The organism is Olivibacter sp. 47 (assembly GCF_030372825.1).
In the GTDB taxonomy this organism is placed as follows: domain Bacteria; phylum Bacteroidota; class Bacteroidia; order Sphingobacteriales; family Sphingobacteriaceae; genus Olivibacter; species Olivibacter oleidegradans.
On sequence record NZ_JAUCNR010000001.1, the window covers coordinates 3,750,871 to 3,808,541 of the forward strand.

59 protein-coding genes and 3 pseudogenes (2 of these 62 only partly in view) are annotated in these 57,671 nt (G+C 43.4%); 16 read left to right on the forward strand and 46 right to left on the reverse strand.

The window, feature by feature from the left end; translation table 11 throughout:
• From QT327_RS16455 to QT327_RS16515, 13 genes are all read right to left on the reverse strand, one after another.
• On the reverse strand, window positions 1-1,451 hold the 5' portion of the coding sequence (locus QT327_RS16455; RefSeq protein WP_289553408.1) for a TonB-dependent receptor plug domain-containing protein. It extends 553 nt beyond the left edge of the window; 1,451 of the gene's 2,004 nt are visible here — the first part of the coding sequence; it begins with the start codon at window positions 1,449-1,451; its stop codon lies off the left edge, out of view.
• A 30-nt stretch (window positions 1,452-1,481) separates the two neighbouring features.
• On the reverse strand, window positions 1,482-2,327 hold the full coding sequence (locus QT327_RS16460; protein ID WP_289553409.1) for a FixH family protein: 846 nt from the start codon (window positions 2,325-2,327) through the stop codon (window positions 1,482-1,484).
• Between the two features lie 244 nt (window positions 2,328-2,571).
• Window positions 2,572-2,967: a hypothetical protein gene (locus tag QT327_RS16465; RefSeq protein WP_289553411.1), complete on the reverse strand. Its 396-nt coding sequence runs from the start codon at window positions 2,965-2,967 to the stop codon at window positions 2,572-2,574.
• A 996-nt stretch (window positions 2,968-3,963) separates the two neighbouring features.
• Window positions 3,964-5,691 (reverse strand): heavy metal translocating P-type ATPase, encoded by a 1,728-nt coding sequence (locus QT327_RS16470; protein ID WP_289553413.1) that lies wholly within the window; start codon window positions 5,689-5,691, stop codon window positions 3,964-3,966.
• Between the two features lie 46 nt (window positions 5,692-5,737).
• Window positions 5,738-6,493, reverse strand: coding sequence for a hypothetical protein (locus tag QT327_RS16475; RefSeq protein ID WP_289553414.1), 756 nt, complete (start codon window positions 6,491-6,493; stop codon window positions 5,738-5,740).
• 60 nt (window positions 6,494-6,553) lie between these two features.
• Window positions 6,554-7,435, reverse strand: a complete 882-nt coding sequence (locus tag QT327_RS16480) for a cation diffusion facilitator family transporter (protein WP_289553415.1) — start codon at window positions 7,433-7,435, stop codon at window positions 6,554-6,556.
• Window positions 7,436-7,539: 104 nt separating this feature from the next.
• Window positions 7,540-8,751, reverse strand: coding sequence for an efflux RND transporter periplasmic adaptor subunit (locus tag QT327_RS16485; protein ID WP_289553417.1), 1,212 nt, complete (start codon window positions 8,749-8,751; stop codon window positions 7,540-7,542).
• A 6-nt stretch (window positions 8,752-8,757) separates the two neighbouring features.
• Window positions 8,758-13,146, reverse strand: coding sequence for a CusA/CzcA family heavy metal efflux RND transporter (locus QT327_RS16490; protein ID WP_289553418.1), 4,389 nt, complete (start codon window positions 13,144-13,146; stop codon window positions 8,758-8,760).
• Window positions 13,147-13,402: 256 nt separating this feature from the next.
• Entirely contained in the window at window positions 13,403-13,723 is a 321-nt protein-coding gene (locus QT327_RS28295; protein WP_354004781.1) for a DUF6660 family protein, read from the reverse strand.
• Window positions 13,724-13,834: 111 nt separating this feature from the next.
• A complete protein-coding gene (locus tag QT327_RS16500) occupies window positions 13,835-14,428 on the reverse strand; it encodes an HD domain-containing protein (protein WP_289553420.1) in 594 nt (197 codons plus the stop codon).
• Between the two features lie 9 nt (window positions 14,429-14,437).
• Window positions 14,438-15,154, reverse strand: a complete 717-nt coding sequence (locus tag QT327_RS16505) for a methyltransferase family protein (protein ID WP_289553421.1) — start codon at window positions 15,152-15,154, stop codon at window positions 14,438-14,440.
• Entirely contained in the window at window positions 15,151-15,882 is a 732-nt protein-coding gene (gene cmoA, locus QT327_RS16510) for a carboxy-S-adenosyl-L-methionine synthase CmoA (protein ID WP_289553423.1), read from the reverse strand. The genes QT327_RS16505 and cmoA overlap by 4 nt, the downstream gene beginning before the upstream one ends.
• Window positions 15,883-16,050: 168 nt before the next feature.
• Window positions 16,051-16,353 carry a hypothetical protein gene (locus tag QT327_RS16515; RefSeq protein ID WP_130857274.1) on the reverse strand — a complete coding sequence of 101 codons (303 nt, stop codon included), beginning with the start codon at window positions 16,351-16,353 and terminating at the stop codon, window positions 16,051-16,053.
• A gap of 321 nt (window positions 16,354-16,674) precedes the next feature.
• Between QT327_RS16515 and QT327_RS28300 the strand changes: the two genes are divergently transcribed.
• From QT327_RS28300 to lpdA, 7 genes and pseudogenes are all read left to right on the forward strand, one after another.
• The gene (locus QT327_RS28300) at window positions 16,675-16,995 is read left to right on the forward strand and encodes a DUF6660 family protein (RefSeq protein WP_354004782.1); all 321 of its coding nucleotides are present in this window, start codon (window positions 16,675-16,677) and stop codon (window positions 16,993-16,995) included.
• 247 nt (window positions 16,996-17,242) lie between these two features.
• A pseudogene (locus QT327_RS16520) lies at window positions 17,243-21,507 on the forward strand (CusA/CzcA family heavy metal efflux RND transporter).
• Between the two features lie 6 nt (window positions 21,508-21,513).
• Window positions 21,514-22,836, forward strand: coding sequence for an efflux RND transporter periplasmic adaptor subunit (locus QT327_RS16525; protein ID WP_289553424.1), 1,323 nt, complete (start codon window positions 21,514-21,516; stop codon window positions 22,834-22,836).
• A 297-nt stretch (window positions 22,837-23,133) separates the two neighbouring features.
• Complete coding sequence (locus QT327_RS16530; protein WP_130857271.1) at window positions 23,134-24,513, forward strand: putative porin; 1,380 nt, start codon at window positions 23,134-23,136, stop codon at window positions 24,511-24,513.
• A 54-nt stretch (window positions 24,514-24,567) separates the two neighbouring features.
• On the forward strand, window positions 24,568-25,017 hold the full coding sequence (locus QT327_RS16535; RefSeq protein ID WP_130857270.1) for an MgtC/SapB family protein: 450 nt from the start codon (window positions 24,568-24,570) through the stop codon (window positions 25,015-25,017).
• A gap of 174 nt (window positions 25,018-25,191) precedes the next feature.
• A complete protein-coding gene (locus tag QT327_RS16540; protein ID WP_289553426.1) occupies window positions 25,192-25,410 on the forward strand; it encodes a hypothetical protein in 219 nt (72 codons plus the stop codon).
• Window positions 25,411-26,148: 738 nt separating this feature from the next.
• A complete protein-coding gene (gene lpdA, locus QT327_RS16545; RefSeq protein WP_289553427.1) occupies window positions 26,149-27,549 on the forward strand; it encodes a dihydrolipoyl dehydrogenase in 1,401 nt (466 codons plus the stop codon).
• 200 nt (window positions 27,550-27,749) lie between these two features.
• Here the strand turns inward: lpdA and QT327_RS16550 are convergent, their stop codons facing one another.
• The 7 genes from QT327_RS16550 to QT327_RS16580 all read right to left on the reverse strand — a co-directional run bounded on the left by QT327_RS16550 (window position 27,750) and on the right by QT327_RS16580 (window position 34,292).
• Window positions 27,750-28,127 (reverse strand): hypothetical protein, encoded by a 378-nt coding sequence (locus tag QT327_RS16550; protein ID WP_289553429.1) that lies wholly within the window; start codon window positions 28,125-28,127, stop codon window positions 27,750-27,752.
• A 27-nt stretch (window positions 28,128-28,154) separates the two neighbouring features.
• The gene (mobC, locus tag QT327_RS16555) at window positions 28,155-30,149 is read right to left on the reverse strand and encodes a conjugal transfer protein MobC (protein ID WP_289553431.1); all 1,995 of its coding nucleotides are present in this window, start codon (window positions 30,147-30,149) and stop codon (window positions 28,155-28,157) included.
• A gap of 15 nt (window positions 30,150-30,164) precedes the next feature.
• Entirely contained in the window at window positions 30,165-31,451 is a 1,287-nt protein-coding gene (locus QT327_RS16560; RefSeq protein ID WP_289553432.1) for a relaxase/mobilization nuclease domain-containing protein, read from the reverse strand.
• Window positions 31,439-31,828, reverse strand: coding sequence for a plasmid mobilization protein (locus QT327_RS16565; RefSeq protein WP_289553433.1), 390 nt, complete (start codon window positions 31,826-31,828; stop codon window positions 31,439-31,441). The genes QT327_RS16560 and QT327_RS16565 overlap by 13 nt, the downstream gene beginning before the upstream one ends.
• Window positions 31,829-32,000: 172 nt before the next feature.
• A complete protein-coding gene (locus QT327_RS16570) occupies window positions 32,001-32,753 on the reverse strand; it encodes a hypothetical protein (protein ID WP_130857263.1) in 753 nt (250 codons plus the stop codon).
• A 7-nt stretch (window positions 32,754-32,760) separates the two neighbouring features.
• Window positions 32,761-33,645 carry a DUF8464 domain-containing protein gene (locus QT327_RS16575; protein ID WP_289554440.1) on the reverse strand — a complete coding sequence of 295 codons (885 nt, stop codon included), beginning with the start codon at window positions 33,643-33,645 and terminating at the stop codon, window positions 32,761-32,763.
• 188 nt (window positions 33,646-33,833) lie between these two features.
• Complete coding sequence (locus QT327_RS16580; protein ID WP_289553435.1) at window positions 33,834-34,292, reverse strand: JAB domain-containing protein; 459 nt, start codon at window positions 34,290-34,292, stop codon at window positions 33,834-33,836.
• Between the two features lie 586 nt (window positions 34,293-34,878).
• On the opposite strand from QT327_RS16580, the gene QT327_RS16585 reads away from it, so the two are divergent.
• The 3 genes from QT327_RS16585 to QT327_RS16595 all read left to right on the forward strand — a co-directional run bounded on the left by QT327_RS16585 (window position 34,879) and on the right by QT327_RS16595 (window position 36,697).
• On the forward strand, window positions 34,879-35,166 hold the full coding sequence (locus tag QT327_RS16585; RefSeq protein WP_130857260.1) for a hypothetical protein: 288 nt from the start codon (window positions 34,879-34,881) through the stop codon (window positions 35,164-35,166).
• Window positions 35,167-35,298: 132 nt separating this feature from the next.
• On the forward strand, window positions 35,299-35,562 hold the full coding sequence (locus tag QT327_RS16590) for a hypothetical protein (protein WP_289553436.1): 264 nt from the start codon (window positions 35,299-35,301) through the stop codon (window positions 35,560-35,562).
• A 265-nt stretch (window positions 35,563-35,827) separates the two neighbouring features.
• Complete coding sequence (locus tag QT327_RS16595) at window positions 35,828-36,697, forward strand: hypothetical protein (RefSeq protein WP_289553437.1); 870 nt, start codon at window positions 35,828-35,830, stop codon at window positions 36,695-36,697.
• Window positions 36,698-36,814: 117 nt separating this feature from the next.
• Here the strand turns inward: QT327_RS16595 and QT327_RS16600 are convergent, their stop codons facing one another.
• From QT327_RS16600 to QT327_RS16700, 22 genes and pseudogenes are all read right to left on the reverse strand, one after another.
• Window positions 36,815-37,306, reverse strand: coding sequence for a hypothetical protein (locus QT327_RS16600; protein WP_289553438.1), 492 nt, complete (start codon window positions 37,304-37,306; stop codon window positions 36,815-36,817).
• 157 nt (window positions 37,307-37,463) lie between these two features.
• Window positions 37,464-38,288, reverse strand: a complete 825-nt coding sequence (locus tag QT327_RS16605; protein WP_289553440.1) for a PRTRC system ThiF family protein — start codon at window positions 38,286-38,288, stop codon at window positions 37,464-37,466.
• Window positions 38,285-39,004: a PRTRC system protein B gene (locus QT327_RS16610; RefSeq protein ID WP_289553441.1), complete on the reverse strand. Its 720-nt coding sequence runs from the start codon at window positions 39,002-39,004 to the stop codon at window positions 38,285-38,287. Before QT327_RS16610 ends, QT327_RS16605 begins: the two co-directional genes overlap by 4 nt.
• A gap of 19 nt (window positions 39,005-39,023) precedes the next feature.
• On the reverse strand, window positions 39,024-40,124 hold the full coding sequence (locus tag QT327_RS16615) for a hypothetical protein (protein ID WP_289553442.1): 1,101 nt from the start codon (window positions 40,122-40,124) through the stop codon (window positions 39,024-39,026).
• Window positions 40,125-40,178: 54 nt separating this feature from the next.
• Entirely contained in the window at window positions 40,179-40,397 is a 219-nt protein-coding gene (locus QT327_RS16620) for a PRTRC system protein C (RefSeq protein WP_130857255.1), read from the reverse strand.
• A gap of 24 nt (window positions 40,398-40,421) precedes the next feature.
• Window positions 40,422-40,955: a PRTRC system protein E gene (locus QT327_RS16625; protein ID WP_289553444.1), complete on the reverse strand. Its 534-nt coding sequence runs from the start codon at window positions 40,953-40,955 to the stop codon at window positions 40,422-40,424.
• A gap of 22 nt (window positions 40,956-40,977) precedes the next feature.
• Window positions 40,978-41,211, reverse strand: coding sequence for a hypothetical protein (locus QT327_RS16630; RefSeq protein WP_289553446.1), 234 nt, complete (start codon window positions 41,209-41,211; stop codon window positions 40,978-40,980).
• Window positions 41,208-41,465 (reverse strand): hypothetical protein, encoded by a 258-nt coding sequence (locus tag QT327_RS16635; RefSeq protein WP_289553447.1) that lies wholly within the window; start codon window positions 41,463-41,465, stop codon window positions 41,208-41,210. Before QT327_RS16635 ends, QT327_RS16630 begins: the two co-directional genes overlap by 4 nt.
• Window positions 41,458-42,318, reverse strand: coding sequence for a DUF8835 domain-containing pootine (locus QT327_RS16640; protein ID WP_289553448.1), 861 nt, complete (start codon window positions 42,316-42,318; stop codon window positions 41,458-41,460). Before QT327_RS16640 ends, QT327_RS16635 begins: the two co-directional genes overlap by 8 nt.
• A 27-nt stretch (window positions 42,319-42,345) precedes the next feature.
• Window positions 42,346-42,717, reverse strand: coding sequence for a hypothetical protein (locus QT327_RS16645; RefSeq protein ID WP_289553450.1), 372 nt, complete (start codon window positions 42,715-42,717; stop codon window positions 42,346-42,348).
• An 86-nt stretch (window positions 42,718-42,803) separates the two neighbouring features.
• Window positions 42,804-43,178 carry a hypothetical protein gene (locus QT327_RS16650; protein WP_130857249.1) on the reverse strand — a complete coding sequence of 125 codons (375 nt, stop codon included), beginning with the start codon at window positions 43,176-43,178 and terminating at the stop codon, window positions 42,804-42,806.
• A 64-nt stretch (window positions 43,179-43,242) separates the two neighbouring features.
• Window positions 43,243-43,497 carry a hypothetical protein gene (locus QT327_RS16655; protein WP_289553451.1) on the reverse strand — a complete coding sequence of 85 codons (255 nt, stop codon included), beginning with the start codon at window positions 43,495-43,497 and terminating at the stop codon, window positions 43,243-43,245.
• Between the two features lie 49 nt (window positions 43,498-43,546).
• Window positions 43,547-43,873 (reverse strand): annotated as a pseudogene (locus QT327_RS16660) (DUF932 domain-containing protein); the annotation flags it as partial.
• Window positions 43,824-44,030 carry a hypothetical protein gene (locus QT327_RS28540; protein WP_341273591.1) on the reverse strand — a complete coding sequence of 69 codons (207 nt, stop codon included), beginning with the start codon at window positions 44,028-44,030 and terminating at the stop codon, window positions 43,824-43,826. The pseudogene QT327_RS16660 and the gene QT327_RS28540, both read right to left, overlap by 50 nt.
• 41 nt (window positions 44,031-44,071) lie before the next feature.
• Complete coding sequence (locus tag QT327_RS16665; protein ID WP_289553453.1) at window positions 44,072-44,590, reverse strand: single-stranded DNA-binding protein; 519 nt, start codon at window positions 44,588-44,590, stop codon at window positions 44,072-44,074.
• A 524-nt stretch (window positions 44,591-45,114) separates the two neighbouring features.
• Window positions 45,115-45,648: a hypothetical protein gene (locus tag QT327_RS16670; RefSeq protein ID WP_130857496.1), complete on the reverse strand. Its 534-nt coding sequence runs from the start codon at window positions 45,646-45,648 to the stop codon at window positions 45,115-45,117.
• A gap of 42 nt (window positions 45,649-45,690) precedes the next feature.
• On the reverse strand, window positions 45,691-46,863 hold the full coding sequence (locus QT327_RS16675; RefSeq protein WP_289553455.1) for a hypothetical protein: 1,173 nt from the start codon (window positions 46,861-46,863) through the stop codon (window positions 45,691-45,693).
• Window positions 46,844-47,140 carry a hypothetical protein gene (locus QT327_RS16680; protein ID WP_289553457.1) on the reverse strand — a complete coding sequence of 99 codons (297 nt, stop codon included), beginning with the start codon at window positions 47,138-47,140 and terminating at the stop codon, window positions 46,844-46,846. Before QT327_RS16680 ends, QT327_RS16675 begins: the two co-directional genes overlap by 20 nt.
• 4 nt (window positions 47,141-47,144) lie before the next feature.
• Window positions 47,145-47,852 carry a LytR/AlgR family response regulator transcription factor gene (locus QT327_RS16685; protein ID WP_130857499.1) on the reverse strand — a complete coding sequence of 236 codons (708 nt, stop codon included), beginning with the start codon at window positions 47,850-47,852 and terminating at the stop codon, window positions 47,145-47,147.
• Between the two features lie 6 nt (window positions 47,853-47,858).
• Window positions 47,859-49,043 carry a sensor histidine kinase gene (locus QT327_RS16690; protein WP_289553458.1) on the reverse strand — a complete coding sequence of 395 codons (1,185 nt, stop codon included), beginning with the start codon at window positions 49,041-49,043 and terminating at the stop codon, window positions 47,859-47,861.
• A gap of 7 nt (window positions 49,044-49,050) precedes the next feature.
• A complete protein-coding gene (locus QT327_RS16695; RefSeq protein WP_289553459.1) occupies window positions 49,051-50,187 on the reverse strand; it encodes an LpxL/LpxP family acyltransferase in 1,137 nt (378 codons plus the stop codon).
• A 54-nt stretch (window positions 50,188-50,241) separates the two neighbouring features.
• A complete protein-coding gene (locus tag QT327_RS16700; RefSeq protein WP_289553461.1) occupies window positions 50,242-50,370 on the reverse strand; it encodes a hypothetical protein in 129 nt (42 codons plus the stop codon).
• Between the two features lie 304 nt (window positions 50,371-50,674).
• On the opposite strand from QT327_RS16700, the pseudogene QT327_RS16710 reads away from it, so the two are divergent.
• Both QT327_RS16710 and QT327_RS16715 read left to right on the forward strand, forming a co-directional pair.
• Window positions 50,675-51,132, forward strand: a pseudogene (locus tag QT327_RS16710) (Y-family DNA polymerase).
• A 239-nt stretch (window positions 51,133-51,371) separates the two neighbouring features.
• Window positions 51,372-51,575 carry a hypothetical protein gene (locus QT327_RS16715; protein ID WP_289553466.1) on the forward strand — a complete coding sequence of 68 codons (204 nt, stop codon included), beginning with the start codon at window positions 51,372-51,374 and terminating at the stop codon, window positions 51,573-51,575.
• A gap of 106 nt (window positions 51,576-51,681) precedes the next feature.
• Here the strand turns inward: QT327_RS16715 and QT327_RS16720 are convergent, their stop codons facing one another.
• Window positions 51,682-52,122 (reverse strand): hypothetical protein, encoded by a 441-nt coding sequence (locus QT327_RS16720; RefSeq protein WP_289553468.1) that lies wholly within the window; start codon window positions 52,120-52,122, stop codon window positions 51,682-51,684.
• A gap of 52 nt (window positions 52,123-52,174) precedes the next feature.
• Here QT327_RS16720 and QT327_RS28545 point away from each other — a divergent pair, with 52 nt between their 5' ends.
• Window positions 52,175-52,399, forward strand: coding sequence for a DUF6965 family protein (locus QT327_RS28545; RefSeq protein ID WP_502910550.1), 225 nt, complete (start codon window positions 52,175-52,177; stop codon window positions 52,397-52,399).
• A gap of 232 nt (window positions 52,400-52,631) precedes the next feature.
• Entirely contained in the window at window positions 52,632-53,369 is a 738-nt protein-coding gene (locus QT327_RS16725) for a competence protein CoiA (RefSeq protein ID WP_289553470.1), read from the forward strand.
• A gap of 598 nt (window positions 53,370-53,967) precedes the next feature.
• Here the strand turns inward: QT327_RS16725 and QT327_RS16730 are convergent.
• Window positions 53,968-55,014, reverse strand: coding sequence for an AAA family ATPase (locus QT327_RS16730; protein ID WP_289553472.1), 1,047 nt, complete (start codon window positions 55,012-55,014; stop codon window positions 53,968-53,970).
• A gap of 155 nt (window positions 55,015-55,169) precedes the next feature.
• Here QT327_RS16730 and QT327_RS16735 point away from each other — a divergent pair, with 155 nt between their 5' ends.
• Window positions 55,170-55,997, forward strand: a complete 828-nt coding sequence (locus QT327_RS16735; protein WP_289553474.1) for an RpnC/YadD family protein — start codon at window positions 55,170-55,172, stop codon at window positions 55,995-55,997.
• Between the two features lie 84 nt (window positions 55,998-56,081).
• Here the strand turns inward: QT327_RS16735 and QT327_RS16740 are convergent, their stop codons facing one another.
• Window positions 56,082-56,495, reverse strand: a complete 414-nt coding sequence (locus tag QT327_RS16740) for a helix-turn-helix domain-containing protein (RefSeq protein WP_289553475.1) — start codon at window positions 56,493-56,495, stop codon at window positions 56,082-56,084.
• 57 nt (window positions 56,496-56,552) lie between these two features.
• Complete coding sequence (locus QT327_RS16745; RefSeq protein ID WP_289553477.1) at window positions 56,553-56,975, reverse strand: helix-turn-helix domain-containing protein; 423 nt, start codon at window positions 56,973-56,975, stop codon at window positions 56,553-56,555.
• Between the two features lie 459 nt (window positions 56,976-57,434).
• Here QT327_RS16745 and QT327_RS16750 point away from each other — a divergent pair, with 459 nt between their 5' ends.
• Window positions 57,435-57,671 carry the 5' end (the start) of a hypothetical protein gene (locus QT327_RS16750; protein WP_289553479.1) on the forward strand. 369 nt of this gene lie beyond the right edge of the window, so only the first 237 of its 606 coding nucleotides appear in the window; its start codon is at window positions 57,435-57,437; its stop codon lies off the right edge, out of view.

Here is a 57,671-nt window from a genome sequence, read left to right on the forward strand (position 1 = left end):
AAGTTGTAAGACAAGCTGGCATTTCCCGAAACTGATTTTTCATTTTTCATTTCAGGATTCCCGATATAATCAAAGCGGTCAAAGCTATTGAATAGATAAAACCCATAGCCCTCTGAAACACTCGGAGCCCGCTCTCCATAAGCCAATCCTGCCGCTACGTTCCACGCCTTTTTGTTGTATTTAAACAGGACCGATGCACGCTTTAATAAACGGCTTTTACTTCTCTGCATATTTGGATAAAAGATTTTCAGGCTCTCTAAACCAAATTGATTATCCACTACATTGTTATGAACCGCTATTCCTGCGCTGAGATCCGTTGACCAATCGCTGGAAATTCTGTATTCATCTTCCATGAACACATCACCATAGTTAGTTAGAACGCCCGGCCAGGTAAGCATAAACATATCTTTCTCTGCCGGGTCATTTGAAAACATGGTCATCTCCGCCAGAGAACGATTGCGATGACCACTTAAATTGGTTTGCCAACGATGTTTTTCATTCTCCCCTTGCAGCATGGAATAGAAACCCACCGTTTTGCTCCAGCCGGGCATATCCATCCGGATAGGTACATCAGGTCTTTTACTGTCATCCATCCTATGAACGACGTTGTTATAATAAAGCTTTGTTTCCCATAGCTTTATGGTAGGCGAGATATGATGTCGCACATATTCTACAGATCCGATGATGGCTTTAGCAAAATCAACATCCATGGTTAAGGCCGGATAGCCAATATTGACCGCATGGTCGTATATTAACGAAGTTTCCACCTGCTCATGTTCGTTGATCTGATATCCTGCAGTAAGAGAAGTATTGTATTTGGTGAATTGCGAATACGGAACTTCCCTACCTCCACCTGCTTTATAATTTTCCGCCCCCCGGTAAGAAAAATCTATATCCGTAAAAAACTTTGGATGCGCGTATGAAAGAGAACCACCTCCTATCTTTTGCCTGTTATTACTCTCAAAACCGCTGAATATGGTTGCGTCAAACGCCTTTTTCCCAAAGGAGCCTTTCTTTCTCTCCAGGTCTATGCTTCCCGCAATAGTGGCTCCGGTGGATCCGGATTGCCCACTATGTATATTTGCACCTGAAAGATTGGTTATGTCAACATATGACGTAACGGGATCCATTTTGTCGGTACATGCAGCATATATCCGCATACCATCGATTGTGATTACGCTACGTTCCGAGGCCATTCCGTTGATATAAGGCTCCCATGCATACGATCCCCTCCTGATCATATTTACGGTGTTCGCGCTTCCCAAATAATTATCCAGAGACCCTAAGGGCTTAGAAACCTTTGCCGATGGGGTTCTTTGCGAAATAATAACCACCTCCTCCAGCTCATGGTTTGTTGTCAAGGTATCCGCTTGCGAAACGGTATCCCTTTGGGCAAAAATAATCATCGGACACAGCATAAGCGCCATGACTGGTATAACAAATCGAAACATGTTTAAAAATTTCTTTGATTAGTACATCGATTAAAATTCCAGCTCAAAATAGATGCTGCTACCCTCGTTTGTTTCGGTCACAGGTTCACCTTTTATGATATCCTGATCATTATTTTCCAGTTGAAGGTTAATTTTCCAATATCCGGTCATCGTCAGACTAAGTTTTCCCAGATACACACCATCCGCACCTTGTGTCAGATCCATGTTATTGGGCGATGTATGGTTACCCATTCCCGGCATTCTTGGATCTATCTTAATCTTGTAATCTTCTACCGGAATGAAATTCATCATAGATTCCATGCGGTAAAGCACTGCTTTCATATCATTGATGGCCACACGGGGGGCAGTCGGTTCGACCATAGCCATGACATAGTTTTTCCCGTCACTGGCTTGAAAGGTCTCTACTACCCGCCGTGGAGCAGCACCGACCTCGATCTTGCTTTTTGCAGTATAGTCATTGCCGTTGATCGTATAGTTTATGGTCAGTTCCCAATACTCTTCATCGCCGCCGGCCATCTGGAAAACAATATGACCTCCGTAGGTCGATTGAGCATTCTCTTTTTTTGTCACTGCAGAAGCAGGGCAGGAATGTTTCATATTCATCATGTTCATTACCGGTGTCCATGTGGCGGTTGCATTGTTGATCAATGAGCCATCGGCATTCCTTATTTGAAAATAAATGCGATTATAACCTGTGTAAAATTTCCCATCAGCAGTATAAACCTCTATTTGGTGGTTCTCATTGACCAAGGTCATCGCCGGCGATAAACCGTCCAGTTCGTTAGAAGGAGCCACATTCTCGTCTTTGGAGCAGGAAACAAAAAAGCATACCACAGCAAAAAGACAACTGTATTTAAATATTTTGGTAAAATTCATGTTTTAAAATTTTAGAAGTTGATTTAGGAGGCCCGTCATGTGCATCCCTATTAAAGCAGTTAACGTATCCTTCGGAGTACTTAACAATTTGATAAAATAGTGCAGACAGGCAACCGGAAAAATTAAAAATGGACAAAGGACCGATTTACCGGATACCGATGCACCCGACAATCTGCCGATATAAATATCCGGCATTGAACGATAAAATCTCTGTCGATGGATGGAGGGGAACGCTAGCTATTTTCTAACCTAAATAGGTTTCTGGTGGCTTAACCAATTTCGATACATATATAAACGAGTATAATTGGGTATCTGTGACTATCCCGTTTGTCGGCAGGATAAAGAAGCAATGTTCCTTATCTGAAAACGGTGTTGTTCTTAGGGGGTAAAAGCAGATGACTTCCGATTGTAATTGTTTCAGGGCATTGGCTGTATTCTTCTCATTTTCCTCCTGCTGCATCTTGGCCAGTTTACATTTGCCATTACATTTCAGCTGTGGCCTATCTTTATTTTTGCAATACATCGCTATAAAGGAAGCCTTGTCATACTCGTAAATTGTATAGAGAATAGTGTTTTTCATGATTCCCGAAAGGACCATGCACATGATGAAAATTCTCCCTATTTGTGATATCAGCTTCAAATAAGTACAGTTATTTCGATTGTTGCAAAGATACAAAATTGTCTTCATTATACTCCCGTGAAGTTGACATTTAACAAACAAAATATCGGCTTTGATTGATTACCTATCTCTTTGAAATAAAAAATCGCCAGCTTGTTTTGCTAGCGATTGATAAATAACAAAATTTTCTCTATAAGGACCCTATCGGCTTTTCGGACTTACGAAATTAATTCAATTCTTTCTGTCTAACTACCCAAAACTTGATATCGTGGAAGTGAGCAAAAGTTGATTTATTAAATTAGCCTACTTTAGTCAAATCTATCCAAAAATCTATCATATAATATCGTATAAACCGTTAGAACAAAAATCGTTAAAATAAGAATGACCCATGCTGCAATCATTGCTAACTTCTCTATTGTTGTTCTTGGCTTTTTGTCCCTTCGTCTTGGCGCGGCTCGAAGGGCGTTTTGTCTACTTGGTTTCCGCTTTATTCGTTTCTTCTTCTTGGTCATATTACTATTCTGTAACAGCTGTGGTGCTATTAGCATTTAAGTCTTGAATTGTTCAAATCTCTCATTGCAAAGGTTGGAGGAGAAACAATGCTCGTCCTAAACATACGGCGATTCTTGGAATATGAGGGATCATGATAAGCATTAATTACGTATTGAACAAACCTGATTTCAGACCTGCAGCCTAAAACAGATTCTGGGTTAAGTCGTACCTAATCATGAGCTAATTTATAAACGTCTATCCGCCACGAAAACTTGTGCGCGGCCATTTCCAAGCTTAATATAAGGTACTTAGCCCTATCCACGAAAGCCTATATTTCAAACACACTCGATCACCAAAAGCGATAAACTGCTTAATATAGATAAACAGTGAGGTATGCAGTGTAGGTCTCCAATAATAAAGCCATTCCAAGTTTTGAGAACCTTCACGTTCTTCCTGACTATGAATTAGCACTATAAAAAAACAGCACTGGTCCATTTGCAGATTACGCCACAGGACGAGATTATATCACTTTACTTTATAAGCTAATAAGCGTAGCGCATTAAAGACCACAATCAACGTTGACCCCTCGTGGGCCATCACCGCCGGGCCAATGGATGTGACGCCCAGAATAGTCAACGGGATCAATACGGCCACAACGCCCAGGCTTATCCAAAGATTCTGTTTGATGATTCTCTTGGACTTCCTACTTAACCCGATGGCAAAAGGCAACAGGTTGAGTTTATCGCCCATAAGCGCAATATCGGCCGTCTCCAGTGCCACATCCGAACCCGCAGCTCCCATTGCAATCCCAACGGTACTATTGGCCATAGCAGGTGCATCGTTGACGCCATCGCCTACCATGGCAACTTTCTTTTCCTCGTTCCTGAGTTTTTTTATTGCCTCCACTTTATCTTCCGGCAGCAATCCACCCCAGGCATCCGTTAATTTTACCTTTTCGGCTATGGCATCGGCAACTTGCTGATTATCGCCGGTCAACATGATCATCCTTTTAACACCTAATTCCCGAAGTGATTTCAATGTATCTGCCGCTTCGGCACGCGGTGTATCCATGACGGCAATCAGGCCGAGATAGCTATCATCTTTACGTAGGACCATGGTGGTATTTCCTTTGCTTTCCAACGCTCTGACGGCGGAAACCAACTCATCGGACGGCGTCCTATCATCGAGTTTCTCAAAGAGTGGAAGGTTTCCCAGATATATTGTGTTCTGCCCCAGCTTGGCCCTGATACCTTTTCCCAATATCGCTTCCAGATTTTCCGCGGAGGGGATCTGCCGATCCTTCAGACGGGCCTTACCATCCCTAACAATGGCCTTGGCAAGCGGATGGTCACTCAGGGATTCAACCGCTACTGCAATACCGAGCAGCTCCTCTTCGCTGGTTCCTTCCAGCGGTTTGACTTCGGTAAGTTTAGGCTTGCCTTCTGTCAGTGTCCCCGTTTTGTCGAACGCCAGGGCTGTCAACGAGCCCAGGTCCTCCAGTGGTCTGCCTCCTTTAACCAAAACCCCTCCGCGGGCGGCCCTTGCAACACCGCTGAGTACGGCACTCGGTGTAGATATCGCCAGTGCACACGGACTTGCTGCCACCAGAACCGCCATCGCGCGGTAAAAGCTGTCCTTGAATGGCTCGTCTATGACCAAAAAGGCAAAGCACAACAATACAACTAATAGCAGAACTGCCGGAACAAAGAATTTTTCAAAGCGGTCGGTAAACTGTTGTGTTGGAGATTTCTGTGTCTGCGCCTCATTGACCATTTCAATAACACGGGATATGGTGGAATCCTTTGCCGTGCGCACCACTTTAATTTCAAGGGTTCCATTCCCGTTTATGGAGCCTGAAAATGCTTTGTATTTTTGATCTACGGTTTGGAAATCTACCTTCCCGGAAGAATTTTCAAGTGCCGATTTGTCAACGGGAATACTCTCACCGGTGATCGGCGACTGATCCACACTGCTAGTTCCATTTATGATTATACCATCTGCAGCGATGCGGGTATTGGGCCGTGCAACGATTACGTCATCGACCCCCAGCTCCTCGATAGGGACTTCTTCTGTACCATTTTGGTTCTTGCGGAGTGCGGTTTTCGGCGCCAGATCGGCCAATGCCTCGATGGATTTACGGGCCTTTTCCATGGCAAAATGTTCCAGTGCATGCCCCAGACTGAACAGAAACAATAAAAGGGCGCCTTCTTCCCACTGGCCAAGAATACCTGCTCCCAGTGCTGCGACCAACATCAGGAAGTCGATCTCAAACTCACCCTTGGATATTGCCTCATAGGCCTCAATAATAACATAATAGGCCCCGAAGAAATAAGCCCCCCCAAAAAAATCCTTTTGGAATCCATTCTGAAACGCCCTCTATAAAGGTCAGTCCGTAGCCAATCCCCAATAAGGCTCCACAGATCAGACTGAATATCAATTCACTGTTATGGCCGAACCAACCGCCATGTTCATGGCCGGTATCTGCGTCACCGGAGACTTTTATTTGCTTATCCCCTTCGGACTCTACAGTATTTTTTTCATCCCCTTTCCGATTGTCATCGCTCGGATGCTGAAGCTTTTCTTTTTTCTTTTCGAGCGAATGGCCGGATTCCTGCACAAGCCGGACATCCTCATTTTCAAGCTTTTTCAATAGTATGTTTTTATGAACAAGGGTATCGTCGTATTCCAGGCTGATCATTCCGGTGCCCGCTACAGAAACTTGGGTTACCCCTTTGATTTTTCGCAGTGAGTTTTCCAGTCTCTTGGCCTGACGCGGCTCACGGACCTTTGCGTTCTGCAGGAGCATGTGCCCATAGCGATTGTTCAGTTCTGCACCGACCCTTTTTGCTACCTGCACAACCTCTCCGGCATGCATACGGCCGGGATCGTAATGAAAGCACAATTGCGCCGCTTTCTGATCAGCCTTTTTGCTGAGATGCACTTTTTCGATTCCTTTGTAGCCCTCCAGATGGGTAATGAGACGATCTATGCACTTGTCATCTCCGTTTGTGATATCCGGAAAAAGTATATCGATATTAAGTTTTGTCTTTTCCATAATTAATTAAGTATTGTAAGATGTAGTAACAATTCCTCCTGACATTACACCCCGTACCGATCACCAACCGGCGTGTGGTTCGAGTTTGTCCGAATATTCGAGTTGCAACGTGGTATGGGTTATCGTAAAATTACTTTTTATATATTCCGTTATGGTATTCAGCAATTCATCATATTCGCTGTCCCCGGAAACGATGATGTGAACGCTCATGGCGTTTATTCCGGAAGTCAATGACCAGACGTGCAGATCATATACACCCTTAACTTTTTCCAATCCCAATATCCCGGATTTTAACGCTTCCACATTTACATCCTTGGGTGTTGCCTCCAAAAGTACAGAGACCGAATCCTTCAAAAGAATCCAGGTTCTGGGAAGAATGAGCAGACCTATACCGGCCGAAATGAGGGGATCGGCATAGTACCAGCCCGTGGTGAGCATGATTATCCCCGCTACAATGACCCCAATGGATGTCAACATATCGGAAAGTACTTCGAAATAGGCTCCCTTCATGTTCAAGCTGCCCTTCGAGGCCCCGCGCAGGATCAACATACCCAGAATGTTTACCACAAGTCCGATGGCGGCAACAATCAACATTCCTTTGCTCTGGACTTCAGGGGGATCCAAAAAACGCAGGTATGCCTCATACAGCACGTAGACGGAAATTCCTATCAGAACAAGCGCATTGGTCAGCGCTGCCAGAATTTCCACTCGGTAATAGCCATAAGTTTTTTCCGCAGATGGAGGTCTGGACGCCATATTAATGGCAAAGAGCGCCAAGGCAAGTCCTCCCACATCGGTAAGCATGTGTCCCGCATCAGCCAAAAGGGCCAGACTCCCAGTCCATATTCCCCCCACAACCTCTGCAATCAGGTAGGAACATGTAAATGCCAATACCACTTTCAATTTTCGCTTGTGTTTAAAAGCTGTCGATACGGTTTCCATTTTGTCTGCAATGTTGATTATTTACCTATTTTCTTTCTTTAGTTTTACTGATTAACATACGCTATCTAACTGATAGCGTATGCCTTAAACCGAATACCAAGCGGTTACTCCTCTTCTTCACTGTTCTTCATTTTGGAAAGCACATCGTAGGCCCCTGTTTTTACAATCGCGGCCGTATCGATTCCTTCGGGAAGCTTTACCTCAACATATCCCGCCTCCTGTAGACCCGTGGTTACTTCCAGCATCTCGAAGGTATGCATACGGGTAGTTTTCGGTGCTTTTTCGTCCCCAGCGCCACCTTTCTGCTCTGATTTCTCAACGAAAATGTATTTTTTACCCAGATAATCCACCACTCCCGTTTCGGGCAGAGCGGTGACTTTATTGCTGCCTGTTTCTATAAAAGCCCTCAGATACGTATTGGGAATCAGATTTCCCAAATTGTCACTTGCAATACAATGTACCGTTACGGTTTTATCCGGGCCAACTTCTTTGCCGACAAGTACGATTTTCGCCGTCCGCTCTTCTGTCTCATTGTTTAAAATGAAACGGACCTGCTGACCGACCGCCAATTTAGATACATCCTTCTCAAAAACCTTCAGTTCGATATGGAGACTGTTGCTGCTGACAAGTTCCATCATAACATCATTAGGCGCAACAAACTTCCCTACATTAATGTTTACTTTTGTTATGTAACCCGATGCAGGAGCATAAATGTTCATGGTGCTGCGGATGTTACCACTGTTCAATGTATTTGCATCGATATTGATCAGTTTGAGCCTTTGCCGGAGGGCGTTCGTGCGTGCGAGCATAGTCTGGCGCTGCGCCTTTGCCTGTTGCAGGATTTTCTGTGCATTGATATTCTCTTTGGAAAGTTCGAGCTGCCGCTGATACTCCGTTTCTGCCAGTTCCAGTTGACTGCTGCTTTCCAGGTAATCCTGTTGCATGAGTACATAGTCCTGGTTCTCCAGTACAGCAATAACTTTTCCTTTGCCGACCGTACTTCCCTGTAAGACCGACACTGATTTTACAATACCTCCCATCTGGGTGGTAATGCTGTACAGGTTTTCCGGGGGAACATCCACAAAGCCATTCACTTTGAGTGTACCGCTCAGGGACTTCATCTCCGGGCCTCCGGTAGCGATACCGGAAGCCTCATACTGGGCCGAAGTAAGTTCAACCATGTTTGGATTCTCTTCCGATTCCGCCTCTACCGCCTCATTCTCGGATTGGGTATCTTTCTGTCCGCATGAAAAGGTGAGCAAAGACGCCAATGCCAAGAAAAACAACGCCCCCTTTAACTTTATTTTACTGTTCATATTTTTTTATTGATTGTTTCCTATTAAATACTGTAAGGTATAAACCGACTGATTGTACTGGTTCAGTGCCTGCAGATAGGCAAACCTGATATCGGTATAGGTCCGCAATGCAACACTGAATTCAACATAACCAATCTCCCCATTCTGGAAGGCTATCTGCGATTGCCTGAGAATCAGCTCCACATTGGGCAGCGCGCTGGCTTCATAATACTCGATACTCCGCAGGTTTTTGAAAAAATCCTGACGTGCCTGCTGATATTGGGAGCTGAGATTTACTTCAGTCAGTTCCGCTTCCGATTGGGCGACCTGTTTGCCGATCTTTGCCGCCCTGACCCTGCTCGAAAATGGCCGGAAGAACAGTGGCAGGGAAACGCCGACCTGAACACCCTGAAAACGCTTACCGGCATCAAAATACACCTCATTGCCGTTCACGTTCTGACTTCCGATAATTGATTGATTGAAATAACCGATACTGAAATCGGGGCCCGATTTTGCGCGTTCGACCCCTACATTCCTGTCCGCCACCGCTACCTGTTGTTTTCTAAAGAGGAGCAAGGGGTTATTCGATGCACCCGGACCTTCCTCAGGATTCCATACCTGCCTCTTTAGGCTATCGTCTGCGATCATAACGCTGTCGTCCGTACGCAGCAAACGCCTGAGCTCCGCCTTGTATATCAATATATCCGAACGGTTCTTCTCCAATCTGTTGCGGATCTCATTGAGCTGGGTTTCTGCGGTTGTCCGCTCCAAGAGGTTCGTTTCACCGGTCCGGTATCGGATGGACGATGCTTTAAGGAAGCCGCTATAGATAGAGTCCTGGCGCTCAAAAAGCTTTTCGAGCGAGAGGAAATAATTTAATTGCCCATAAGCAGCCCTCACCTGGTAGATGAGATCATTTTCGGTAATTCCCAGATTGTATTCTCCGCTCTTCACCTGCTCCTCGACCAGTTTCCGCTGTTTGGCAAAGAGAACGGGATTGGGAATCCCTTGGGAAACAGAAATATTGTTATCCCTTTTGATGGTATTCATCTGTCCGTATTGCAGATCTACCGAAGTCTTTCCCAGATCAAACGTTGCTCCCCGCAAGGCCTTCTGCTGATCGATCTGTAACGTAGAAACGCGGACGGCAGGATTGTTCTGCAGGGCCAACTGAATGGCCTCCTCCATGGTCAGCACCTTGGTGTCCACCGGCTCCGCCGTTTGACTTTGTCCCCGGTAAGGCATTGCCAAAAGCAGCAACAAAATCAGACCGACTGCGCTGTTCTTGTTCAGCTTACCGAACCGTATCCTTTCGAAGTAGGTATATAGTACAGGTAAAACCAAAAGTGTGAGGATAGTAGAAGTAACCAGACCACCGATCACTACTGTGGCCAGTGGTTTTTGAACCTCGGCACCAGCTGCCGTAGAAAGCGCCATGGGCATAAAACCGAGCGAAGCAACGGTGGCGGTCATCAGTACGGGCCTTAACCGCACGGAGGTAGCCTTGAGAATAATTTCATTCAGGTCCTCGATCCCATCATTCTTAAGACGGTTGAACTCAGTAATGAGCACAATACCGTTTAAAACAGCAACACCAAATAATGCGATGAAACCAACACCAGCGGAAATGCTAAAGGGCATTCCGCGTAGCAGAAGTGCAAAAACACCGCCTATAGCAGCCATCGGTATTGCTGTAAAGATCAAAAGGGATTGTTTTACAGAACCGAATGTAAAGTACAGCAAGGTCAGGATCAGCAGTAGGGCTCCGGGAACGGCCACGGACAACCGTTTACTCGCCGCCTGAAGGTTTTCAAATTGGCCACCGTAGGTTATGTAATATCCCGTAGGCAACTTGATCCGCTGATTGATTTTCTGCTGTATTTCTTCAACCACACTTTCAATATCCCTGCCACGCACGTTCAGCCCAACGATAATCCGGCGTTTGGTATCTTCGCGCTGTATCTGGTTGGGTCCTACCTGAAAATCAACCGAGGCCAACTGCGATAAGGGTATGCGTTCACCATCGGGTGAGGATACATATATATTACGTACATTTTCGATATCCTTTCTGTAAGCGGTATCCAGACGTACAACCATATCGAAACGGCGTTCGCCCTCATAGACCAAACCGGCAGACTGACCGGCAAAGGCGGCGTTCACCGCTTCGTTTACGGCTTGGACATCAACTCCGAAGCGGGCCAGCTGGGCCCGATCGATTTTTACCACGATCTGGGGCAGACCCGTTGCCTGTTCCACATAAATGTCCGCCGCACCTTCGACGGACCCGGCCAATTTCCCAACTTCCTGTGACAGCCTGGCAAGCTGATCGAGGTCTTCACCGAAAATTTTAATACCGATATCCTGGCGAACACCCGAGATGAGCTCATTGGACCGGAGCTGAATGGGCTGCGAAAATCCGAACGTAACACCTGTAACAGGTTCCAGCGCCTCAGCCATCTTGTTGGCCAGGTCTTCCCGTCCTTCAGCAGAAACCCATTCGTCTTTATCCTTCAATATCACGGTCAGATCGGTCGCCTCCATCGGCATTGGATCGGTCGGGATCTCGGCGGCACCTATTTTCCCAACCACCTCGACCACTTCCGGAAACTTATTGATCAGTATGGCAGAGGCCTGGTTCACCTTATCGATACTCTGGCTCAGTGAGCTCCCCGTTAACAAACGGGTTTCCACGGCAAAGTCTCCTTCTTCGAGTGTCGGGATAAATTCACCTCCCATTCTTGAAAAAATAAAAATGCTTACTGCCAATAGCACGACTGCTGAAAGTACGACCTTCGCCTTGTTCCGTAATGCCAGCTTCAATATGGGCTCATAATAACGATGGAAAAAATCCATCATACGGTCGGAGAAGGTGCGTTTATGTTCGATTTTCTTACTCAATACTACCGATGATACCATGGGTACATAGGTCAGGGATAACAGAAAGGCGCCGAGTATCGCAAAGGACACGGTCTGTGCCATCGGGCCAAACATCTTCCCTTCAATACCCACCAGAGCAAGGATCGGTAAATATACGATCAGGATAATGATCTCACCGAAGGCCGCTGCCGAGCGGATCTTCGATGCCGATTCGTAGACTTCAGCATCCATCTCCGATTGGTTCAGCCTGTTGCTTCCTTTCCACAATCCCAGATGGTGCATGGTCGCCTCGACAATTATGACGGCGCCATCGACGATCAATCCGAAATCGATCGCCCCTAGGCTCATCAGGTTTCCGCTCACGCCGAATAAGTTCATCATGGAGATGGCGAAAAGCATGGAAAGTGGAATAACCGAAGCAACGATAATACCCGCCCGCAGGTTGCCCAGGAAAAGTACCAGGACAAATATAACAATGAGAGCACCTTCTATCAGGTTCTTGGCAACGGTACCGATCGCCCGGTCAACCAAAGCGCTCCTATCAAGAAAGGCTTCGATCGTTACGCCTTCAGGCAGCGTCTTGTTAATGCGATCAATACGTTCTTTAACGCTTGCAACAACTTCCTTTGCGTTCGAACCTTTCAACATCATCACGATACCACCTACAGCCTCGCCCTTTGATTTTTTTGTTGCACGGGTGAGGGCTCCGTAGCGGACGGCATTTCCCAGCTGGACTGTAGCGATATCCTCGATAAGTACCGGCACCTGATCTGCCTGCTTTTTGACAACTATTTTTCTGATATCGTCCAGGCTGCCGACAAGGCCTTCGCTCCTGATAAAATAGGCGTTGGGCTTTTTATCGATATAAGCGCCACCGGTATTCTGGTTATTACGCTCCAGAGCACCGAAGACGTCGGTAATACTCAAATTATAGCTGTTCAGTTTATCGGGATCAAGCGCTATTTCGAATTGCTTGAGCAGCCCACCAAAACTGTTGACCTCGGCAACACCGGGTGTTCCAAGCAACTGGCGGCGGACAACCCAGTCCTGAATGGTGCGCAACTCCCGCGCATCATATTTTTTTTCGTAGCCGGGCTTTGCATGGACAACATATTGATAGATTTCCCCCAATCCAGTGGAAATGGGAGATATCTCGGGCTTACCGATCTCAGGCGGTATATTATTCGCGGCCTCTACCAATTTTTCGTTTACCTGTTGACGCGCCCAGTAAATATCAACATCATCGTGGAATACGATTGTGACGACCGAAAGACCAAAACGGGAGATCGAACGTACCTGTTCAATTTCCGGAATGGTTGACATCGTCTGTTCGACTGGAAAGGAGATCAGCCGTTCCACCTCCGGTGTAGCCAGTGATGGGCTCAGTGTGATAACCTGGACCTGATTGTTGGTTATATCGGGTGTGGCATCGATCGGCAACCTCTTTAAGGAATACACTCCCCAGAATATCAGTCCCAGGGTCATCAGTGCAATTATGAGTTTATTCTCTATTGAGAATTTTATTATTTTATTAAGCATATAACTATTTGAGATGCGAGATAAAATGTAAGACAAGCGCTACCAACGCAAATGCCGTCAGCAGGGAAATTATTATAAGGCTGATCAGTCTTATAACCTTCATCCACTTCGGCTTTTGGTATTTGGCCGAAGGGCGCTGTCTTATTTCGTTTCTCCGGTATGGTTTCTTACCAGCCATTACCTTCTAATTGAAATAATAAATAAATACGGTAATATCCGCCAAAGGGGATATTTTCTGTTTAACTAAAAAGGGATTTTAGGCAGTTAATTGAGGGGGTTGCCAGACCTCAGTGGGAATCTGCAAAGCATCGGTGGAAGTATATACGACATAATCGTTAACTTTTTCGGGGATGAATATGTTATAGACCATTGCCGGATATTGAATCAGGTGGGTAGCACAACAGCTACACTGGCAGAATGGGGCGCACCCATCACTCTGGTGGCTATTGTCGCTGAGATTACTGTAAATATCGGCACGCTCACTCGGGGATTTGGAAATACCCATACCGGCATCAGAACACGGCAAAGCGCTTTGAATACAAACAATCAATATACAGATCAATGAAACAATTCTCATTTTACTCAATAGCCTACAACAAAATTAAATAATTTTTACCGGTAAAAAAACATTGCTATATTTTTTTACAGCTTTCCAACAAATATTAAACCAAAAAGTTGGGGTAGCCGTTTAAAGGGACAATAGCTGATCCAATTTCCCAACATTCTTTCTTTTCCCCATTTCCCATACCTGACGGGCATGGTCCGTAAAATAGGTATGTTCCTTCAGAAACTTCCGATTTACCTCATACCATTCGCTATCACTGAAAGACATACCCAACATGGCATGCCATTCCAGCCGTAACAGTTTGAGGTCATCGATATAGCCGGGAAGGGAAAGATGCCTCATATCCGCATCGCACAGAATCTCCTCCAGTTCGCTCTGGGGCGACTGCGGCATACGTGTTGCCTCAATGCAGGTGCACACGTCTTTGATTTCTTCTCCGGTCAGTGCCATTCGTTGCAATAGGCCGCTAGCTAAAATTACGCTGTACCTTTCGTGGTCACGATAGCCGGAGACATACCCTGTATCGTGCAGCCATGCTGCAACCAATATTATTTTTGTCTCCTTTTCGCTCAACGTCATGGCAGCAGCCAGCTCTGCACATCCGGCAACGACGTTTCTGGTATGACCGATGTTGTGGTAAAACATATTTTTCGGCAAATTTCCCCTCAATAATGTCACCACATATTGTTCCAGCTTACTCAGCAATTGTGTTTCCATTTGCAAAGCTTAATTTACGTCCCGCCATGGTCCCCGTTTTTTGTTCCAGCGCACAAAAACGTAACCGATGAAGAGACATCCGACCATAACTATTAACAGCATATGTTTCTCATGCTCACCTGACGGCACGAATGCCGGGTACCTGAAAAAAAACAGCAGGACCATCGCTGTAAGCCAGATGAATAGCGTATTGTACTCCTTGACGATCCACCTCTTCCAATTGAATCGCATTGATCTGAATGTCTTCCCGATCCCTTGAAGTCGGGGCATCCACCTATTGGTGTCCTTACAGTAGAGGTCGTAATTTTCCCCGAACTTATTCCGCAAAAAGGCTTCCTCGGCCAGTACGATCGATTGGTAAATAAAACAGAAAAAGGGCATCACCACGAGCACAAACAGCAGTGAATTTGCCAGAATCCCCATACCCAGCAACATTAAAATGTTACCGATATATAAAGGGTTTCTTGCATGGGAAAAAACACCCTCGGTGACCAGGCCCTCAGCGTAAACACGGCCATCCCTTCCCCCTCTGACAATATAGGACATCCCGATTGTAGCGCCCCTGACCAGTTGGCCGCACAGACTGATCAATAATCCGACAGCAACAGTGATCCAGCCTTCAGAAACCGGATCAGCAATCGCAGGAGAAGGCAGGAACAGTGTCAGGTAGAGAAATATAAAAACAACGTTTCTATATTTGAAAAAAAACGAACCAATCCCTATCATATACCCTTTTTTGCTATTATGCCCACGAAATTGTACCATTTGAAAAAAATCTCGCATTGGGAAAAGCCCACCTGCCGGAGCATCGCGATGTTTTCGCTGGTTTTATAGGGAACCAGCACATTTTCAAGCGCTTCCCTTTTTCTGGCGATCTCCAGATCAGAATAATCGTTTCTTCTTTTCATCTGGTAATAGAAATCGATAAAATCACGGTTGAAATCACTGTCCTCTGCCAGCACTTTTTCCACCAGTAAAACACATCCTCCCGGGATCACTCCCTCAAAAATAGACTCGAGCATACGCTGCCTGTTCATGGGCCGTACAAACTGCAGTGTCAGGCACATAATTACGATCGATGCATTGCTCACGGATACGGTTCCGTTGAGATCGGCATACTTCAGCGTATAGATACGCTTTATGTTTTTTTCCCGAAAGCGCTGCTCACACTTATCCAACATCTCCTGGGAATTATCGATACCGACAAAGGATACCGATTCCGGCACAATCGGATCCAGTGCCAAAAAAGTTGTTCCTGTAGAGCATCCCATATCGTAAATGTCGGTTCCTTCCATACTGTAGGTAGCAGCCAGCTCCGCGACCATCCGTTGAATTTCCGGATATAACGGAACGGAACGACTTACCATATCATCAAAAACCTGTACGACCTTTTCACCAAATTTGAAATCCTGTCCACCCAGTTTTTTTTCTTCAAAAATTTTATCTTTTTCCATTTAATTACTTTATCAATAATGCGTTATGTTATTAGGAGACCACTACCGGAGCTTAAGCGACATCGAGGAAAACACCTCATTGTTGTCTTAAGTCCCCGAAAGGGCCAGAGCATAGTATTCCGGACCTGAACGACACGATCGATCGGATATCCGGAGCTGAATTAAAGTTTAAAGGATGGATTTGGGAGGTTGCCAGACTTCTAAAGAAGATAACAGTTTTGCAAAGCGCACATTGAAGGGCCGTGGCTTTTCAGGACTTTCAATGGATGCAAAGACAGGAATCTCGGACTCAAGATTTATAAAATGAAAACAAACTGAAATGTTACACTGCGAGGCGCATTTATCGTGTCCGAGATTCGATTTTGAGTGTTCATGTCTGGTTACACTATTGACGGGAACATTGTCATTGTCCACATAAACCGCACTCACCGTCAAAATGAGACTGATCAGTATATATGCGACAAACTTCATTTCCTATAGATATTTACTGCAAACATAAAAAAATCAATTTACAAAAATAAAAAGAGTCGTGTATTTTCCTATATAAGTGGAATATCCTATAACAAAAAAAGTATTTCCCTTCTATCGACACCCATGATCCGTATTGGTTATAATTTTCAGTCCCGAAAAACAGGTCTTTATTGAGGGTTGTTCAGATAAACTGATAAACTCCCATTTTTTTGTTGCTAGCATATATAAAATGGCAAACCAAGGAAAATGTTACACTGGTAAATCCTAAAAACGCTAAATTTTTAATTAATTTCCCCTAAATTTTATACATTTGCGCATTGAATGAAATGGATTGCAACCATATTATTATTTTATTTCTCGACACTTTTTACGGTGCCGTGCAGTGACATTACCAATGAATGTGAAGAACGGCGCACCACATCATTCCAAACGCACAGCCACAATCAGGACAGTGATGATTACTGCTCCCCTTTTTGTCAGTGTACCTGTTGCAGCATTTCAATAAATTCTTTTTATTCAGGTTTTCCCGATTTAACCTCCCCTCTAAAGTTCTTCAGTCGGAAAAAAGTCCTCTCGGGTAACCTTATATTCTTTTCCAATTATCGCGGAAGTATCTGGCAACCACCAAAGATCAACGCTTAGTTTTATTGAATATTGTCTAACCGTTAGGAAACACCCAAGCGTTTCCGGTACCTCGTTGTCAACATACGTTGCTAGTATGTAACATGTAACAGTTTGCGTATAACCAGCTAGCGGCATGACATATTCCCATACTTGCCTTCCCGGAAGGAAAACCCAGACATTTAAATTAAGCGTATAAAGAACGAAATATATTGTGTTAGATCGTATTATAAAATTCAGCATAAAAAACAAAATCATTATCGGTTTAATGACTTTGTTGCTTATTATATGGGGAGCATGGAGTGCAACAAAACTTCCCATCGATGCAGTACCTGACATTACGAATAATCAGGTACAGATATACACCTCTTGCCCCACATTGGCTGGTCAGGAAGTGGAACAGCTTGTGACTTTCCCTATTGAACAGAGTATTGCCAATGTTCCGAAAATTGAAGAAATCAGGAGTATTTCCCGTTTCGGGCTATCGGTAATAACCGTGGTTTTTGAGGAGGATGTCGATATTTACTTCGCCCGGCAGCTCATCAACGAAAGGCTCAGCGAGGCTGTCGACCAGATCCCCCAAGGTATCGGTTCGCCTGAAATGGCCCCGGTCAGCACCGGATTGGGAGAAGTCTACCAATACATCATTCACCCGAAAAAAGGCAGTGAAAGTAAATATGATGCCAAGGATCTGCGGACCATGCAGGACTGGATTGTCGCCCGTCAGCTGTACGGTACACCGGGTATCGCAGAAGTAAATAGCTTCGGTGGAGAATTGAAGCAATACGAAGTGGCCGTTAATCCCGATAGGTTGCGGGCCATGGACGTAAGTATTCCCGACATTTTCACGGCATTGCAAAAAAACAACCAGAATACAGGCGGTGCCTATATTGATAAAAAGCCCAACGCCTATTTTATCCGCGGTATCGGCCTGGTAACTTCTTTAGCGGATATAAAAAAATAGTTGTAAAAAACACGGGTGCATCGCCGATTTATATCAATGATGTGGCGGAGGTAAGGTTCGGCAATGCCGTGCGCTACGGTGCTTTGACCTACAATGGCGAAGTGGATGCCGTTGGAGGAGTGGTAATGATGCTGAAAGGCGAGAACAGTAATGAAGTAGTAAAACGTATTAAGGAAAAACTGCCCACCATTCAGCAATCCCTGCCGGATGATATCACGATAGAGCCTTACCTGGACCGTACAGACCTAGTGGGGCGGGCGATCAGTACCGTGGAAAAAAACCTTATTGAAGGCGCACTGATCGTAATTTTTGTACTGGTGTTGTTTCTGGGCAATCTTCGCGCGGGCCTTATCGTCGCATCGGCTATTCCCCTGGCAATGCTTTTTGCCCTGGGCATGATGAACGTTTTCGGCGTCAGTGCGAACCTGATGAGCCTGGGGGCAATTGATTTTGGTCTTATTGTAGACGGCGCCGTTATTGTCGTGGAAGCGACCATGCACCATCTGGGACTACGCAGATCCGTCAACAGGCTAACGCAGTCCGAGATGGATGAAGAAGTCTTTATATCTGCCTCTAAAATACGGACCAGCGCGGCTTTTGGTGAGATCATTATCCTGATCGTTTACATTCCCATTCTTTCCCTGGTGGGTGTTGAAGGAAAAATGTTCAGGCCTATGGCGCAAACGGTAGGATTTGCCATCTTTGGAACGTTGATATTGTCATTGACCTACATTCCCATGATGTGTGCCCTGTTTTTATCCAAAAACGTTGAACATAAAAAAACCTTCAGTGACAGGATGATGGAAAAACTGCAACGTATTTACCAGCCTTTATTGCAAAAAGCCATCCGGGTAAAATATATAATTGTGGGGTGTACGGTCGCGTTATTTGCTATAGCGTTATTCTTTTTCAGCAGGATGGGGGGTGAATTCATTCCCCAGTTGCAGGAAGGCGACTACGCCTTCCACTGTATCCTTCCACAGGGTAGCTCGCTCAACCAGAGCATTGAAACTTCCATGCAGGCCTCGCGCATCATAAAACAATTTGATGAAGTGAAAATGGTGGTGGGAAAAACAGGAGCCGCTGAAGTTCCGACGGATCCTATGCCTCCCGAAGCTACCGACATGATGATCGTTCTCAAACCTCAGGACGAATGGAAGTCGGAAAGGAGTTATACCGAACTTGCAGATGCCATGATGGAAAAACTGGAGGTTGTGCCCGGTATCTTCTTTGAAAAAAACCAACCCATCCAGATGCGCTTCAATGAGCTCATGACAGGAATTCGGCAGGATGTGGCGGTAAAAATATTCGGGGAAAACATGGATACCCTTGCCGCCTATGCCGATGAAGTCGGCGAAATTATCCAGACCATCCCCGGGGCGACATCTCCGCAGATCGAACGGGTGGGCGGACTTCCTCAGATTAATGTAGAATACGATCGCACCCGTATTGCCAATTACGGCTTGACCGTTCAGGATATGAACGATGTGGTCAGCACTGCTTTCGCGGGTAAGAGTACCGGTCAGGTCTATGAGAATGAAAGACGGTTCGACCTGGTAGTGCGATTGGACAGTACCCACAGAAGTAGTATCGAGGATGTGAGCAACCTGATGGTTCCCACCAACAGAGAAATCCAGATACCGTTATCGCAGGTTGCCACCATTGATTACAAACTCGGTCCCGCCCAGATCAGCCGGGAAGCGGGGAAAAGGAGGATTGTCATCGGGTTCAATGTTGCCGGAAGAGATGTACAGAGCGTGGTAGAGGACATACAACGCCAGTTGGCAGCAAAGATAAAACTACCTTCAGGTTACTACTTCACCTATGGGGGCCAGTTCGAAAACCTCCAAAAGGCAAGCGCAAGACTTATGATAGCCGTGCCGGTTTCACTGTTGCTCATCTTTATGTTATTATATTTCACCTTCCATTCTTTCAAGCAGGCAACTTTGATATTCACGGCCATACCCATGAGTGCCATCGGTGGTGTATTTGCATTACTGCTGCGGGGCATGCCCTTCAGCATCAGCGCCGGTATCGGTTTCATCGCACTGTTCGGCGTAGCGGTATTGAACGGTATCGTATTGATAGGAACATTCAACCAATTGCAGAAAGAAGGCATGAGCGATATATTGCAAAGGGTAAAAGAAGGCACCATGACCCGGCTCCGTCCGGTATTGATGACGGCAACCGTCGCTTCACTTGGCTTTTTGCCGATGGCCATAAGTACCGGCGCGGGGGCCGAAGTGCAAAAACCCCTTGCCACGGTCGTAATCGGCGGATTGATATCGGCAACATTCCTGACTCTGTTTGTATTGCCTTTGTTATATATCATTTTCAATTCAAAGGTGAACCTCAAAGGTAACTTCAAAGTAAAAACATTACCGGTCATTTTGATCGTGTTAGGTGTTATGGGAATATCTTCTGTTTCCGCCCAGCAACGGGTATCCCTTGATACGGCCATCGCAACCGCGCTGGAGAGCAACCGGCAGATATCGGTTAACCGGGCAGAAATCCACAGCGCGGAACTGAACGTAAAAACCGCGACTGAAATACCCAAAACCGGATTATTCGCAGAGAACGAAGATTTCCGTCCCTCCGACAGGATCGGCATATTAAAGATCGGTATATCCCAGAGCATTGCCTGGCCGGGATTATATGCGGCGCGCCGGAATTATCTGAAAGAACAGTTGGTGTATGCTGAGACCAATACTGGGGTATTAAAAACCGCCATCAAAAGAGATGTCCGGACCGCCTATTACCAGTTGTGGTACCTACAGGACAGGCAAGATCTGTTTAAACGGCTCGACAGCATATATACAGGCCTGTTCAGGGCGACCGAAGTACGCGTTAAAGCAGGTGATGTCGCCAGGTTGGACAAAATTGCTGCCGAAGCCAAACTCCGGGAACTACAGGCATTACTGAAGCAGAACAAAAAAGACATGGTCGTTCAGCAGCAGCAGCTGATGATGCTATTGGACCGTAATGAATGGCTGCTTCCGATAGCGGCACCCCTGGAAAAACTTGACCTGGAATTATCAGAAAGTGTTCAGTCGCACCCGTTACTGGATCTGCAGCAACAGAATATAAACATAGCTTCATCCAATATCGCCGTCCAGAAAAACACCAATAGGCCCGAGCTTTCGGGAAGGTTTTTCAGTCAGCGGCTCTGGGGGGCAAATGATCCGTTTACAGGCTTTTCCGTTATGGCCTCATTTCCTTTATTTGGGGCAAAGGCCTATCGTAACAAAGTAAAGACCGCTATTGCGGAGAAAGAGGTACAGGAGAAAACACTCGCCTACCAGACGCAATTGCTGCAGACCCGAAAATCAGCGGCGATGACGGAAATTGAGAAGAACCTCTACCTGTTAAATTTTTATGAGACATCCGGTTTAAAACAGGCCGAGGAAATCATCAACGCGTCGACACTCAGTTACAGGACCGGGGAGATCAGTTTTGCGGAATTAAGCCAGTTTTTAAGCCAGGCGATCGGGATACGCCAGAATTACCTGGATGTGTTGAATTCCTATAACCAGTCCGCCATTCAGTTTAATTACTTTAATAACAAATAAGACAAAATGAAAATCTTGATAAAAATATTATTTGCCTTCCTCGTTGTCCTTTCATTGAACGGTTGCGGGGGAAAACACAGCGAAGATGACGGACATGGCCACGGGACAGAGGCGAAGGCATCTGAAGCTACCGGCGACGAAGGACATGAGGAAGGATCGTCAACTATTGCCACTCTTACTCAAGAGCAGATTAAAGCTGTGAATATTCGGATGGGAACCATTGAAAAGAGGAACCTCACTGCTTTCATTAAGGCCAATGGAAGGTTGCGGGTACCGAACAACAATAAAGCGAATGCCACATCGCTCTACGGCGGCGTTGTCAAGACGCTGAAGGTTCAGTTGGGAGATTATGTAAAAAAAGGCCAGGTAATAGCGACCATCGAAAATCCACAATTTCTACAGCTTCAGGAAGAATATGTGGCGCTGTCCAGCAGGATAACCCTGTCCGAACAGGAAATGCAGCGACAGAAAGAATTGAACGAAGGCAGTGCCGGTGCCCTGAAGAATCTGCAAAATGCCACCGCAGAACTTAACACGATACGTGCCCGTGAAGCCTCACTGCGAAAGCAGATCCAGCTAATGGGGATAAATCCGGACAAAATCAGCAGCGCCAATATCCAGTCGGTATTATTTGTCGGCAGCCCCATAAGCGGCACGGTCAGCAGGGAATTTGCCAAAATTGGCAATTATGTCGATGTGTCTTCGCCCGTGGTCGAGATCGTGGATAACGGATTGTTACACTTGGATATGCAGGTGTTCGAACGGGACCTTCCAAATATCAAAGTCGGACAGACGGTAAATTTCACGATTACCAACAACCCGGCCGCCAGCTATACGGCCAAGGTGTTCAACATAGGTTCATCGTTTGAAGACGATAGCAAGACCGTGGCTGTTCATTGCCTGGTTACGGGTGAAAAAAACGGATTGATCGATGGCATGAATATTTCGGGTATGGTGAGTATAGAAGATGTTCTTGCTACTGCAGTCCCTAGTGAGGCCATTGTGGAGGCCGATGGAAAATATTACATTTTTGTACATACCGACAAGGAGCCCGAAAGTGAACATGGGCATGAAGAAGGCGAAGCTCATGGTAGCGGTGAGGAGCCACACGAACATGGAACAGATGATAAGCACGATCATCTGGCAGAAAATAAAGACCATGGTCCCAACATGAATTTCGAAAAAGTAGAAGTATCCAAAGGTGTAACCGAACTGGGCTATACCGCCATCACTCCTGTCGGTGAGATTCCCGACAAATCCGAAGTGGTTGTAAAGGGAGCTTTCTTTATCAATGCCAAGTTGAGCAATACCGGTGGACATGAACATTGATTTTGATCAACGGCCACTATTGATCCGTGCTCGAGTGATTCCTTTTTAGGGTCAATACGAACTGGATACGGGCATTGATATGTTTGGATCCCATCATTTGAGGTATTGCAGTTAACTGGGGAATGGATATAGCCGAAAGCTTATATAATAGCCGGCTATATCCTCTTTCCATTACACGCAGACTCAATTTTCAAACGTTAACACCTAATTTCAGAACAGAGAGCAATGATGTTCGTTTGATCTCCGTTTTGCTAAATTGAACAGTATTATGAAATGTAATATAAAAGAGATATGCTTATGCTGCCATTGAATAGAAGCTGCATAAAGGCATTACTTCTGTTGGGAACATTCTTATGTGTCCAACACGTTGGCGCGCAGCTGAAAAGAGAATTACCCGAAATGTTGAGGAACGATAACGGGCTACTGACCAACATGATAGATACGAACACCATATTCGGACGTAATATCATTAAACTCTACAATCAATACAGTCATATCGGGTTCAGCGGTTATATGCAGCCCCAGTTCCAAATATCACAGACCAGGGGTAACGACAATATTTATCAGGGCGGAGATTGGGGAGCATATTCAAGCAATCGCTTCAGATTGAGAAGAGGGCGCTTCCGAATGGATTTTTCCCATTATCTGGATGATGGAAGTCCATCCGTTTATTTTCTTTTTCAATTTGACGGAACTGAAAGGGGTGTAAATATCCGGGACTTCTGGGGACGTTTCTATGAAAATAAGTTTAAACTTTTTCATTTTTCGGCAGGCATGATGGCCAGGCCATTCGGGCACGAAGTGTTATATTCATCCTCATACAGGGAGGCTCCCGAAAGAGGCCGGATGTCCCAGATTCTGATGAAAACGGAAAGGGATCTTGGCTTTATGGTCAGTCTTAATCCAAGGAGGGCAGAATCTGCAATGAAATGGCTGACGGTCGACCTTGGCATTTACAACGGGCAGGGTATGTCCGGAACGATGGAATATGACAATCGTAAAGATGTCATTATGAGAATCAGCAGTAAAAAACAGAAAATAGGCAAATCAAAAGTGCGGATTGCCGGAGGGGTAAGTGGCTTTTGGGGAGGTATAACGAGCAGGAACGCATTGATATACAAGACCCGTCAGGAGAACAATCTTTTTATAATGCGGGCTGACTCTTCCGCTAATAATATAGGTAAGAACGCGGCAAGGAATTATGTGGGTGCCGATATGCAGATCATACTGCCCAATAGCAAAAAAGGCCAAACCGAATTCCGATTTGAATATATCCGTGGTTTGCAAACGTCCACTTTAGGCACATCCGAAACACCCGGTAGTTTACCGGTCGACGAACAGGGAAATCCGGTTCCGCTCTCGACAAGACTTTTTGATGGAGGATATTTCTATTTTCTTCAGAACATTGGTAGCTGGAATAATGTTCTGATATTTAAATATGACTGGTACGATCCGAATAAAAAAATTAACGGAGACGACGTCGACCCTTCCAAAGGATTTACCAAAGCAGACATAAGGTATGACACATGGGGACTTGGTTTGCTCCGTTACATCAACGACTATATGAAAGTTACGTTGTGGTACGAGAGGCCTACCAATGAAAAAACAAAGATCGCGGGCTATGGGAATATAGATAAGGAAGGTATTGCGACGTTGAGAATGCAGTTTAGCTTTTGAAAGCCTACAACAAAAAATGAAACAAATATATCATCCCCTGACAAACATGAAGAAATGGATATAGAATTTGAGCTTTTACTTTCCGCAAAGTTAGTTTTAGCGGCTTTTTTGGGAGGCATTATAGGCCTTGAAAGGGAAAGGGATAAAAACAATATGGGCATACGCACATTCGCATGTATATGCGTGGCCGCCTGTCTTTTTGTGTCCATTTCCGCCCATCTCAGCGAAGACAGTTCTGCGATAGCCAGAACACTGGCTGCTATTGCCACGGGACTTGGCTTTATAGGGGCGGGGATTATTTTTCGGGACGAAAGGAATATGCCCAAGGGCTTAACAACGGCAGCAGGTTTGTGGACTACTTCTGCTGTAGGCGTGGCGATTGCGCTGAATATGTATGTACTTGCCTTTTCTGCCACCGGTCTTACGCTGTTAATATTCTTTGTCAATCAATTTAACTGGTATAGAAGGTTCGTCGCAAAACTCTTTAGCAACAAAAAAGAATAATGCGCAAAAAGCAAATAGAAAAATAATTTTGATAATCGTCAGGCCACGCTAAATTCTATTATTATTTAAAACATCGAAAAAATGGGCCAAACAAATTTTGTACGACAGGTGTTGTAAGCATAACGAATCGGATATTCGGCATCTTTTGAAAGTAGTATTATTAATAAAAAACTTATGGAAAATCAAACATCGCCAGAACAGGCTCAAAACAGCAAAGGCACAGAAAAGCATTCTCATTCCGAACACCACAGGGAAAAGGAACATCATCCCCACAAAGAACATCATGAGGGCTTTGATCCCAATAAGCCGGAACAACATGAGGAGGATGAACATCATCAACACCCTGAACATCACCCGGAAAAAGAGCATCATAAGGGCAAACAGGAAGGATAATTGATATAGGCCGCTCATTAACCCGGGAAGATTTTAAGATGCTGTCTGTGCAGATGCTTGGACAGCATCTTTTATTTATTTGGGATTAGATTTTGCGTAGCTCTAGAGAAGTTGGTACAAATTTGAAATAATCGGATGACCTCAACCCAATACGTATATTTAGAAAAATGCTACAGGCTATATTTCTCAGCCTACCAATCGCGAAAAATCTTTTTAATACACATTTCGAGAAGTCTATGGCTACAACATAATCCTTATAATATTGTATTCACGTTTCTTTGCAATACTGATTTCTCCATCAGTTTAAAAATCAGGGAAGATTATGTTTAACGAGAATTGTTTCCTGCATTAGGCTTATGTTGACATTAAATCAGGATTCAACTATACAAATCCTCTGTATGTGTACAAGATTTAAAATCAGTACAAGGAAAATTAAATGCTCTTATTTACAATCATTTTGCTACCGACATTTAAGAAGAAAATATATACAGATATTCAAGCGAATATCAGGAACTTACGATGGAGATTAATGAATGGCATAGCTTTCAAAGGGTGGTGTCGTAGATTCTCGTTGTTGGTACGGATATATAAACAGCAGCTATAAAAATATCACACAATCTAAAAATTTATGATTGTCGTTTTAATTTTTAAATGTATAACAGTTTACTATGATGTACAGTAAGCCTTTCCAAACAGCCGGAGAAATACTGGAAACCATAGTCATAAAATAGAAAAAAAATGGAAAACCAATTTGATGTGATTATAATAGGTTCAGGCCCAGGCGGCTATGTATCAGCAATACGCTGCGGACAATTAGGAATGAAGACAGCAATTATCGAAAAATATCCTGTGTTGGGAGGGACATGTCTAAATGTTGGTTGTATACCATCTAAAGCCATGTTGGACAGTTCTGAGCGCTTTCACGAGATAAGAAACGCGCAGAGCCATGGGATTTCCGTTGATAACCCGAGAGTAGATTTGTCGAATATGATTGCACGGAAATCAAGTGTCGTTTCCAAAATAAATGGCGGCGTTAGCTATTTGATGAAAAAAAATAAGGTAAGTGTTTTCATCGGGGTTGCTTCCTTCATCGATAAAAATAATATTTTAATTAAATCCGACAATGGAGAAAAAACAGTTACCGGAAAGAACATCATCATTGCTACCGGTTCAAAGCCTGCATCCCTTCCTAATATAGATATTGATCAGCAGCGAATTATCAGTTCAACTGAAGCACTAACGTTAAAAGAAATTCCAAAACATCTGATTGTAGTTGGTGGTGGGGTAATCGGTATGGAACTTGGTTCTGTATATGGTAGGCTTGGAAGCGAAATTACCGTATTGGAATATACAGATAGTATCATAGCCACTATGGATAGGAAAATGGGATCCGAACTTCAGAAATCGCTTAAAACAAATCTTGGCTTCAATTTTCTACTGAACCATAAAGTAACCGAAGCAGTCAACAATGGAAAGGAAGTATCTGTTACAGCGGAAGACGGGGAGGGAAAAAGCATCACACTGCGAGGAGATTATTGTCTTATCGCTATTGGCAGAAAGCCTTACACGGCCCAATTAGGTCTTGAAAAAATTGGAATTGAGCTTTCGGCGAAAGGGCAGATTGTAACAGATGGAAACTTGGAAACAAATATTAAGGGTGTTTATGCTATCGGAGACGTAATAAAAGGTCCAATGTTGGCACATAAAGCGTCAGAAGAAGGTATATACGTAGCTGAAATTATCGCAGGACAGAAACCGCACATCAATTATGATTTTATCCCAACCATTGTATATACAAGTCCCGAAGTGGCAGGCATTGGCAAGACTGAAGAAGAATTAAAAGCTGCCGGGAGGAGATACAGGGTTGGACATTTCCCTTTCTCGGCATCTGGAAGAGCAATCACAAGTGGAAAAACGGAAGGTATTGCGAAAGTTCTAACAGACGAAGATACAGATGAAATATTGGGTTTTCATATCATCGGAGAGAGGGCCTCCGACCTGATAGGCGAAGCAAGTATAGCGTTGGAATTTAGAGCTTCATCGGAAGACGTATTTCGGACGACACATGGGCACCCCACTTATTACGAAAACCTTCGAGAAGCTTGTCTGAATGTTCATAAGATTGCTATTCATATATAGTCAACAAACCGTAAAAAATTGTTCAAATCGATTTTGTCGAACTATTTATGAAAAAGGAATAGTGATTATCTATAATCCGTGTTATAAAGATTATAGATAACGAGAATATACGACAAAAACGGCTTACTGTAATAAAATCAATGACCAAACCATCTGTTTAATATAATATTCGGATACGTGATCTCATTAACGAACAGGTCCTATGTAATATAAACCGTACCTGTTTCAGGAACATATGCCTCAATCGTTTTTAAACCTGCTGCGTACGCTGCAGCAACCCGGTAAAATCCATCCACAACTAAATTTTCGCTGTAAGGTCCATGTGTATAGCGCCTTCCTATTAGGATAGGAGGTATTTCTGTTAACAATGGTCCAATATCATATCGGTCGTCTATAAACGTATGTAGATGGATGTCCTGCCTTCGCAGCTCTTCGATCCTGACCTCCGTTCGGACATAGCTTTTTGTAGCCACTCCTGCATAATCGAGATCTTCCATCACAGCTTCCTCATCCCACGTTTGCAACGCCAAAATCAATCTTACAATTTCTTCTCCGGGTATCAAATTCTTCTTCTTCATAGTTAAGTTCTGTATTGTTTGTTCCTATTAATTTTTCTTTACGATAAGATGTCTCAGCGCAGGATCGTTCAACATCCGGTTCATTTCGGTTGAGACGATGTCACGTACCTCCTGCCTTATCCGGTAGTAGTTAGCCATGACCATAGCGCTATCTACCTGACGAATAATGGGGATCTGCTTGTATGCTTTCTCCTCTTTTTCAATGGCATCAAAATCGTTCTGGATTTCACAATGGAAGGCTTTAAGTGGCATCCGCTGTTGGGGTGTATCGGAGAGCATTCCCACGAATTCCCCCGAACTGAGGGCTGCAATCCGGGAAGCCGGAACGGCATATTCCAGCTGTTTGTTCTTGCTGATGGACGTATCGCCACTGTTGATCGAAAGGCTTTGGCGGTCCTGCATGATCTTTCCGATCCGCTCGGAAAGCTGTTTAGCAGTGTCCCCTGTTACCTGCCCTGCAACGATGTTTCCTACGATATTCATGATCACATCAGCCTGTTCCTTTCCATAATCTTTCCGCAGCTGACTTACATCCTGGATACCAAGAATACAGCTTATCAGATTTGATCTGCCCGTGCTGATCGTGGGTATGACGTCCGCAGTCAGGGTGGGAAATTCATCAAAGATCAGCATTGATTTCAGTTTGTTTTTCTTGTTAATGATCTTCAATAACCTGTTCACATATAGCGAAAGTACCGCACCGTAAATCTGAAGTTTTTGCGGGTTGTTGCCCATGCAGATCAGTTTGGGATGATCCGGGTCATTGATATCCAAACTGAAATCATTCCCCGAAAGGACATAGTAAAGCGCGGGAGAAACCAGTCTTGCCATAGCGATCTTTGCCGAGGCAATCTGCCCTTCGAGCTGCTCCATAACATCATTTATATAGGCGTTTACAAACGGATTGACCAGCACCTCGATCTCTTTTTCCAGACGTAGAACCGTAAAGAGTTCGTCGTATTCGAGCTGCATCAGTTCGATTACATGGGGCAAAGTGCAGTAAATTCCATCCATATATTTCCGTAAAAACCAGATCAGCGCCGTTACGAAATTAATTGGAGACTCCACGAAAAAATCGCCCTGCTTTTTTTTCCACTCGGGACTAAGCCCGAGCAGGATAGTTCGGGCAGATTCCGATGCATCGGTGATATCATCCATTGCCTGGGGATCGAGCGGATTGCCTCTGTGCGACCTGCTCAAATCATCAAAATTGACAAAGAAGCAATCCGATTTGGCGCGGTACCGATGCCTGTTTTTCAGCCAGTGGTTATAGGCAATGATGGACAGATCGGGAAATTTAAAGTCGTATACAAACATCGTATACGGCTCATAGTTCTTCGGACGGTTGAGGGCCTGGCTGATAAAATGGCGGATAACGAAGGCCGATTTTCCTGCCCCGGGACTGCCCAGCACGAGGCATGCGCGAAAAATCGCAATAAAATTTAGCCACGAGTCGCGTATCTTTCCTTTCAGCCGATATTTAGCCCTTAGGTTGATGGAAAATTCATTGGTCATAAGCCCCTCTTCCTGTGGAAATGTCTCGTTTTCGGCATTGAAAATATCGTCAGCAAGGTTGGCCTTTATAATACGCGTTAAGAGTGTTCCTCCTGTTAAGATCAGCAGGTATCCGGTAAAGGTTACTGACATATAAGCGATCGCGATGTAACCGATACCAAGATCCAACAGGAGACACAGATAGCTTATAAAATAGAGCAGCATGCCCGTAATAATATAGGCAAAAGCCGTCCGGTGATCCAGTTTTTCATCCTTTTTCCCTTTTGCTCCGAGTAGGGAGATTAGTAGAAAAAATAGCGCAAAAAGTTTCGATTTATGGAAGAAATCGAACAGGCCGGTAAGGGCAACATTACCGAGCAAGCGGTCGGTTATCTCCAGATGGAGCTGCCATCCCCTGAAGGCACCATAACAATAGTAATAAAAATGCAGGGCCAGTATGCTCATACTGATCAGCCTGGTCATATCCAGGATCTTCCTTAATGCCTGCTCATTCTCTCCCGTCTGCATTATGTTTCTCCCCTCCTAGCGTTCGTCCTGTGACCGCTTTTTCTTCCTCTTTCTCTTCAATCTATTGCGCAATTCCCACGGCAATTGCTCGTTTGCATACTCCGGACCGATAAGGGTTTCCATAAAATCCCCTGTTATATTTGTCTCTATCGATTGCTCGACTGGAACGGAGCTCGTAACTATGTCTTTTTCTTGCCTTTTACCCCACTCTTCCCGTCCGGGTTGCGCTAATGGTAATACCGGAAAATCAGTTTCACCGCTCCTTTTTTTGATCGCATTTGAACCGTAACTCTTACCCAGTTCACTCCCGTTGAACACACACTTGGTGGTGTGATCTACGTAGGTAATCCCGTATAGATCACCATTACTATTACGTCTGATTATAGTGTCGATGCCCTGCGTTTTCAGCAATCCGACGAGATCATTTACCGTACTTACCTGTCCCTTTAAAAAGGCCATATCAATGGCATTCCTTAACCTTGAACGGTGCCGTCTCCGTATAATCCGGTTCATGACAAAGCGTTCTTCAAGAAAGTTCAGCGTGGGTTTCCCGGGAAGTAAACTGGCTTTGATCGGTACACCTATCGCTCTGCCTTGGTTATCGAGTATGCGGTAGATCACTCCCCTGTTTTTGTAGATTCTGGATTCTTCTTTTCCCCTGGATGCCTCCACATTATAAAGACCGAGCAATGCGTTGAGCTCTGCAACGGAACCATAGCAATAGGTCGTAAGCACACCCGCCAGGACACCCGCGATAGCTCTCCGAGTTTCGGATTTCCCGTATTCTATGCGCTGGGAATAAGCACTTTTTACAGTGTTTTCTGTTGCTTCACTGTCCGTTGCGCGTACCAGATGGTATTTTTTTTCAATTGCTTTTCTGGCTTCCTCCGATCTGGACTTACCGATATTGTGGAGCTTGATGGCGCTTCCGTCATTCCGGATATTTGTTGTTACTAAATGGACATGTGGATGCGCAGCGTCGTAATGCCTGTACAACAGATAAGGTTGTCCAGTAAACCCCAAGCGGTCCAGATAGTCCTCTGCAATCGCATCCATCTGAACCGCTGAGAGCGATTCAGATGGGTCGAAGTTTAGCGAAACATGGACGCAGTTTACTTTCACCGACGGTCTGAGTGCAGCCTGATCCCGTAGGCGATTAAGTTTCTCATTAAAAGCCATATCGACTACGTTTTTAGGATAACTGCCTGCGGAAATGCAATCGGCCATACCTTCCCTGACCTTATTCTCATTGTAGTTCAGCACCGTTCTGAAGCTCCTACTTGCGTGGATCACTGCAACCATTTCCCGCCCATTTTAGCCACCACCGCCGCAATATTTTCTATCTGTCTCAATAGCTGTCTCCGGTCCATTTCATAGGACGTCGCCCACGATTTCAGCTCGCCTGTTCGATCCAGCGCATTGAGTTTTTTCACCGCTTGGTTGAAGTTAATGCCTATACTGTTGAGCTCTTTTCGCAGCAGCATCAGCTCCTGCATCAGTTCATCCATGGACCGGTCTCGCGTGAAAAATGTAACCGGTTTTTCAAATATAACCCTGCGGATATACTCACTCAATTGAGGGGTAGTACTTTCCTTTGATAGCGCCTTGATCCGATCGTATTCTTTGATTGTTAATCGCAGACCGACGATCCTGCTTCTGATATTTTCTTTCCCTTCCATCGCTTATCTCCCATTTACTAATTCCCGTTCTGACAGATTCTTTATTCCCGTTCCGACTTTGGAGGATCTAGGGCATTTCCGTTGTGTTTAACAACGGTACATCTTGCCAATTGCGGAGACCAGGCAATTGCCGTGATCCCAACGGGATTTTTATTCTATAAACACTGATGTATTATAATTTTGCGGTTCTCTTTACCTTCGGTTGTTTCAGTTCCTCTTCAGACTGGATATCTGTATTGAAGGTTTTCTTCCTTTCTTTCTCATCCTTGATATCGGGGATTAAAAGGTTCTTGTCTTTATCCCATAGAGAAAGAGAATTGATTTCCGGTTCTGCGGATATATAAAACTTACCAAAACGGGTATTTAATAAGGGCATATCTCCACCGGCCAGTTTCATTACCCAGAGCTCCTTGGTAAAGATATTCGGTTCATTCTCCAGTTCCAGAAGTTTGAAAAGGTTCTTCAGTTCCCTTTTTCCCTCCATTTGATAGGCGTTCACCCTTACCACTTCACCCGAACCGCTTCCATCGACATTGAACCTTGCTCTTACCCATATAGGATCAAATTCACCGATTCTGTTGGAGTTCAATTGCACTGCCCTTCCATGAACAAGATTGGCCGCTTTGGCAAACGACATGACCGAATGGATGAACAGCTCTGCTTTTTTTCCGTCGGGCAGACCTCTTGAAACCAGAAATGCAGGAACGGGATTGGCCTGGTCAAAGGATCTGATCAATAACGAAAACAAAAGCCTGTCACCTTCCATTAGTTTATCCAGCTCCATCACATTGGGTTTCTTTGGATCATTTACGAAGGAAGCGATCTGCTCTTTCAACCCTTCGCCAAAAAATGCGCTATATCCCCGCTCTTCCAGTGCCCTTTCAATAATTCCTGCCTCTTCCGAAGTCTTCATTGCTTTTTCCATATACTTTTTATTTAATCTTGCTGTTCTCTATCAGCCATTTGTTGAAATCCTTAAATCCGGCATACAGATCACTGCTGTCGCCGTAACAACCGGCGAGTGAGCAGGCGTATTCGGTAACACTCCGACCGCTTTTGTCCCAATCCAGGAACAGATTGACATGTCTATGCTTCTCCATAAATTCCCTTGCTCCTTCGAAAAAAGAAAGGGAATTGAGAATCAGAAAATTTACTTTGTCGATCAGCTCGTTTTCAAAGACTGTCAGCAATGAAAGGAAATCAAAAAAACCTTCCACTACAAAAAGCGTATCAGAACCGTTATCGAAGGTGGTAACCGTTTTGGGTGTAGTCGAACTTTTAAAATACGGGTTGCGGAGTTCATAGCCTGCTCGATCATTTTTAAAACCTATGGCATAGTAACTACTGCCGTTCATTCGGTACTTAACTTCCCTGCAAAAACGAAAGGCCAGTTTCCGCGGAATGCACCGATGGTCCAGATAGCGCAGGAGCGCGATGGACGTAAGAGGGCGTTCGCTAATTATCTCTACTAACGGAGAAGTATCGTTAGTTTCACCTTTTGGCAATCGGTGAGCGACCACCGGTCGATGATACTGTTCCGAAAAATTCTTCAGGAACTCAGGAAAGGTCCATCCATAAAATTTCATGGCGAAGTCGATAAAACCACCACTCTGACCATCTCCCCAATCTTTCCAACGATTCCTGATCCGATCAACCCGGAAAGAAGCTGTGCGCTCTATCCTCAGTGGAGAAAGGTACCAATAGTCCTGTCTTCGTACTCTGACGGGCTCATAACCCAGAGAAGAAAGATAACTTACGAGATCTATTTCTCTGAGCGGCTCCAGATCCATTTGCTGTTTATCAGGACTTCCACACATTACCTCCACATCTTTTCGTTAAACGGCAACAAAGTTAGTGAGGTACTTTTGAAAGGAACGACCTTGATTAAATTGTAAACAAGCAATGTAGATGCGCTATCCAATTTTCTTTGACGGGATTGTGGTAGTCTATCAGAACTATAGCGAGGTACCAATGTAAACTGAAGTAATAAACATAATTTGGGGAGCTACACCCCCCCGTTATCTGAAAACGAATAATAGCCTTCGGCACAAAGGATGATATGGTCTATGAGTTTCATCTGCATAATTCCGCATGCCTTAACTACCTGCTCAGTTATGATCTTATCTGTTTGACTTGGTGTTAAACAACCCGACGGATGATTATGTGCTATCGCTACAAATTTTGCATTTGAAAGCAATGCCGGAGTTATCAACAATCTCAAATCAACCACGACGGAATCTACTCCGCCATCTGCTATTTTAAAATATCCTACAGCGTTGAGCGCCGTGTTAAGGTAAATAGCATAGAAGCTTTCACGTATTTCAATTTCGTTGTTATTCCAAATTTTTCTAAAGGCATTGCTAAGCGTATCTGAACAGTTTAATTTTTTAAAATCCGAAACATTTAGCGATTCGTTCTTGTAATAAGTCAGACGAAGTTCATTGGCGATAAATTGATTTTTCATAACTGTGTTTTAAATGAATAAAAAAATTAATTGACGCCGGAATGCTTACGAGCCAAAGTCGGACTGAGAGAAGAAAACGGAAACAAAATGGCGAAGCAAAGGAGGTTCTGTCCGTTGCACGGACGGATACCCATTTTGTGCGACTTTTTCTTTGAGTGCATCGGATTAAGATTGGGGAACTGTCCGACTGGTGATGTAACTTTTCGGAGATTAATTAAATAAATACCGCCTTATTTCCGCTGTTGACCGATTGAATGCTTATTCGCTATTGGCTTCAGATCTAGGTGGAGAAATTGAGAATGAATCCTCTACTATTTGCGGTTAGGTCTATGATCCTGCTTTTTTTGTTGGAGCTGGCTAATAATTTAGTTTTAAACGATTCAAACTAATTGTCTTCTGTTATGAAATTTTTCTTCAGCTGTTCAAGGACCCCACGGTCCGAATCCATTAATTTTTTTAATCCTGAAAACACAGCGATGATATTCAATATATCAGTCAGCATCCTGCTCAAAATCTGATTAAGATAATCCGCTCGCCCTAGAGTATATTTGTGCCAAGACTTTTATTGGCTACAAAATAAATGAATATGCTTACAACTACAGATTTGGGACGTGTGTATGAAACGTTGTTATGCATTCCCGGAATGAACGAAAACGTAAAGATAGATTTAAGAATCAGCAGGACCATGGTACTTCTGCTCACGCAGGTGATCCAACGGGGCATTTCTTTACAGGGCGGCGAAAAACCGCAGGGATTATTGGATACCATATCGCAAGAGGCTATTAAACAACTGGAGGAACTATCGATGGACTGCCTTTCGAAAGCGGGGCTAACGGAGCTGGATGAAAGACTCCAAAAATTACAACTAAAATAAAATAGCATATACACGTATCTCTACAAGTTCATGAATAACTCCGGCTTAACACATCTCTCCGAAAGACGCTTGAAAAAAATAGCTAAGGAATTTGATCGGCTTATGTGTGATATTAATGCCGAAGTGTGGCTTATGAACCAGAGTCAGGGAGTTGAATATTATGCCTTCCTGTTTTCTATCGATCCGTCAATGATCAATGTGCTTTTTACCGAAACGAACACCCCCGTCTCATACCGAAGAGAAAGGGTTGTCCATGCTGTTGACAATCTACGCGTGCTATGGAAACGTTTTCATTTATGGTACTTTAATGAACAGCTTATCCCAGCAGGTAAATGGAAAATCATGTATAACGAACAGGCAAAACAAGCGAAAGACTGGATGCTGTTGCTAGAATAGAACCGATTTTATTAAATCAGATAAAAAAGATAGGACAAACTTGCCTATCTTTTCTTTTTACTCAGCGAATGCAGACCTATTGCATCTATTCCTTGCTGAACCTTGTCCCACAATGTGACATAGCATTGGGGTTGGAAAATGCTTTCTTATAGAAGGTATTTTATTTCTTTTGGCTGAAGTGTTATAATATTAAGAATGCCGGCGGAAAAGCAGAAAAACATTATCATAAAAGTGAAGGCGATGGTTCAGGGGAATGAAAAAGTGATTGGAGGTAAGAGATGAAAAAAATTTGCCTGAAATTGAAATTGAGGGAACTACGTTTCTATTTGATATAGATAGATGTTCCCTTATCGAAAAGTACAATCCGTATAATGAGATTTACTTCGAATATATGCATAATGATGGTACGAATTACTCATTTGAGTATAGCGCCGTTTCAAAAAACTTTCATTTTGTCCGGTCTGCATCAACCATTGATGAGGTCGTCCAGGAGATTTTCGGAGATGTAGATTCTAAAGGGCCGAATATTAAAGATCCTGCTATCCCGGTTAAAATCCCGCGTATTGGAGTTCTGGACCCGGATGGCATGTGCCGGAAATACAGATGTACACTTCGGGATATAGCGCTTAAAACAGACTTTGAGATAATGGTTAATCAGGACGTTTTTAATAGAAGAATGAATGGAGAGCCCGTTACCATTGATCTGGTCGGTCACATATATGAGATAGACGTCAAAGAAAACACCCTCCGGCCTAAAGATGGAACCGGAGAAGAGATTCGCCTGGATATTTTCCACTACGATCTCTATTATGAAGATATGGAGGTCTATCATCTTTTTTACAACATCAGTGAATGCAAAGCCGTAAATCCTCTTTACGATGGTAGCATAGACCGAACGGAAGACCGCGTCATATTAGAGGTACCCAATCTGGAGTCAATCGACCCTATAGGATCCAGACTGGCTTATGGCAGAGACCCTCGTTCTGGTCTTATGGGTTATGATCTATCAATGAACCACGTAGCAAGGATTGTGCCCTGGAAATTCTACGATATTAAAATTCCTCTGAAGCAAAAACAGAAAAATATCGCTGCAAAAACAGAGAAAAGGGAACGGCGAAAGGGAAGGAAAATTTAAAATAAATATATAAATTCGGAATACCTCAAAGCAGGGTGATTGAAATTGAAGGGTTTCAATATCAGTTAGACTTTAGAAGGAACATTCTTAATGATAAGGATAACACAGATCATCACATTAACCTGCCTTTCTTTTTGCATAACCTATACGGACTCTGAGATTGTCTGCTTCCTGCTGAAGCCTGTCCCGCTGCGTGACATAGCGTTCTAGTTTGGAAAGTGCTTTCTGATAAAGGGAATCATATTCCTTTTCCCATATCAGTTCCGTTGCCCGCTCAGCTTCATATTCGGCTATCGCGTTGCGCAATTTGGTAACCATTCTTTTGGCTGAAACCAGTCTGTTGAGAACCGGCTCTAATTCCAGATCCACCCCGCTCTTAAGATCATAAAAGCTAATCTGCCTACTGATTTCGTTCTTGGGATACCTACATTGGAACCATGCCGCGCGCCAGCGCACCACCCACTGTTTACGCTCATAAAGCTCCCGCGGAAGATCATATTCTTTCAAATACTCTTTCCCTTCATGGTAATCCGTACTCCCATCTTCTCGGAGGGCATATTTGATGATTCGCAGTTTGACATATTTCTCGATTTTAATCTCCAGTTTCATTTCAACAAATTTTTGGGTAAAACAATATGATGTTAAGTTCATCCAACGGAAAACCAATAACGCGGGCATTTCGCCCACACCGCTTTCTGAACGGCTGGCATTTTATCCCCAGCAGGGGGAAAATGCCAGCCGCCGGACGATTTCCAGCGGACGATTGTCATGCAGCTATTTTTTCAATGTTTGCCTTTATTCCAGAACTGACCTTAATCGACTGCATGCGGAAGTCCTCTAAGTTTATGAAGAACCCCCTATTGGTCAGCATGCCTTTTCGGAAAAGCTGCCACAGAAGTGCAGCCCCGTTAGAGGCAACGGTTGAATTAATAAAAAGCTCCTGCTTTTCCAGTGCCTCGGCCAAGCTGCAACTTGGTGTATCTTCCCCCGCTTCTGCGCTCAGCAGATCGCTGCCGTATTCATCTGTCACAAAGGGTAGATGCGCTACAGGGATAAACTTTTTTGATTTAGGCTGTTTGGTAGCAGTGACCGTGGAAAGCAGCACCTGACCACAGTCTCTGTTATTGCCGAAATCCATCCAATAGTAAGGGGTATCCCGATACATCTGCCTCTTCTCTCTAAATTGCTTTAAACGATCCGCAACCTGAAAACGCACATCCACACTGTCCACACAGGAAATGAAAATATTAGCCATCGGAATATCTTCGGAAAACGGTTGGTCGAACGCTTTCCAGTAGGTACCGAAGGTTCGGTTCACCCTGTTCACAAAGGCCACCGCCTTTGGCAGTCCTACTTCCTCTTCGGTAAACAGCAGACGCCCAGCATTTGCCCGCTCTATCGTATCGGGGTCGATGACATTCACGTCAAGTCCCGCATGTCCCAAGCTGCACAGGGCAAAGTCTATCCTTGCCAGTGCCGTGAGCATGCTGCTTCCTGTCCCTCCCGCCCCGATCAGGTTGACCGTAACAGGATTAGTCGGGTCAAGCAGGTAGGGGGCACAGAAATGTGCATATTTTTTTATCTTCTTCATTTCAGTATCGATTTTAAATTCCTTCCCAATCGGACAAGCCTGTTCACTGGAAATTTTTTTTCCGTCCCGATCAGCTGCCTCCAAAACAGTTCCGCATCCTCATCTTTTACGATATTTGTGTCTATCGTATGGCTGAAGGCACTGTTCCAAAATGCCTGTTCCCAAAAAGTAATAAACTCCTCCAAGCTTCCCATCTTCCCCGCTACGATATCTACGTTTCCCATACATACATTACCACCTGCATAGATATTGAGGAAAGGAGCTTTATAGAGAGCAGTGTCCACCGTCAGCTTTGCTGTACTTTTCAGCGCCCACAGGTAGAGCGTTTCCGTTGTTGCCTTCCATACAAGGGGTGGTACGGAGGCCACTCCATCGGGAATGTCCGCTCTCCGAAAATAGAGCGATCGGGATTGGGCAGGGGTAAACCATACAACGCTCCCTCCTTCCGAACCTGTCATCGAAAGGTGCAGGATATTTTTTGGAAGCAACCCTTTTGCTGTCAGACACGAACGTCCCCTGTTGTCCATACTCAGCGCACAGGCCATTTTCGCGCATTCCTTTTCAGACAAGGGGTGCGCATTGATGGGCATACCCTGTTCGTCCATATCATAGCTTTCCACGTACGTCTCCTCTTCCCACTTTCTTCCTTTTGAGAAGATAACCAAAGCCTTGACAGGTCTGTAGCTATCTTCCAGTATTCTACTTATATTTTTCATTGTTTTCTCCTTTCTTCCGTTAAATTCTGAAAAGGGTATAAGCTGCGCTGTCCAAAAGTTCAAATGCCCGTTTCTCAAAGGAAAGGTCGTGACACTCTTTCTTTGGTTTTCTATTAAAAAACTGAAAAGCTCTCGCTTCATCTCCCGAACTGCATTCGCAAAAGTGGTCATTCAGGTAATTCATGAGGTGTTCGTCCAGCACGTCGCTTTCACCGCCCCAATAGAAACCAATGAACATCTCTGCATAAAGGTGATTCTCGGATGGGTCTTCCGATACATCGGCAGACATAGAGGCCATGAGAGATCGTTCGGGAAAATCACGCTTTAACGAGCATGCCTGATAGCAGACAGAGCGAAGCCGTCTCTCATTTTCGTTATGGGGGATATAGGCAGCCGTTCTTATTTCCAGCCGTTCAAGGTGTTGTTTTTTGCTTATTTCAGCACGCACCTGCTCCCCTGCCGATTGGATAAACAGCAGTTCGCTCATCAGTTCCTCGTGCGCCTCTTCATCTGTCCATTCATCTTCCCCTTGCATAAACCATTCTTGCAGTGTTTGATAGGTTCCCCATAGGTAACTGGATTCGTCCGCATAGAAGGGAATGTCCAGTACCTGATAGATATAGGCACACAATGACATGGCCAGTCTGACTGTTTTGATACGCTCTCTACCTTTCCAGAGACGGTGCAGTGTAGTAACGGGGAGGTAAAAAATCTTATTGCCAGTCGCGTAGCACTTTGCCGTTGCCAGTACCGTACGTCCGTTGTCTTTTTGCAGCAGCAACAATTCCAGCTCCCCGCTGCATGCATTCAGTCCAGCGCTGACCTGCTGAAGGGAATGCACAATATTCTGCGGATAGGGAATCTCTGTTACATCAGGTTCATCAAGTCCGTAAAAAGCGCATAAGTTGGCAAGTGAGCGGAAGTACTCCCGCTCCACTTTACGCCATGCCATCAGTTCTCTATGCGGACAGAGATGTTCTGCGCTAAAGCGGTGCTTCAGAAAAGCATTTCCAATAAGCTGAGCGGTGCGCTCCTCCTGTTGTCCCGATGTACTTCCGATGCGTCCTTTGCCCTGCCAAGGTTCCTGACAAATGCGCCCACGCGCTGATATGTTTCCCATTGCTTGCATGTCTGTTCGTTTACAATCCTGCGTTTATTTACTGTTTTCATTTCCTTATCCCTTTGTTCCCATCTTCGTGCGAAAAACATACTGCACTTCATCATCTTTAATAACGGGCCCTTCGATTTTCGCTGTCGTCAGGATGGGATAAAGAGCGGAATAAAAATCGCGCACATCCTCGGGCTGTAATTCGGTGGCAGGGTCTGCCAGTTTGATTTCCTGTCCGTTCTCAGAGAACAGGAACTTTCTTTCCAGTTCATTGACCAATAACATAGTTTGTTGATTTTGAGGTTAACATTAAAAAAGTGTAGCTCCCAATTTCTCTTTCTGTTCCAGTTCCTTCCGCTTGGTAGCGATCTCCTGCCGTTTATCGGGATATTCCGCTGCGTCGGGCAGTTCACCTATCGCTGCGCTGTAATCCATTGCCCGTTCCAGTTCTATTACACGTTCCATTGCTTCTGAAAAAGCCTTTTCCTTTTCTTCGTTCTTCTGCGTTTTCTCTGCCTGAGCTGTAGGCTTAGCCTTCTTTTTCTGCCCATCCCATTTCTTCCTCGCTTCAGCAAGGCTTTTTTCCTGTGCCTCCACCTCCGCCAAGAATCCCGACGCTTTCTTTACAGGAGCCGTTACCGTCTCAAAGAAACGGCTGTCCAGTTCTTCAGCGGTTCCACTGAGTTTCAGGGGCTGGATGGTTTTCACCACTGCATCTTTTACATTGTTGCCCGTCAGATGGAGCAGCACCAGTAATTCGCTGTTCTCCAATTGCCTGACCGTCAGCACCATATTTCCCTGCACGCCTATTTCGGCAAGGTTCTTGAAAAAATTTGTTTCCATCAGTTCCAATTTTAAATTCCGATTAATTTCCATAGAGCGCTCCCAGAATAAGCAGGAACGCCCCGAGCAGCAGCGCTAAGATTGACACAACCGCAACTGCCCATTCCACTACGCCGACGATTAGTCCTGTCCAAAAGTTTCGGAAGTGCTGCAAGCCTCCCAATCCCCTGCGATAAAAACGTCTCCGCTGCACCAGCAGCCAAAGCAATCCGCCTATCGCGGTACAGAAAGCGCCATATAGCTGAACACTGTTCATTTTGTCCTCTCTTCCTTTTTACCATCTTTCGGCATTTCTTTATCTTGCGCTTCCTGCAAAAACACGAAGTCTCCATATTTCCTTAAGTCTATCATTTTCTCCTGCTCAACTCCTATAAGGTCGGCTACAATCTCCCCTGCTTCCATCGCCACCCTTACCCTTTCCGAATTGACGCCCATTAGCTTGGCATATGTGATAACCCCGCTGTGCCATTTCAAAAGATATTTACCTTTCCTTTTTCTGCTCTTAACCATTTCCTTCCTCCTTTAATTTCATTAGTTTTTCGTGTATATCTTTCCAGTAGGTTGCCCGCTCCCTGTCCATTTCTTCCCACCCCTTCTCCTTGTGCGCATAGCCCATGAAAAGCGCTGCCTGTTTGATACTTGCTTCAAGATCGTCCACCGCTATACGGTTCCCGCCCATATCCGTAATTTCAATTGTTTCCATTTCCGATAGTTTTGTTAAAAATTCCGCCATTCTGCCATCTGCCGTGAACAGGTATCCGTGTTCAATAAGTGTATCCTTTACGGCTTCATCACGTATCTCTGTTTCGAAATTTGATGTCAGTACCTTAAAGAAGTGACCGTTAAGCACGTGCACCGCATGGTCAATCCAAGCTTCGAGTTTTTCAAGCTCCTTTGAGATGTTGACATGCTCCCTGTGCATATCGCTTGACAAGCTGTATATGCTACGGAGTGAAATGGCATTTGAGTTGCGTGCCGCCTTTGTTCCCGCCCTGAAATCTACCCGACCGTTGCGCAATAAGTCCAGTACCCGTCTGTCCATCTCGGGCGCCTCAAAAGGCAATTCCAAACAAGGGAACGTTTCTTTCCAACGCTCCGAGCGCACACCATCCACCAATGCCATGATATCAATCGCTGCTTCAAAAGCAGTTCCGTCGCCCTGCGAATAAAAACCGCTGAACCATATTTTGTCAGGCTCGGCCTGTACGCCAATCGTATTGGAAAGCAGGACAAAATACTCCACGCTATCCTGCCACCAAAAGTTATCCCCCGTATTGATATACCGGTTATCTTCTATGACCTTTTCCTGTACCATCGGTTCCAGTTCCCCGAAGGTGTACAGGGTGAGTGTTATCTTTTTCATGATCTTCCTGTTTTGTCAGTTGTCTGCTCAAAAAAGCAGTTCCACGGCCTTCCTGAATCTGTTCTCTGTTCCGACCGTTTCGGCATAGCTGCAAATACAGTCGATGGTAAATACCGCCAAGTGGCTATAGAAAAACTGGTCTGCAAAAACCTTCGGGTTCCGCTCCAATGTGAAGTGCAGGTCACCGATAAGCTTCTCAGCCTGTCCCACAAGGTCAAACCAGTAGTCTGCCGTGACGATACTACGGCTGTTCCATTCCTTCCGCAACTGTGCTTCCTGCTCCCGCAGTTCCTTACAGGTTGTACCGATATAGTCCACCAGTGCTGTCAGGTGGGACGGGAAAAGCTGCATCAATAGCCGTCCCTTTTCCGTACTGTTCAATTCTTCCAATGCTTTCATATCCTGCTCCTTTTTCATTTGATTTCAAACTCCATCCCTGCTTTTTCGGATGGCAACCATCCGTTCGGAAGGTTGCCTATGATCAGTTAATCTTCCCGTACTCCGTGCTTTTCAGACCATTTTGGAAAGTTCCCGTCCAGCCACGCCCGCGCATCAGCGGGATTTGTATGCGATGCGAGTATTTCCCGATTACCATTTTGGTCAATGTCAACAATATGGTACTGGTACACGGACGGCCTACACTTGGCACTCTCAAAAAAGTCTATCCACCCCTCATCCACGCAGTTCCCCTGCACCTGTTCCAGTCTCCTTACGATTTCATTTTTACTGTTGTAAATGACAATAATCACCCGCTCCCCCGGCATGGGGCCTGACGGGTCGGGACCTGTCGACAAAAAGTAAACTCCGAGGTGTCCAAAATTCTTGGAACGATATCCTTCTCTTTCTTTCATTTCTGACATGATATTTCTGTTAAATGATTCGATTAAAGCCTACCACCGATTACGGCGGTGGCCATGTGGTTATTCATCTTATGCTAAATGTTGCTCGGTGAGCCGCTATTTTTCCGTATACCAAACTTTTGTCCGCTTCCTGAATTAATACCGAATACAGGCCGTTTTTTTCGGTAATTGAGTAAGTCTTTCTGCTCACCTTAGCTCTCAAAACCTGTTCAGATAGCATCGCTTTTATTGCCCGTATTTCCGTTACGGTTAAATGCCCCTCAATGGTCTTGATCCGCACGCTTTTAGCGTGCCCGTTAAACTTTGCCGTGCTATCCATATTGGAATTTTAAAGACGGCTGCCTGTACAAACAGCCATCTGTTCATAATCAATTGAAATTCAGGATTTCCGCACCCTCAACCGCAAAGGCGGAGCATAGTTCAAATGCTTTCTGTGACTTGAGTTGAGCAGTACCACCCAATACGATGCTCTGCAACTTCGCTTCCCCGTCCCTGTAATTCCGTACGTTCTGGAAATAGCCAGTAACAGCATTGTACGCACCGAACAGCGTGCCTTTGGTTGTGTCCATTTGCTGTGTATCGCTTGTCATGGCATACGCATATGCATCGTTTACGACATTTTTGAATACCGTGGAAATTTCATCCTCAGCTCCCTTTCTGATAAATTCGAGGGTTTCCCTGTTCGGACAGAGCGCTTTTCACCACTTCATAATCAAGCCCCGCATGTTTTATGGCTTCTGCACTTGTTGGGTACCCATCAATGATCTGCCCCAATCCGTGCCATGCTTTCTCTTTCACCGAAAAAAACGAATGCTGTCCCGTTAACTCATTATAAAAAATGTTATGTGCCATGATTCAAAAATTAAAATGTCCATCACTGTTTACTATCCCGACTAAAAAGGAAGGTCATCGTCCTTCTCCCCTACGACTTCCACGGATTCCGTCCCCTGTTTTCCCTCCTGCTGCCCTTCACTTTCTTCCGACTGCCCAATTTTTTTGCTACCAGTCAGAAAGTCAATATCGTCCACTTCCATGCGGATACCTGCCCGCGCATGACCATCCCTGTCCACCCACGCATTGGCAGTGATGAAGCCTGAAAGAGCAATCAATAAACCTTTTGTGAGATAGCCCGTAATGTTGGGTCTGTTCCAGTAGCTGCAATCCACATAAGTGGTGCGCTGTACCTTTTCGCCTTCACTGTTTTTAAAGCTTTTGTTCAGTGCCACGGTGAAGGACGTAACCTTTTTCCCTGTTTTGGTTTCCCTGAGCCTTGCATCGGAAACCAGTCTTGCTGGAAATTGCATAACGTTAAATTTTAGTGTTAAAAAATCCATTTCTGCCCAATTCGGGCTAAAGCCATTTCCCGGCTTTTTGATAGATGCCGAAAATTTGCGCGCGGGGCGAGTCTGCAAGGCTGCCCAGAAAAAATACACTCTCCGGGAATGGAGAGGAAGATTTTTTGCAGGCATTTGCAACGGGCTTGCTGACTGAAGAGGTATAAATTTGCATCGCAAAAAGCCGGAAAATTTCCATCACCGTGTGGGTTCTTTGCAGCAAAAAGGTCTGGACTTCTTTCGGGTGGGTACAACCTAGAGAGGCTCGCTGTTCCTAAGGGACGGCTGCCCTGCACAACGCATGGGGAGTGCCGTGGCACCGATAGGCAAACCGGAACGGTTTGGCCGTTTCCGTTAGCAGAAAACGAACGGAAAGAGGTCGTATAAACTAAGAATTAATAGGTTTACAGCCCAATTGAGATATGAAAAAACAAGATCATTCTTTATCTTTAAAAAAGAAAAACCCACTTATGTTTCGATAAGTGGGTAAAGTACTTATTGGCTTTTAACTTAGCTCTGCTTTTTTAGTTCCGCCGTTATACCGTCCGTAGGTTTTCGATACAGGTAGGTGATTCGAGACTTTCTGTATCAAATCGGCAAGTTTATTTTTTCGTTAATATAATGCAGTCATTGTTCTTCCAAAGAATGGTGACTTTGTGTAATTCCTTTTTATTATAATCTCTTGCAGATAATTTAGAAAATGGAGTTACACCGGTAAAGTATGTTTCATATACTGCTTCATAGTGATTCTGCCCAATTTTCTTCAAGTCCGTTAACTTCTCTACAACAGCGTAGGCCATGACGACATTCTTTTGCGACTTCTTGTTTGAAGTGCCTACGCTGTATTTCCGACCCAAGTGCGTTAAAGCTGTGAGGGGGCTGCCCACATCTTTTATCTTCACATTTTTTATCGGCTCTAGAAGACTGTCATTCATTAGACCTGCTCGTTGGTATTTTGATACCTCGATAGGATCTGACAGATAAAGTTCATACGTTAATGTATCGGTAACAGCGATTTTATCCAACATACAATCCAAAACAGCTTGTTTTTCCTTTCGCTTCGTATCACAGGAAGCCACAATGGTAAAAATCAAAGACACTACCGGTAAAAAAAGAGTTCTAATATAAGTTTTCATAATTTATGGTATGATCAATCCAACAATTGGAATATATTTCTATCATTTTGTTTTATATTTCGCATTCAATAGATTCAACATGGAAATCAGAACCGCGGAGACCTTGTTCACAACGTCTTTATCGGGTCGGGTATACTTACTCCTTATGCTTCCAATAGAGATATTGTCTTTTCGTGTTGTGCCTACATGGTTGACCAGAAACTCGTTGAGGTCTTTCCGGTGCCTGACAATAACCACTCCCGTCTCGGTAAACAGGCGGAAAAGAAAAATCAGTTGTGAAACAGTCAGCGACACATGAAAATAATAAGGATAAACCGCCCGACCTAGTTTACCGAATATAGTTGACCTATGGAGCTTTTCTTTCTTTTTTACGTACCTGATCTGCTCGATAACATATTCCATCAGTTGTGTCCTGATATCTTTCATACTATCATCATAACAGATATCCCGGCAGACAATAAATGCACTTAAATTCCTGCGATAGTCCAGCCATTCCCGCCGTTCCTGTAAATAAGTATCAACACCCTGAATCTGGTTATGCATATAACGCACACAATAGGAAAAGAAAGAAGGATGGTTGAAATTGAGACGGAAGAGGTTCTGCAGTATATCCTGTCTGTATTCCACTGTTTTCCCCTTGTCGGTTATCCAACTGACCTCTGATGATACTATATCAAGATAAGAGAGATCCTGCCAGGTCATCTTTCTATCCATAACACCATTCTTTCCAACATTGAAAAATCCATTCAGAACATCAATTAATCCGGGATCTATTTTATTATGCTGCAGAGACTTTTTTATATTGAACCAGCGTTTGAGGATTTTGGTCATATAAAAGGGATATAATATTTGCGGGATAGCCATGTTCCGATCAAAATAATCGGGATAACGACTTTTGATCAATTCGATGAACCTGAACGAACGTTTTATGACCACCCAAAGGACATACCTGTACTTTTTTCTCGCCTTTAAGGGCAGCTTGCCCTCATCGATGGTCTTTATCAGCAAGCCGGTCTTTTCCAATAGTGAGGTAATATCCAATTGATAATGGTAAATGCAATTGTGGAGATTTTCCGTATCACTACCTTCGAGTACATGCCGGATCTTTCCATATAGCGCATCAAAATATTGTTTTATCGTTCTGATCTGTCCAAAATGGTCTATAACGCTATCTCCGGATAAAGCGACATTCTGATCACAAGTCAAATGTTCCATTTTCGTTTAGTTTTTCCTTATTAAGTCTCGTCCACCATTTCTCTAATATGTTGGTCATACTGGACCGGTATTTGTCAACCAATATATATCTACTTGGTGCCCCATGAAAGATCATGTCGGAATCAGTATTTTCCAGACTTGAAAAATACTGCTGCAACGCCTGTTTATAGGAAGTGAAATTTTCCCTGTAACCTTCCGAAACCAGCATCTCATCTATGAGTGCATGGAGATCTTCGGGACAGGCTAATTGGTTTGATCTGGCATATATTTTCATCATGGCATTAGTGTGGATATAGCGTCTTCAAAACATAATCCTTATATGTTCTTCCGATTTTAAGTGCTTTTTTGTTTTTAAGTTTTACCAGTCCTTCATCGATGACGTCAATCATTTTGATCGATACAATGTAAGATCGGTGTATACGTATAAATCCGTCGGTCACGCGTAGTTCCGGTTCAATATCATCCATACGCATGGCAGATACCACAAATTCATCGTGCGCATGGAATACTACATCATTTCCCCTTGCCGCAATGTAAATGATGTCACTGAAATCTATTTTCTTCAGTTTGCCCTTGTGTTCAACCTGTACAAAGATGTAATCGTTTTTGACTACCGGTAGTTCCAATGTTCTGTGCAATACCCTTTCTTTCAGCTTTTCCACAGCTTTTTCAAAACGGTCAAACTGTACGGGCTTCAACAGGTAGTCCACGGCATTAAGTTCAATGCTCTCGATCGCGAATTCAGTATAGGCCGTACACACGATCACCTTGATCGAAGGATCAAGCCTGCGCATAACCTCCACACCTGTCATTTCGTCCATTTCCATATCAAGGAAAATTGCATGTACCTTCAGCTCACCCGCCATTTCCAATCCTTCAACGGGTCTGGTCGTTGTTCCGATCAGAGCAATATCGGGCACCAGCTTCAGGTAACGGCTGATCTGTTCCAACGCCGCAGGTTCATCATCAATGGCTATACAGTTTATCATAGCTGGTTATTTGGGATTATCTAAAAAATCAATGAACAGTTCAACGGTATACGTATTGTCCTCCTCGGTGCGTGTCATTGTTGCCCGCTCTCTAAAAGCACCTTTTAACCGTCTTTCCACATTCTTTAGCCCGATATGGTTGGCCGAGGTATCCAATTTTCCGGCGCCTCTTTTTTTATTGGTGCAGTAGAAATAGATTCTGTTACGGTCAACCGCGATCTTGATCTGCAAAGGGTACATCGGATCTGACAGGTCACCATATTTAAAGGCATTTTCTACAAGCGTTATAAAGGACAATGGCGGGATTGAATGTAGATAGGGATCGCCATTGAATTCATAATGGAACTGTTTTCCGCCACCAAATCGCCTTCTGTTGATTTCCAGATAGATTTCAAGGTATTCGAGCTCTTTGTGTACCGGAACCAATTGTTTGCCCTTGATGGCATTGTCAAGCGAGTAGCGCATCATGATGGAAAGCAGGTAAATACTTTCGGCCAAAGACTTGGATAGAGCGAGTGCTTCGGTATAGATGAAATTAAGGGTGTTGTGCAGAAAGTGCGGATTGACCTGGGCCCTTAAAAAAGCCTGTTCATACTCGAACTTTTCACGCTCCATTTCGTAATGGGCCTTTTCCATCCGGCGCTTATACGCCAGATCGGCAAACCATTTGAGCACAAAGTACAGGATAATGGCATAGCTGGCGTATTTGATATAGGGAGAAAGTATGTTACGCAGGTACAGACTGATTGTAAACGGGACACCTTCATAGTACAGCCTGATCCCGAATAACGGGAACACGTTATATACGGCAAGATAGCCAAGTGCTGCAAGGGTGAAAAAGACCGATGCAATCATCAGGATGACGGTACCGAGATTGGTTTTCCTGTTTTCGATAAATTTAAAGAGAAAGAAGTTGCTGTAAAATACTATTGCGTACAGGAAACAGAGTCCGATAATGTGAAAATAATCGACATGGTCTATTTTGGGCAGGTTATAGATATATACAAACTGGACATAGATTACCCAGCAGAGAATATTGAACAGGAATGGATGTTTACGGAAAAAAGCGACCATATCTTCCGGTTTTTTTGGTTCATCATACCACAATATAAAGATATTGGGCCACTTTCCATAAAAAATTGAACAAAGAAAATCATTTTCCCGTTCCTTAAAGGTTCCTATTGATTGCATGATGTTTTTATTGGATCTCTAAAACCACCCTATTTGTTACAAGACTACCCATGCGGTTACGCTTCAGCATGGCTACGGTATAGGCATAGTCTTGCATGTAAATCCCTATTAATCTCTGATATAGCCAACGTTCGATCTCAAAGCATTGGTAATTGCTTTTTCGGAAAAGAAAATACTTGCCGTAGATGGAGAAAAAGCTATAATCCTGCTCATTGAACCTTACCTGCCTTTTCTTCTTTCCCTCCGCTCGGATTGGCAAGGACTCCTGTTCGGGGATCGGGTTTGTAATTCCGGCGTGCTCGTGCAGGTATAGCCATGCCTCCCATTGCCACGGCTTTTTTTCCACCGCCTTTTCGAGGTACTTATAAATTCGTGAAATAGCCTGTTCTGCAAACACCTGTCTGGTCAGCTTTTTATCAGGCAAAATTGGCCGGAAAAAATCCAGGCAGGGTACGTACTTCCATTGCCTTGTAGAGATCACGGGATATATCGGTACTGAAGTGAGGTGGGAAATAAAGGCTGCTCCTGCCCTTGCCCTGATCTGCTGGTTCAGGAAAGGAATGGATAGCAGGTTATGGCCGGAGCGCTCATCGCCTGTTCCGGTATTGCCGTCAGCATAAATCAATATGCTTTTTCCCTTTCTCAATTCTCTGGTTATTCTGAACAGGCTGTTGCTATCATTGGCGTCTATTAGGTCGAGGCCGAGCACCTGCCGTTGACGTTCATCGTATTTCCGGCCTGCCAGTTCATCCTCCCGTTGTAAACCGTCTTTTGAAACGAGCAGTACAAAGGATATACCGTTCTCTGCAAGATAATGCCCGATCATTCTGAAAGACCCGCTGTGAAAGGTGCAGATGATGCCCGGCCTATCTTTGATGTCCTGTAAGGTATAACCGTGGAAACGTACTTTAAGCTTATCCGGTAGACCGGAAATGTATTGCTCGGCATACGTCCGTTTCTGGTTGTCCAGCAGCCTGATGAAATTCGGTTCATGTTCCCGGTATTCAAGGGAAGGAAGGAAATTGCGGAAACTCGCGCTCACCACCTGAAATTTGTACCAAAATGAACTGATCGGTGCGAAACGGTTATTTTCATGGCCGGAAGTAAAAAATCCGGCAGGTATTTTTAACTTGTCCTTTACCATAACCTGAAAAATTGGCCCGACGGTATACATACCATCGGGCAGTGAAACTGTTTACTAAAGCCCTTCATAAGGGATGCATTTATCTTTTTTTTCTGCTACTTCCATGAGAATTGCCAGTGCGGTCAGCGTAATCGGTGCACTGAAAAGCTTGCCTGTCCATGATATTCCTCTTTTACGTTTCATTTTTTTGATATTTTTTAAAACCATTGCCTACTCTGATCAAGGGTTTTCGGTTACGCCCTACTTATGGCCATAAGGTTCTCTTGGGATATCCGTTGTCGAATTTCGGGTGCGGTATAGGTAATTTCAATCAACTTGGTTTGAATGACAGGATTCTATATGTGAATGTCGCTTTTCTACATGTGAATGTTTTGGACGGTTTTTTCGATCATTCACGGCACATATTCCGTCTATTTTTAGCAATAAATTTGTAATTAAAATCTAACTTAAGTGAGGTATGGTAATAGGAGAACGGAATATCGTCCATATGGACCAAGATGCCTTTTCCGTAGCAGTAGAGGTACGGAAAAATCCGAAACTGAAAGGTGCTCCCGTTATTATCGGTGGTACTTCCGATCGTGGTGTTTTGGCGAGTTGCAGTTATGAAGCATGTAATATGGTGTATACTCTGCCATACCTTCCCGTGTGGCCAGACAGCTCTGCCCTCATGCCATTTTTATCAGGGGCAACATAGAAGAATACAGCAAGACCAGCCATGCGATAACGGATATACTTATAGAAAAAGTACCGCTATTGGAAAAAGCGTCTATTGACGAACATTATATAGATATGAGCGGGATGGAACGTTTTTTCGGTTGCATGAAATTTGTCCGTGAACTAAGGGAGAAAATCATAAAGGAAACGCATCTGCCGATTTCTTTTGGCCTTTCTATTAAAAAGACTGTCAGTAAAATGGCTACAAACGAATGTAAGGCCCAGTGGTGAAAAACAGGTCGAGAAGCAAGCTGTCCGGCCCTTTCTAAATCCGCTGCCTATAAAAAAAATACCTATGCTTGGTGAGTCCACTTTTATCAAACTATCTGAAACGTGTATACGTTACATTGGTAAGCTCACCGAAATCCCACAGGAAATGACGTTCAGAATGCCGTTATGATGGTAATACGGTAAAGATGGTCGGTAATTATGTCTGTGAAAAAACTGTACATACTAAAAACGACAAAAAAATGTGGTTCGGTACTTTTCTGGATGTCAATGGTTGTTTTTTTGACACGACACACTTCCCGAACAGTACACCGATTTACCCCTTCAGAGGAAAGGGCTGCTATCTCATTGAAGGGAAAGTGGTCGTCGATTTTGGTTTTCCGAGTATAGAGGTGGCACGGTTCGCAAAACTACCTATCAAGGATAACCCTGTAATGACAGGCTAGAAAAAAAGAAGCCCCGACAACACTCTGGATGTGTTATCAGGGCAAATCAACCTAAACCTGACGCAAAGATAGGTTATTTTATAAGGAATGTAATCTTTGCTTATGCTTATTCCAATGTGATTCCCCAAAAATAATTCCCTTCATGTATTAGCATCGGTTGCTTTAGCAAAAGAAGGTACTTCCCAAAGTCACTGTTCACCAACCACCATTCACTGATTTGCTTTCGCTCATACTCGAAAGAATGTTGTTCCTGTAATTCAACTTCAAGACAGAACTCTCGATACAGGAGATCGGTATTATCAGGGTCACTATCTAACAACAGATTTACTTTAGCCAGATCGGCTTCGATTTGCCCTAACCGTAGGTCCGCGATTTCCGGAGTATACCGTCTTCCCTGTGCATCCTGAAAGAAATAGAGGTTACGAATGTCTGCCATTGAAAAAGGTAGTGCATCCATTTCAAAATCATGGTTGAGAATGGCATTAATCAATTTTGTCATTGGCGCAAGTAACTGAATGGATTCTTGGTTTTTGGTTAAATTTTTCATTGTGTAAAATTTGATTAAAAATAAATTAGTTAACAAGTAATAAAACCAATATATTTATCTTCGCGGCACGACTCCGCAACAGCTTGAAGAATATTTTGTTAGCAATCCACCTCCTAAAGAAGTGCAATGGAAAGAATGGGCCAAGATTACAGATACTGAGAAATTTATTGAGAATGCCTTGATGTGCATAAGGTTATACAAGGGAAGCTACAAAAATTGCCCTGACTATTGGCACTTATTTGAATTTTATCTGGATATCCAGGAAAGTAAAATATAACGGTTATCACCATCATTACCAATCTTAAAGGGTTCTATTGTGCACTTTACTTTTTCGGCAAGTATGAGGTGAGTGGCACCTTTAAAGAAGACTAGTATCCATAATTGGTAAATATTATGAGCCCGAACCTTTTTCTTATCTCCTAATTTTAATCAGTGGAGACCAGTCAATATCGCGCTTTGAATATAAATTTCTATATTCAAACAATTAACTTTGTCCGATTGACTGCACAATGAGAACTGCTTTAGTAAACGGAACCAAAAGCCTACCAAGTCCCGGCCAAATAGGATACTGTATTTATTGCGGAAGTCAGATGCAAGCTAAATGTGGAGAAATAAACACGTGGCATTGGGCGCATATGAATTTAAAAAAATGCGATAGCTGGTGGGAACCAGAAACCGAATGGCATTATGAATGGAAGAACCATTTTCCATTAAAGAACCAAGAGGTCATTCATGTAGATGATATAACAGGAGAGAAACATATAGCAGATGTTAAGACAAATAACGGAATCGTCCTGGAATTTCAAAATTCATCCATTAAGCCAATAGAAATAAGGAGCAGAGAGAAATTTTATAAAAAAATGCTGTGGATTATCAATGGGACAGAATTTAAACATCATTTCACTTTGACAGCAAAGTTGCCAAGCCCAAATTCACAAAAGGTTAAAAATTGCCGAAAGGAATACGGAAACTATGGGCAAGCTATCGTCTGTGATGTACTCATAAACGGCCGATATAAAAAACACCTTATCCACGTTGTGGAACAATATCTGAATGACGACAACCCCAATCTGTTCCTGTTTCATTGGAATTACGAAAGAAAATGCTGGAAGGGTGCTACCAAAAGAAAATTCATTGATTTTGGTGGAGAGTACCTTTATGAGCTAAAAAAGTATAATGACGAACTGGAATGTGTAAGATTGTGGGATAAAGACGAATTCATTGACCGAGCTCTAAATCCGAGCTAAATCCATACCCGAATCAATCATCTCTTGCCATAATATCGCCCAGTATAAAACCCTAATTAATTGCTAAAAACGGTTTTAACTACAAATTTTGTAAGCCTACAATTTGTACTCGGACAATTTCAACTTAATAAACTAGATATACAAATGATTACCTGTTAAATAATCTCTTCATAGTGAACTTGCTTCTTTTTAATCATTACTTTTTTATCTCTGTAAATTTTGTCCTGTAAATTTTTGAATTTTTGATTGGCAGCTTTGGGAACAGCACTCGAAACTATAATTCCCAAATAATTCAAAGGACTCGTCCTTATTTTTGATTCAATTATATCATAAGTACTTATTATTTGTTCAACTGCCACGTCAATAGATTTCCCTTTTAATTCAACAAGATAAAATTTATTATTCTGTAATACTTGGAATAGATAGTCGCACTTCTTAATGGTCTTATTCTTTATCTAGCAGTCATCAATTTTCACCCTGCAAATGGTTTTATTGCTGGTATTTCTAAATATAAATTTCTTGCCATTTTCAATTGCGCTACTGGAGTTTGAAAAACAATTCGAGTCGCCTTCTAACATAAGTTTTAAATCATATCATTTTAACCAGAACATTTTAAAGTAAGCAAATTTTCAAAGGTTTCACTTAGCTCTATAGAAACATCATCTATATTGGACGGGCCAATGGATTGAATTTCGGGATCAAGAGTAGATTTTGCTCTCCCTTCATTAAAATAGTAACAAGCTACATCGCTATATTTTATCCATAACGAAGAAGGGGCAAGTTCCTCTACATGTTCTTTTAGTGAAGCGTTAGATGCTATTACGTTTCCTGCCTGAATAAGGTTATCAATTGAGGTTAGTAAGTATGGACTATGTGTGGTAATTATTAGTTTATCCTTAGATTTGTTTGTTCTTTCAATGATAAACTCAATTAGGTCTTTCTGTGAAGATGGATAGAGATTAAATTCCGGTTCTTCAACAACAAATAGATCATCTTCAATTTTACCATTCTCCGTATTATGCTCAACCACAAGAAGTAAGGGAACGAGGGATTGAATGCCACTGGATGCCTGCGATAATTTAATTCTAGTTTTGTTCTCAAGTTCTATGTAGTCATTACCATCTTTCCATTCATATTTAGCATTTAAAAATGAAATGGGAAATTGCTTAATCGAACTTCTTGCGCTTTCAAATTTCGCACCAAAATCTATCAACCATTTTGGAAGTGCAATATCACTGTTTATCAATCCAAATACAGATTGTGACAACGTTGAAAAGAAAACTCGCTCAGCGGGAATATAGATAGGATTTAAATATCCTTGGTATTTGGACGTTGAACCGACTAGCTCTGCCGATATATTTGTATTGAAAGAGAGGTCCTTTATTTCATAAAAAGAATCATTCCATTCGTAACGGATAAAAGTATCATCACTTACATCGAAATCTATATTGAAATTCACCAGTGATTTTTTAAAATAATCCATGCGTTCCTTTGTATGGCGCAAAGAAGTACTCTTAAAGATTGAAACAAGCTTGGCAATAGTACTCTTTCCACTAGAAGTAGTTCCTATATAAATATTTATGTCCTTTAGTTCTATACTAGCATCTATCAAAGGACCAAAGTTTTTCACGATAAGCCTTTCCATAATTATTTTCTCTTATTTGTCCTTTCTTTCAAATCCTGCTCCTTAGCTTCCTGAAGAGCTATCACTTTTTATTTTCAGCACCTTCCTTATTTGCATGACTGTAAGTCTTTTGGTATTCAAAGATAAGTAATTCAATAGATTCCTTATCTTTGTGTATGCCCAATAAAAAAGAGAACCAAAGCCGCAGGCAGACAAACCAATATGACAAAATACTGCGAGAGAATCTTGAAATTACCCTTCCTGTCATTATTAAGGAGATTTTGGGTCTAGACATAGTCAAAAGTGAAGAGCTACCGGATGATGTTCAACATACAAAGGAAAGGAAACCAGACGCCCTAAAAAAAGTAACAGATGTGGCGGGCAATACATTTATACTGCATGTGGAATTTCAGGTAAAGGAGGAGAGGGATATGGTTTTTCGGATGCTTGAGTATTACGCCATGCTGGCGCGCAGGTATCGTCTTCCGATACGGCAGTATGTTGTTTTTTTAGGAGACGCCGGTCCACGAATGGCCACGGAAATAGATACAGTCCACATGAAATTTAGCTATGAGCTTGTTACCGTTCTAAAAGCAAATTATCGCCTGTTCCTAAAATCTGACAATCCAGAAGTAAAAATGTTGGGAATTTTAGGTAACTTTGGAAGTGGTGACAGTTATCTTGTTGTAAAAGAGATTATCGAGGGCGTGAAATCGCATACAACGGGAGATTTTGCAGAGAGTAGGTATTTCAAACAATTACGTATCTTTGTACAATTACGTAGCAGTCTGGAACAACAATTTGAAAAAGCTATGGAAACAGTAAGCAAATTTTTTAAGGAAGAGAAAGATTTTCTTTATCGCAAAGGTGAGGCAAAAGGAGAAGCAAAAGGCAAGCATAAGAAAGCTATTGATATTGCCCGTGAGCTAAAAAAAGAAGGTTTGGCACTTGACTTCATTGCAAAAACCACTAAGCTTCAAATTGAAGAAATCGAGAAGTTGTAATCTTTTTCATAATAGATATAATAACGAGAGCCATCTTTTGTGGGATGGCTTTCGTGCTTTAAAATCTAAAAATAAAATTGGCACTTATTCTTTATTTTTTTGAGATAATACCTCCATCAAACGTTTATTCGCTTCATTTACGTTATCTATCAATCTTAAGAGTGCTTCATTATGCTTCTCGCTAGTTCCTGTAAAAGTATGAAAGGTAGAAGAGTATAAAATATTAGAATCATGAATTTCTCTAAAGACCGAGCTAGCAGGCGTTGATAATATTCTTTTTGGATCTGCCTTGATAATATGGGCAACTTTTTGCACCAATTCTATCGTAAATTTTCTTTTACCCTTCTCATATTCCAGATATTCGTTTTCTTCAAATCCTAATTCATCCGCTACTTCTAATGATGTCAGTCCAGCAATTTCTCTACCTAAATATAACTGATACCCTATTCTTTCATTGTCAAAGGTTAACAATTCGCTATCAAATACTTGTCTATCCATGTTTTTTCTACTTGCCTGCCAATATCGTTAAAAAATTTGAAGTTCAATAAACATAGACTACTTCTCAGAACATTTTCCCTCTTTCTCTAAATAATCCATAAATCGTTTGTTCATTTCAACAACGCTATCGATTAAGTTTAAAATGGCTTCATTTTGCTTCTCGTTTGCACCTTGAAATGTATGGAATGTGGACGTGTTTAAAATGGTCGAATTTTTAATATCATTAAAAAAAGAATTTGGAGTCGAAGCCAATAATTGCAAAGGATCAATGCTGAATATATCAGAAATCTTCTTGATGAACTCAATAGTGATTTTCGTTTCTCCCCTCTCATACTTAGTATATGCAGCCTCTCCAATTCCCAATCTTTCAGCGACATCAAAAGCTTTCATATCAGCAATTTTACGTTGAATATAAATTTTCTGACCTATCTTTTTATTGTCCAGTTCTAAGAACGATTCGTTTTCTTCATTATTCTCCATATTAGCTTCAATGGTTTACAGTTTATTGATTTTAACCTTGCTAAAAGTAGTTTTTAACTACTTTTAGCAAGGTTAAAAGTACAAAAAAAAGGTGACTTTGAGAAAAAAATTAGGCAACTTAGCAGTCGCTTATTTATAAAATGCATGGACATCGAAAGTGTTATGTCCATAAGAAATTAAAATTGTAGATTTGCTGTACTTCTAATGAAAATTAGCGGTACATGCTACGAGCCTCGCACGGTAAATCTGGTAAATTTTCTCGCGAGCGTAAGTGTGGCACCGTAACCCTATAATACATTAGGGCTGGTGTCCGCTTATGTTTGATGGAGAGCCTCTCCTTAAGAGAGGTGGCTTTACCAGAGCCAACCGTCGTCAGACTTTGCGGATAACCGGCCCTATTGTGTTTTCAAAAGCGGGTTATATTTCAAATTCTTGAGGTTCGAAAACTAGTTTTCGACCATGACGCCTAAAGAACAACCCATAGTATGTAACGAAAGTGTAAAGGAATTTTTTAGTGAATATCCAGCTGGTCAGCATTCTGATATACTATATGATATTATCTCTATTTGCGCTCTTGATGAAAAATCCGGAATCAGCGACAATCGAAAATATTCCCTTGTTTCGTTTCTAGAAAGATGCAATAAATTGTTATGTGAAATACAGCCTATCGAGGCTGCATTCAAAACACATCAAATC

Bases quoted from the DNA above. Each gene is read 5' to 3' on its own strand.
- QT327_RS16620 (WP_130857255.1), bottom strand. From the start codon at position 40,397: ATGTTATTGGTCAATGAACTGGAAAGAAAGTTCCTGTTCTCTGAGAAC.
- QT327_RS16605 (WP_289553440.1), bottom strand. From the start codon at position 38,288: ATGAAGAAGATAAAAAAATATGCACATTTCTGTGCCCCCTACCTGCTT.
- QT327_RS16740 (WP_289553475.1), bottom strand. From the start codon at position 56,495: ATGGATAGACAAGTATTTGATAGCGAATTGTTAACCTTTGACAATGAA.
- QT327_RS16700 (WP_289553461.1), bottom strand. From the start codon at position 50,370: ATGAAACGTAAAAGAGGAATATCATGGACAGGCAAGCTTTTCAGTGCA.
- QT327_RS16720 (WP_289553468.1), bottom strand. From the start codon at position 52,122: ATGAAAAATTTAACCAAAAACCAAGAATCCATTCAGTTACTTGCGCCA.
- mobC (WP_289553431.1), bottom strand. From the start codon at position 30,149: ATGCAGACGGGAGAGAATGAGCAGGCATTAAGGAAGATCCTGGATATG.
- QT327_RS16650 (WP_130857249.1), bottom strand. From the start codon at position 43,178: ATGTCAGAAATGAAAGAAAGAGAAGGATATCGTTCCAAGAATTTTGGA.
- QT327_RS16540 (WP_289553426.1), top strand. From the start codon at position 25,192: ATGGAAAATCAAACATCGCCAGAACAGGCTCAAAACAGCAAAGGCACA.
- QT327_RS16690 (WP_289553458.1), bottom strand. From the start codon at position 49,043: ATGCAATCAATAGGAACCTTTAAGGAACGGGAAAATGATTTTCTTTGT.
- QT327_RS16475 (WP_289553414.1), bottom strand. From the start codon at position 6,493: ATGGAAAAGACAAAACTTAATATCGATATACTTTTTCCGGATATCACA.
- QT327_RS16725 (WP_289553470.1), top strand. From the start codon at position 52,632: ATGAGAACTGCTTTAGTAAACGGAACCAAAAGCCTACCAAGTCCCGGC.
- QT327_RS16565 (WP_289553433.1), bottom strand. From the start codon at position 31,828: ATGGAAGGGAAAGAAAATATCAGAAGCAGGATCGTCGGTCTGCGATTA.
- QT327_RS16675 (WP_289553455.1), bottom strand. From the start codon at position 46,863: ATGGAACATTTGACTTGTGATCAGAATGTCGCTTTATCCGGAGATAGC.
- QT327_RS16685 (WP_130857499.1), bottom strand. From the start codon at position 47,852: ATGATAAACTGTATAGCCATTGATGATGAACCTGCGGCGTTGGAACAG.
- cmoA (WP_289553423.1), bottom strand. From the start codon at position 15,882: ATGGAAAAAGATAAAATTTTTGAAGAAAAAAAACTGGGTGGACAGGAT.
- QT327_RS16695 (WP_289553459.1), bottom strand. From the start codon at position 50,187: ATGGTAAAGGACAAGTTAAAAATACCTGCCGGATTTTTTACTTCCGGC.
- QT327_RS16735 (WP_289553474.1), top strand. From the start codon at position 55,170: ATGCCCAATAAAAAAGAGAACCAAAGCCGCAGGCAGACAAACCAATAT.
- QT327_RS16550 (WP_289553429.1), bottom strand. From the start codon at position 28,127: ATGAAGAAGAAGAATTTGATACCCGGAGAAGAAATTGTAAGATTGATT.
- QT327_RS16460 (WP_289553409.1), bottom strand. From the start codon at position 2,327: ATGAATTTTACCAAAATATTTAAATACAGTTGTCTTTTTGCTGTGGTA.
- QT327_RS16615 (WP_289553442.1), bottom strand. From the start codon at position 40,124: ATGGGAAACATATCAGCGCGTGGGCGCATTTGTCAGGAACCTTGGCAG.
- QT327_RS16590 (WP_289553436.1), top strand. From the start codon at position 35,299: ATGAACCAGAGTCAGGGAGTTGAATATTATGCCTTCCTGTTTTCTATC.
- QT327_RS16680 (WP_289553457.1), bottom strand. From the start codon at position 47,140: ATGATGAAAATATATGCCAGATCAAACCAATTAGCCTGTCCCGAAGAT.
- QT327_RS16560 (WP_289553432.1), bottom strand. From the start codon at position 31,451: ATGGTTGCAGTGATCCACGCAAGTAGGAGCTTCAGAACGGTGCTGAAC.
- QT327_RS16655 (WP_289553451.1), bottom strand. From the start codon at position 43,497: ATGGATAGCACGGCAAAGTTTAACGGGCACGCTAAAAGCGTGCGGATC.
- QT327_RS16715 (WP_289553466.1), top strand. From the start codon at position 51,372: ATGTGGTTCGGTACTTTTCTGGATGTCAATGGTTGTTTTTTTGACACG.
- QT327_RS16625 (WP_289553444.1), bottom strand. From the start codon at position 40,955: ATGGAAACAAATTTTTTCAAGAACCTTGCCGAAATAGGCGTGCAGGGA.
- QT327_RS16645 (WP_289553450.1), bottom strand. From the start codon at position 42,717: ATGAAAGCATTGGAAGAATTGAACAGTACGGAAAAGGGACGGCTATTG.
- QT327_RS16610 (WP_289553441.1), bottom strand. From the start codon at position 39,004: ATGAAAAATATAAGTAGAATACTGGAAGATAGCTACAGACCTGTCAAG.
- QT327_RS28540 (WP_341273591.1), bottom strand. From the start codon at position 44,030: ATGGCACATAACATTTTTTATAATGAGTTAACGGGACAGCATTCGTTT.
- QT327_RS16515 (WP_130857274.1), bottom strand. From the start codon at position 16,353: ATGAAGTTTGTCGCATATATACTGATCAGTCTCATTTTGACGGTGAGT.
- QT327_RS16490 (WP_289553418.1), bottom strand. From the start codon at position 13,146: ATGCTTAATAAAATAATAAAATTCTCAATAGAGAATAAACTCATAATT.
- QT327_RS16580 (WP_289553435.1), bottom strand. From the start codon at position 34,292: ATGAAAAATCAATTTATCGCCAATGAACTTCGTCTGACTTATTACAAG.
- lpdA (WP_289553427.1), top strand. From the start codon at position 26,149: ATGGAAAACCAATTTGATGTGATTATAATAGGTTCAGGCCCAGGCGGC.
- QT327_RS16670 (WP_130857496.1), bottom strand. From the start codon at position 45,648: ATGAAAACTTATATTAGAACTCTTTTTTTACCGGTAGTGTCTTTGATT.
- QT327_RS16535 (WP_130857270.1), top strand. From the start codon at position 24,568: ATGGATATAGAATTTGAGCTTTTACTTTCCGCAAAGTTAGTTTTAGCG.
- QT327_RS16585 (WP_130857260.1), top strand. From the start codon at position 34,879: ATGCTTACAACTACAGATTTGGGACGTGTGTATGAAACGTTGTTATGC.
- QT327_RS16600 (WP_289553438.1), bottom strand. From the start codon at position 37,306: ATGAAACTGGAGATTAAAATCGAGAAATATGTCAAACTGCGAATCATC.
- QT327_RS16530 (WP_130857271.1), top strand. From the start codon at position 23,134: ATGCTGCCATTGAATAGAAGCTGCATAAAGGCATTACTTCTGTTGGGA.
- QT327_RS16570 (WP_130857263.1), bottom strand. From the start codon at position 32,753: ATGGAAAAAGCAATGAAGACTTCGGAAGAGGCAGGAATTATTGAAAGG.
- QT327_RS16500 (WP_289553420.1), bottom strand. From the start codon at position 14,428: ATGGAAACACAATTGCTGAGTAAGCTGGAACAATATGTGGTGACATTA.
- QT327_RS16630 (WP_289553446.1), bottom strand. From the start codon at position 41,211: ATGAACAGTGTTCAGCTATATGGCGCTTTCTGTACCGCGATAGGCGGA.
- QT327_RS16635 (WP_289553447.1), bottom strand. From the start codon at position 41,465: ATGGTTAAGAGCAGAAAAAGGAAAGGTAAATATCTTTTGAAATGGCAC.
- QT327_RS28295 (WP_354004781.1), bottom strand. From the start codon at position 13,723: ATGAGAATTGTTTCATTGATCTGTATATTGATTGTTTGTATTCAAAGC.
- QT327_RS16730 (WP_289553472.1), bottom strand. From the start codon at position 55,014: ATGGAAAGGCTTATCGTGAAAAACTTTGGTCCTTTGATAGATGCTAGT.
- QT327_RS16525 (WP_289553424.1), top strand. From the start codon at position 21,514: ATGAAAATCTTGATAAAAATATTATTTGCCTTCCTCGTTGTCCTTTCA.
- QT327_RS16640 (WP_289553448.1), bottom strand. From the start codon at position 42,318: ATGAAAAAGATAACACTCACCCTGTACACCTTCGGGGAACTGGAACCG.
- QT327_RS16480 (WP_289553415.1), bottom strand. From the start codon at position 7,435: ATGGAAACCGTATCGACAGCTTTTAAACACAAGCGAAAATTGAAAGTG.
- QT327_RS16505 (WP_289553421.1), bottom strand. From the start codon at position 15,154: ATGATAGGGATTGGTTCGTTTTTTTTCAAATATAGAAACGTTGTTTTT.
- QT327_RS16745 (WP_289553477.1), bottom strand. From the start codon at position 56,975: ATGGAGAATAATGAAGAAAACGAATCGTTCTTAGAACTGGACAATAAA.
- QT327_RS16470 (WP_289553413.1), bottom strand. From the start codon at position 5,691: ATGTTGGTCGCAGCACTGGGAGCAGGTATTCTTGGCCAGTGGGAAGAA.
- QT327_RS16575 (WP_289554440.1), bottom strand. From the start codon at position 33,645: ATGTGTGGAAGTCCTGATAAACAGCAAATGGATCTGGAGCCGCTCAGA.
- QT327_RS28300 (WP_354004782.1), top strand. From the start codon at position 16,675: ATGAAATGGATTGCAACCATATTATTATTTTATTTCTCGACACTTTTT.
- QT327_RS16485 (WP_289553417.1), bottom strand. From the start codon at position 8,751: ATGAACAGTAAAATAAAGTTAAAGGGGGCGTTGTTTTTCTTGGCATTG.